59 protein-coding genes, 1 tRNA gene and 1 other RNA gene (1 of these 61 running past the window's edge) are annotated in these 57,671 nt (G+C 27.5%); 39 read left to right on the top strand and 22 right to left on the bottom strand.

Annotation, left to right across the window (positions count from 1 at the left end):
* Positions 1 to 264, top strand: the end of a protein-coding gene (locus tag QIA31_RS00835) for a PASTA domain-containing protein (protein WP_301394447.1). It extends 744 nt beyond the left edge of the window; only the last 264 of its 1,008 coding nucleotides appear in the window; the start codon falls outside the window, past its left edge; its stop codon occupies positions 262 to 264.
* 51 nt (positions 265 to 315) lie between these two features.
* Here QIA31_RS00835 and QIA31_RS00830 read toward each other — a convergent pair whose 3' ends face one another.
* A complete protein-coding gene (locus tag QIA31_RS00830; protein ID WP_301393768.1) occupies positions 316 to 1,032 on the bottom strand; it encodes a 16S rRNA (uracil(1498)-N(3))-methyltransferase in 717 nt (238 codons plus the stop codon).
* Between the two features lie 74 nt (positions 1,033 to 1,106).
* Here QIA31_RS00830 and trxA point away from each other — a divergent pair, with 74 nt between their 5' ends.
* From trxA to secG, 8 genes are all read left to right on the top strand, one after another.
* Positions 1,107 to 1,460, top strand: coding sequence for a thioredoxin (gene trxA / locus QIA31_RS00825; RefSeq protein ID WP_301393765.1), 354 nt, complete (start codon positions 1,107 to 1,109; stop codon positions 1,458 to 1,460).
* 84 nt (positions 1,461 to 1,544) lie between these two features.
* On the top strand, positions 1,545 to 2,009 hold the full coding sequence (gene ybeY, locus QIA31_RS00820) for an rRNA maturation RNase YbeY (RefSeq protein WP_301393763.1): 465 nt from the start codon (positions 1,545 to 1,547) through the stop codon (positions 2,007 to 2,009).
* Complete coding sequence (locus QIA31_RS00815; RefSeq protein WP_151060639.1) at positions 2,010 to 2,789, top strand: hemolysin family protein; 780 nt, start codon at positions 2,010 to 2,012, stop codon at positions 2,787 to 2,789.
* Positions 2,786 to 4,759: a tetratricopeptide repeat protein gene (locus QIA31_RS00810; RefSeq protein WP_301393761.1), complete on the top strand. Its 1,974-nt coding sequence runs from the start codon at positions 2,786 to 2,788 to the stop codon at positions 4,757 to 4,759. Before QIA31_RS00815 ends, QIA31_RS00810 begins: the two co-directional genes overlap by 4 nt.
* Positions 4,760 to 4,831: 72 nt before the next feature.
* A complete protein-coding gene (gap, locus tag QIA31_RS00805; protein WP_301393758.1) occupies positions 4,832 to 5,839 on the top strand; it encodes a type I glyceraldehyde-3-phosphate dehydrogenase in 1,008 nt (335 codons plus the stop codon).
* A gap of 25 nt (positions 5,840 to 5,864) precedes the next feature.
* On the top strand, positions 5,865 to 7,046 hold the full coding sequence (locus QIA31_RS00800) for a phosphoglycerate kinase (protein ID WP_301393755.1): 1,182 nt from the start codon (positions 5,865 to 5,867) through the stop codon (positions 7,044 to 7,046).
* Position 7,047: 1 nt separating this feature from the next.
* Positions 7,048 to 7,809 (top strand): triose-phosphate isomerase, encoded by a 762-nt coding sequence (gene tpiA / locus QIA31_RS00795; protein WP_301393753.1) that lies wholly within the window; start codon positions 7,048 to 7,050, stop codon positions 7,807 to 7,809.
* 15 nt (positions 7,810 to 7,824) lie between these two features.
* Positions 7,825 to 8,187 carry a preprotein translocase subunit SecG gene (gene secG, locus QIA31_RS00790; RefSeq protein ID WP_301393749.1) on the top strand — a complete coding sequence of 121 codons (363 nt, stop codon included), beginning with the start codon at positions 7,825 to 7,827 and terminating at the stop codon, positions 8,185 to 8,187.
* Positions 8,188 to 8,292: 105 nt separating this feature from the next.
* On the opposite strand, the gene ung is transcribed toward secG, so the two are convergent.
* The gene (gene ung, locus QIA31_RS00785) at positions 8,293 to 8,964 is read right to left on the bottom strand and encodes a uracil-DNA glycosylase (protein ID WP_301393748.1); all 672 of its coding nucleotides are present in this window, start codon (positions 8,962 to 8,964) and stop codon (positions 8,293 to 8,295) included.
* 78 nt (positions 8,965 to 9,042) lie between these two features.
* Between ung and QIA31_RS00780 the strand changes: the two genes are divergently transcribed.
* Positions 9,043 to 9,699: a TrmH family RNA methyltransferase gene (locus tag QIA31_RS00780; protein ID WP_301393746.1), complete on the top strand. Its 657-nt coding sequence runs from the start codon at positions 9,043 to 9,045 to the stop codon at positions 9,697 to 9,699.
* Here QIA31_RS00780 and QIA31_RS00775 read toward each other — a convergent pair.
* On the bottom strand, positions 9,696 to 10,385 hold the full coding sequence (locus QIA31_RS00775; protein WP_301394446.1) for a queuosine precursor transporter: 690 nt from the start codon (positions 10,383 to 10,385) through the stop codon (positions 9,696 to 9,698). The genes QIA31_RS00780 and QIA31_RS00775 overlap by 4 nt on opposite strands.
* A 76-nt stretch (positions 10,386 to 10,461) precedes the next feature.
* Positions 10,462 to 11,136: a queuosine precursor transporter gene (locus QIA31_RS00770; protein ID WP_301393743.1), complete on the bottom strand. Its 675-nt coding sequence runs from the start codon at positions 11,134 to 11,136 to the stop codon at positions 10,462 to 10,464.
* A 122-nt stretch (positions 11,137 to 11,258) separates the two neighbouring features.
* Between QIA31_RS00770 and ssrA the strand changes: the two genes are divergently transcribed.
* Positions 11,259 to 11,620: a transfer-messenger RNA gene (ssrA, locus tag QIA31_RS00765) on the top strand.
* A 73-nt stretch (positions 11,621 to 11,693) separates the two neighbouring features.
* On the opposite strand, the gene QIA31_RS00760 is transcribed toward ssrA, so the two are convergent.
* A tRNA-Gly gene (locus tag QIA31_RS00760) sits at positions 11,694 to 11,765 on the bottom strand.
* A gap of 150 nt (positions 11,766 to 11,915) precedes the next feature.
* Between QIA31_RS00760 and QIA31_RS00755 the strand changes: the two genes are divergently transcribed.
* Entirely contained in the window at positions 11,916 to 12,284 is a 369-nt protein-coding gene (locus QIA31_RS00755) for a DUF3276 family protein (RefSeq protein WP_301393740.1), read from the top strand.
* 11 nt (positions 12,285 to 12,295) lie between these two features.
* Here the strand turns inward: QIA31_RS00755 and QIA31_RS00750 are convergent, their stop codons facing one another.
* Positions 12,296 to 12,841 carry a ribonuclease HII gene (locus tag QIA31_RS00750; protein ID WP_301393737.1) on the bottom strand — a complete coding sequence of 182 codons (546 nt, stop codon included), beginning with the start codon at positions 12,839 to 12,841 and terminating at the stop codon, positions 12,296 to 12,298.
* 92 nt (positions 12,842 to 12,933) lie between these two features.
* On the opposite strand from QIA31_RS00750, the gene QIA31_RS00745 reads away from it, so the two are divergent.
* The 4 genes from QIA31_RS00745 to phoU are packed head-to-tail and all read left to right on the top strand — an operon-like array spanning position 12,934 to position 17,527.
* Complete coding sequence (locus tag QIA31_RS00745; protein ID WP_301393734.1) at positions 12,934 to 15,381, top strand: chromosome segregation SMC family protein; 2,448 nt, start codon at positions 12,934 to 12,936, stop codon at positions 15,379 to 15,381.
* 25 nt (positions 15,382 to 15,406) lie between these two features.
* Positions 15,407 to 15,808, top strand: a complete 402-nt coding sequence (locus QIA31_RS00740; RefSeq protein WP_151060652.1) for a hypothetical protein — start codon at positions 15,407 to 15,409, stop codon at positions 15,806 to 15,808.
* Entirely contained in the window at positions 15,805 to 16,845 is a 1,041-nt protein-coding gene (locus QIA31_RS00735) for a hypothetical protein (RefSeq protein WP_301393729.1), read from the top strand. Before QIA31_RS00740 ends, QIA31_RS00735 begins: the two co-directional genes overlap by 4 nt.
* A 10-nt stretch (positions 16,846 to 16,855) precedes the next feature.
* Positions 16,856 to 17,527 carry a phosphate signaling complex protein PhoU gene (phoU, locus tag QIA31_RS00730; protein WP_014653301.1) on the top strand — a complete coding sequence of 224 codons (672 nt, stop codon included), beginning with the start codon at positions 16,856 to 16,858 and terminating at the stop codon, positions 17,525 to 17,527.
* 68 nt (positions 17,528 to 17,595) lie between these two features.
* On the opposite strand, the gene QIA31_RS00725 is transcribed toward phoU, so the two are convergent.
* A complete protein-coding gene (locus tag QIA31_RS00725; RefSeq protein WP_301394445.1) occupies positions 17,596 to 18,456 on the bottom strand; it encodes a protein-glutamate O-methyltransferase in 861 nt (286 codons plus the stop codon).
* A gap of 191 nt (positions 18,457 to 18,647) precedes the next feature.
* On the opposite strand from QIA31_RS00725, the gene QIA31_RS00720 reads away from it, so the two are divergent.
* The 6 genes from QIA31_RS00720 (at position 18,648) to QIA31_RS00695 (ending at position 26,749) form a co-directional block, all read left to right on the top strand.
* Positions 18,648 to 20,150, top strand: a complete 1,503-nt coding sequence (locus QIA31_RS00720) for a peptidylprolyl isomerase (protein WP_301393727.1) — start codon at positions 18,648 to 18,650, stop codon at positions 20,148 to 20,150.
* A gap of 3 nt (positions 20,151 to 20,153) precedes the next feature.
* Positions 20,154 to 21,686: a pallilysin-related adhesin gene (locus QIA31_RS00715; protein WP_301393724.1), complete on the top strand. Its 1,533-nt coding sequence runs from the start codon at positions 20,154 to 20,156 to the stop codon at positions 21,684 to 21,686.
* Between the two features lie 8 nt (positions 21,687 to 21,694).
* Positions 21,695 to 22,432, top strand: coding sequence for a lysophospholipid acyltransferase family protein (locus tag QIA31_RS00710; RefSeq protein WP_301393721.1), 738 nt, complete (start codon positions 21,695 to 21,697; stop codon positions 22,430 to 22,432).
* Between the two features lie 20 nt (positions 22,433 to 22,452).
* Positions 22,453 to 24,252 carry a toprim domain-containing protein gene (locus QIA31_RS00705; protein ID WP_301393719.1) on the top strand — a complete coding sequence of 600 codons (1,800 nt, stop codon included), beginning with the start codon at positions 22,453 to 22,455 and terminating at the stop codon, positions 24,250 to 24,252.
* Entirely contained in the window at positions 24,252 to 26,132 is a 1,881-nt protein-coding gene (locus tag QIA31_RS00700; protein WP_301393717.1) for a DNA topoisomerase IV subunit A, read from the top strand. The genes QIA31_RS00705 and QIA31_RS00700 overlap by 1 nt, the downstream gene beginning before the upstream one ends.
* A gap of 71 nt (positions 26,133 to 26,203) precedes the next feature.
* The gene (locus QIA31_RS00695; protein WP_301385317.1) at positions 26,204 to 26,749 is read left to right on the top strand and encodes a P13 family porin; all 546 of its coding nucleotides are present in this window, start codon (positions 26,204 to 26,206) and stop codon (positions 26,747 to 26,749) included.
* 74 nt (positions 26,750 to 26,823) lie between these two features.
* On the opposite strand, the gene smpB is transcribed toward QIA31_RS00695, so the two are convergent.
* Both smpB and QIA31_RS00685 read right to left on the bottom strand, forming a co-directional pair.
* Positions 26,824 to 27,276, bottom strand: coding sequence for an SsrA-binding protein SmpB (gene smpB / locus QIA31_RS00690; protein WP_301393714.1), 453 nt, complete (start codon positions 27,274 to 27,276; stop codon positions 26,824 to 26,826).
* An 11-nt stretch (positions 27,277 to 27,287) separates the two neighbouring features.
* The gene (locus QIA31_RS00685; protein ID WP_301393711.1) at positions 27,288 to 28,751 is read right to left on the bottom strand and encodes an SUMF1/EgtB/PvdO family nonheme iron enzyme; all 1,464 of its coding nucleotides are present in this window, start codon (positions 28,749 to 28,751) and stop codon (positions 27,288 to 27,290) included.
* 70 nt (positions 28,752 to 28,821) lie between these two features.
* Here QIA31_RS00685 and lepB (QIA31_RS00680) point away from each other — a divergent pair, with 70 nt between their 5' ends.
* From lepB (QIA31_RS00680) to QIA31_RS00670, 3 genes are read left to right on the top strand one after another with little or no spacing between them, the layout of a single operon-like run.
* Positions 28,822 to 29,802, top strand: a complete 981-nt coding sequence (gene lepB / locus QIA31_RS00680) for a signal peptidase I (protein WP_301393710.1) — start codon at positions 28,822 to 28,824, stop codon at positions 29,800 to 29,802.
* A gap of 1 nt (position 29,803) precedes the next feature.
* Positions 29,804 to 30,439 carry a signal peptidase I gene (gene lepB / locus QIA31_RS00675; RefSeq protein ID WP_301393708.1) on the top strand — a complete coding sequence of 212 codons (636 nt, stop codon included), beginning with the start codon at positions 29,804 to 29,806 and terminating at the stop codon, positions 30,437 to 30,439.
* Positions 30,429 to 30,860, top strand: a complete 432-nt coding sequence (locus tag QIA31_RS00670) for a DUF188 domain-containing protein (protein WP_301393706.1) — start codon at positions 30,429 to 30,431, stop codon at positions 30,858 to 30,860. The genes lepB (QIA31_RS00675) and QIA31_RS00670 overlap by 11 nt, the downstream gene beginning before the upstream one ends.
* Here QIA31_RS00670 and bamB read toward each other — a convergent pair.
* A complete protein-coding gene (gene bamB, locus QIA31_RS00665) occupies positions 30,846 to 31,895 on the bottom strand; it encodes an outer membrane protein assembly factor BamB (protein ID WP_301393704.1) in 1,050 nt (349 codons plus the stop codon). The genes QIA31_RS00670 and bamB overlap by 15 nt on opposite strands.
* A gap of 7 nt (positions 31,896 to 31,902) precedes the next feature.
* On the bottom strand, positions 31,903 to 32,541 hold the full coding sequence (locus tag QIA31_RS00660) for a BB0027 family outer member beta-barrel protein (RefSeq protein ID WP_151073806.1): 639 nt from the start codon (positions 32,539 to 32,541) through the stop codon (positions 31,903 to 31,905).
* A gap of 149 nt (positions 32,542 to 32,690) precedes the next feature.
* Here QIA31_RS00660 and QIA31_RS00655 point away from each other — a divergent pair, with 149 nt between their 5' ends.
* Together QIA31_RS00655 and QIA31_RS00650 are read left to right on the top strand one after the other, a co-directional pair.
* Positions 32,691 to 33,596 carry a bifunctional 5,10-methylenetetrahydrofolate dehydrogenase/5,10-methenyltetrahydrofolate cyclohydrolase gene (locus QIA31_RS00655; protein ID WP_301393702.1) on the top strand — a complete coding sequence of 302 codons (906 nt, stop codon included), beginning with the start codon at positions 32,691 to 32,693 and terminating at the stop codon, positions 33,594 to 33,596.
* Positions 33,597 to 34,328 carry a YebC/PmpR family DNA-binding transcriptional regulator gene (locus QIA31_RS00650; protein ID WP_301393700.1) on the top strand — a complete coding sequence of 244 codons (732 nt, stop codon included), beginning with the start codon at positions 33,597 to 33,599 and terminating at the stop codon, positions 34,326 to 34,328.
* Positions 34,329 to 34,338: 10 nt separating this feature from the next.
* Here the strand turns inward: QIA31_RS00650 and QIA31_RS00645 are convergent, their stop codons facing one another.
* Positions 34,339 to 35,481 carry a PQQ-dependent sugar dehydrogenase gene (locus QIA31_RS00645; protein ID WP_301393698.1) on the bottom strand — a complete coding sequence of 381 codons (1,143 nt, stop codon included), beginning with the start codon at positions 35,479 to 35,481 and terminating at the stop codon, positions 34,339 to 34,341.
* Positions 35,482 to 35,547: 66 nt separating this feature from the next.
* Between QIA31_RS00645 and ruvA the strand changes: the two genes are divergently transcribed.
* The 6 genes from ruvA to QIA31_RS00615 all read left to right on the top strand — a co-directional run bounded on the left by ruvA (position 35,548) and on the right by QIA31_RS00615 (position 41,477).
* Complete coding sequence (ruvA, locus tag QIA31_RS00640) at positions 35,548 to 36,138, top strand: Holliday junction branch migration protein RuvA (protein ID WP_301393697.1); 591 nt, start codon at positions 35,548 to 35,550, stop codon at positions 36,136 to 36,138.
* A gap of 44 nt (positions 36,139 to 36,182) precedes the next feature.
* Positions 36,183 to 37,226, top strand: coding sequence for a Holliday junction branch migration DNA helicase RuvB (gene ruvB, locus QIA31_RS00635; protein ID WP_301393694.1), 1,044 nt, complete (start codon positions 36,183 to 36,185; stop codon positions 37,224 to 37,226).
* A complete protein-coding gene (queA, locus tag QIA31_RS00630; protein ID WP_301393692.1) occupies positions 37,201 to 38,241 on the top strand; it encodes a tRNA preQ1(34) S-adenosylmethionine ribosyltransferase-isomerase QueA in 1,041 nt (346 codons plus the stop codon). Before ruvB ends, queA begins: the two co-directional genes overlap by 26 nt.
* Before the next feature lie 66 nt (positions 38,242 to 38,307).
* Positions 38,308 to 39,975 (top strand): diphosphate--fructose-6-phosphate 1-phosphotransferase, encoded by a 1,668-nt coding sequence (locus QIA31_RS00625; protein ID WP_301393690.1) that lies wholly within the window; start codon positions 38,308 to 38,310, stop codon positions 39,973 to 39,975.
* A gap of 7 nt (positions 39,976 to 39,982) precedes the next feature.
* The gene (locus tag QIA31_RS00620; RefSeq protein WP_301393688.1) at positions 39,983 to 40,495 is read left to right on the top strand and encodes a hypothetical protein; all 513 of its coding nucleotides are present in this window, start codon (positions 39,983 to 39,985) and stop codon (positions 40,493 to 40,495) included.
* Position 40,496: 1 nt separating this feature from the next.
* Complete coding sequence (locus tag QIA31_RS00615) at positions 40,497 to 41,477, top strand: RluA family pseudouridine synthase (RefSeq protein ID WP_301393686.1); 981 nt, start codon at positions 40,497 to 40,499, stop codon at positions 41,475 to 41,477.
* 2 nt (positions 41,478 to 41,479) lie between these two features.
* Here QIA31_RS00615 and QIA31_RS00610 read toward each other — a convergent pair whose 3' ends face one another.
* A complete protein-coding gene (locus QIA31_RS00610; RefSeq protein ID WP_301393684.1) occupies positions 41,480 to 42,439 on the bottom strand; it encodes a YitT family protein in 960 nt (319 codons plus the stop codon).
* 131 nt (positions 42,440 to 42,570) lie between these two features.
* On the opposite strand from QIA31_RS00610, the gene QIA31_RS00605 reads away from it, so the two are divergent.
* Both QIA31_RS00605 and udk read left to right on the top strand, forming a co-directional pair.
* Complete coding sequence (locus QIA31_RS00605; RefSeq protein WP_301393683.1) at positions 42,571 to 42,945, top strand: rhodanese-like domain-containing protein; 375 nt, start codon at positions 42,571 to 42,573, stop codon at positions 42,943 to 42,945.
* On the top strand, positions 42,945 to 43,565 hold the full coding sequence (gene udk, locus QIA31_RS00600) for a uridine kinase (RefSeq protein ID WP_301393681.1): 621 nt from the start codon (positions 42,945 to 42,947) through the stop codon (positions 43,563 to 43,565). The genes QIA31_RS00605 and udk overlap by 1 nt, the downstream gene beginning before the upstream one ends.
* On the opposite strand, the gene priA is transcribed toward udk, so the two are convergent.
* Genes priA through cdaA form a run of 7 tightly spaced genes read right to left on the bottom strand, consistent with a single transcriptional unit; the run spans position 43,562 to position 49,872 of the window.
* Positions 43,562 to 45,553, bottom strand: a complete 1,992-nt coding sequence (gene priA, locus QIA31_RS00595; RefSeq protein ID WP_301393679.1) for a replication restart helicase PriA — start codon at positions 45,551 to 45,553, stop codon at positions 43,562 to 43,564. The genes udk and priA overlap by 4 nt on opposite strands.
* Positions 45,546 to 46,142, bottom strand: coding sequence for a uracil-DNA glycosylase family protein (locus QIA31_RS00590; RefSeq protein ID WP_301393677.1), 597 nt, complete (start codon positions 46,140 to 46,142; stop codon positions 45,546 to 45,548). Before QIA31_RS00590 ends, priA begins: the two co-directional genes overlap by 8 nt.
* Positions 46,135 to 46,878 carry a tRNA pseudouridine(38-40) synthase TruA gene (gene truA, locus QIA31_RS00585; protein WP_301393674.1) on the bottom strand — a complete coding sequence of 248 codons (744 nt, stop codon included), beginning with the start codon at positions 46,876 to 46,878 and terminating at the stop codon, positions 46,135 to 46,137. Before truA ends, QIA31_RS00590 begins: the two co-directional genes overlap by 8 nt.
* On the bottom strand, positions 46,879 to 47,718 hold the full coding sequence (locus QIA31_RS00580; protein ID WP_301393671.1) for a DUF2225 domain-containing protein: 840 nt from the start codon (positions 47,716 to 47,718) through the stop codon (positions 46,879 to 46,881). It abuts the gene before it with no gap.
* Between the two features lie 3 nt (positions 47,719 to 47,721).
* Positions 47,722 to 48,096, bottom strand: a complete 375-nt coding sequence (gene acpS / locus QIA31_RS00575; RefSeq protein WP_301393669.1) for a holo-ACP synthase — start codon at positions 48,094 to 48,096, stop codon at positions 47,722 to 47,724.
* The gene (locus QIA31_RS00570; RefSeq protein WP_301393667.1) at positions 48,093 to 49,097 is read right to left on the bottom strand and encodes a YbbR-like domain-containing protein; all 1,005 of its coding nucleotides are present in this window, start codon (positions 49,095 to 49,097) and stop codon (positions 48,093 to 48,095) included. The genes acpS and QIA31_RS00570 overlap by 4 nt, the downstream gene beginning before the upstream one ends.
* A gap of 4 nt (positions 49,098 to 49,101) precedes the next feature.
* On the bottom strand, positions 49,102 to 49,872 hold the full coding sequence (cdaA, locus tag QIA31_RS00565; protein WP_301393665.1) for a diadenylate cyclase CdaA: 771 nt from the start codon (positions 49,870 to 49,872) through the stop codon (positions 49,102 to 49,104).
* 385 nt (positions 49,873 to 50,257) lie between these two features.
* On the opposite strand from cdaA, the gene QIA31_RS00560 reads away from it, so the two are divergent.
* Positions 50,258 to 51,346 (top strand): AI-2E family transporter, encoded by a 1,089-nt coding sequence (locus QIA31_RS00560; RefSeq protein ID WP_301393663.1) that lies wholly within the window; start codon positions 50,258 to 50,260, stop codon positions 51,344 to 51,346.
* A 2-nt stretch (positions 51,347 to 51,348) separates the two neighbouring features.
* Entirely contained in the window at positions 51,349 to 52,395 is a 1,047-nt protein-coding gene (gene trpS, locus QIA31_RS00555; RefSeq protein WP_301385293.1) for a tryptophan--tRNA ligase, read from the top strand.
* A gap of 89 nt (positions 52,396 to 52,484) precedes the next feature.
* Here trpS and QIA31_RS00550 read toward each other — a convergent pair whose 3' ends face one another.
* Positions 52,485 to 54,272, bottom strand: coding sequence for a phosphoglucomutase (locus QIA31_RS00550; RefSeq protein ID WP_301393661.1), 1,788 nt, complete (start codon positions 54,270 to 54,272; stop codon positions 52,485 to 52,487).
* Between the two features lie 140 nt (positions 54,273 to 54,412).
* Here QIA31_RS00550 and QIA31_RS00545 point away from each other — a divergent pair, with 140 nt between their 5' ends.
* Positions 54,413 to 55,894, top strand: a complete 1,482-nt coding sequence (locus QIA31_RS00545) for a UTP--glucose-1-phosphate uridylyltransferase (protein ID WP_301393659.1) — start codon at positions 54,413 to 54,415, stop codon at positions 55,892 to 55,894.
* Positions 55,882 to 56,904, top strand: a complete 1,023-nt coding sequence (locus tag QIA31_RS00540; protein ID WP_301393656.1) for a glycoside hydrolase family 3 N-terminal domain-containing protein — start codon at positions 55,882 to 55,884, stop codon at positions 56,902 to 56,904. The genes QIA31_RS00545 and QIA31_RS00540 overlap by 13 nt, the downstream gene beginning before the upstream one ends.
* Positions 56,905 to 56,984: 80 nt before the next feature.
* Here QIA31_RS00540 and QIA31_RS00535 read toward each other — a convergent pair whose 3' ends face one another.
* Positions 56,985 to 57,563 carry a hypothetical protein gene (locus tag QIA31_RS00535; protein ID WP_301393654.1) on the bottom strand — a complete coding sequence of 193 codons (579 nt, stop codon included), beginning with the start codon at positions 57,561 to 57,563 and terminating at the stop codon, positions 56,985 to 56,987.
* Positions 57,564 to 57,671 lie beyond the last annotated feature (108 nt).

Genomic DNA, 57,671 nt, shown 5'->3' with positions numbered 1-57,671 from the left:
GAATCGGATAAGATTTTAATTACTATTGCAAAGCCCAAGGTTGACAATAAAATTGTTTTTGGAATTTTGACTTATAAATTAAGACAACATCCATCTTATGTTGATATATCTGTTAGGTTAAAAGGTTTGGATGGTGAAAATTCTCTGATTTATTCTTTTAAGTCAAAAGGAGGATTAATTAAGTTGCCCTATGAGGTTCACAAAGGATCTATGATTGAACTTTATATTTATGATAAGCTTATAAACCAAACAGTTATAAATTGATTATGTTTAAACGTATTGATTTAAATTAATAAAAAAATTTCTAACATAAAGTCATATATTAATTAGTTTCGATACAACAATAATGGATGCAGCTATTATTACTGTTTCTGTTCTTAGAATGTTTGAAGATGTGCTATAAGGGGAAAAATTATATTGCATTATTAATTGTTTTTCTTTTTCTGTAAATCCTCTTTCGGGTCCCACAATAATAGCCGCATTGTTTGCTTGTTCTATATCAATTAATTTTTTTTTGCTATTTTTTTCAAGTAATATTTTTATTTCAAAATTTTCTTGTTTAATATATTTAAGACTGTCTTTCAAATTTTTAATAATTTTTATTTTTGGCAAGTATGTTACTCCTCCTTGCATTGCTCCGGCTATTAAATATTTTTCGTAATCATTGTTTTTAAAGATTTTAGAATTTAAATATGATTTTTCAGTAAGTTCAGTGTTAAAAAAAATTATTTCGTATATTCCAATGCTAGCAAGTTCTTTTATAATTCTTTTGGCAACAATTGGTCTTATCATCCCAATTAGCACATTTAATTTTTTAAGCTTATTAGATTCTCCTATTTTAAAGATTTTCTTGAAAAATAGTTTTTTATCTTTTTTGTAAATGCAATGATAAATATTCTTTTTTCCAAGAATACCAAATTTAAATTTGTCGTTATCTTTTAATTTTAAGATTTTAACAAGATGTTCTGCTCTAGTGTCATTGAGTGAAATTCCTGTTTTAAATTCATTAGAAGTTATTAACATTAGATTCATTTTTTATAATTCCTTATTATTAATATTGTATTTGTGATATAATTTTAAGTCGATAGGGGGGCAATGTAGAATATATGGCTATTTCTTTAACCAAAGAAGATTTTGTTGCCAAAGTTTTTGATTATAAGAACAATATAGAATGGAGTTTTAAAGGTAAGAGGCCAGCAATAATTGATTTTTATGCCAATTGGTGTGGTCCATGTAAAATGCTTTCTCCAATTTTTGAAAAACTTTCTAAAAAGTACGAGAATAGTATTGATTTTTACAAAGTAGATACAGATAAAGAACAAGATATTTCTTCCGTTTTTGGAGTGAAAAGTCTTCCAACTATTCTTTTTATTCCTGTTGATGGCAAGCCAAAGGTTTCTGTTGGCTTTTTACAAGAAAATGCTTTTGAAAATATAATTAAGGATTTTTTTGGTTTTTAGTTTACTAAATAAAATAATTTAATTGCTATAGCAATTAATGCATATTTGTGAGTTGTATATGGGTTATTCGAAGGTATAGTTAATTTGTCCAAATCTGATTTGAATTTATTGGTAGAAAATATTAAATTTGAGCATTGCGGTGTTTTTTATGATTTTATTTTATCTGTTTTAAATACTCTTTCTATTAGTGATTTTGAACTTTCAGTTATTCTTTGTGATAATATTTATATACAAAAATTGAACAATAAATTTAGAAACAAGAACGAGCCAACCGATGTTCTTTCTTTTAATTATAATGATAATGAAGTTAACGAAGATTTTGTTGATAATAAAAATTATAAAATACAAGGAGACATTATAATATCTTTTGAATATTTAAAATTTAGTGCTCAAGAATTTAATGTTGAAATTTATGAAGAACTTCAACGTGTTACTATTCATGGAATTTTACATTTAATGGGATATAAGCATGAAACTAATGATTTTCAAAAGGAAAACATGTTGATTCTTCAAGAAAGTGTCTTAAGAAAAAATAAAAGGGTATTTTAGATGTTGGGATTTTTTAATTTTAAAAACAAAAAGAAGAAAAAAGGAAACCCAAAAAATGATCTTGAAGATAAGTCGAATATTGAAACTTCTTTGATAAAAAATTTCAATGCCCTTAAAGAGACTATTGTAAAAGAGATTATGATTCCCAGGATAGGGGTTATATTTGTTGATTATGCTAAGAGTAAGGATGAGCTTTTAAAGGTTGTGACATCTAGTAGTCATTCAAGATTTCCCGTTTATCATGGTACTATTGACAATATTATTGGAATAATTCATACAAGAGACGTGCTAGTGCATATGTGTAAAAAAGATTTCTACCAAATAGATTTAAAAGATATTATGCGAAAAGTTATGTTTGTTCCTGAAAGCAAAAAAACAGACTCTCTTTTAAAAGAATTTCAAGAAAATCATGTTCATATTGCAATTGTAGTTGATGAGTATGGCGGGGTTTCGGGGCTTGTAACTCTTGAGGATATTCTTGAAGAGATAGTGGGCGATATTCAGGATGAATTTGACAATGAGCTTGATGAAATAGTTCGCCTTGATGATGGGTCTTATCTTTGTGATGCAAGAATTTTAATAGAGGATTTAAATGAGAAGCTTAATTTAAATTTGCCAAATGGAGACTTTGATACTCTTGGGGGTTTCGTTTATGATCTTTTTGGGAGGATTCCTTTGAAAAATGAAAAGGTGGAATACAACAATTTGGTTTTTTCGATTAAAAATATGCATCAAAGAAATATTAAGGTAATAAAGATTTCCGAGAAGGAAGGTTTATGAATTTTAATCGATTTTTTATATTATTCCTTTTTAATTTTAGTGTTTTATTGGGCAGTGATACTACAGCATTGGGGCATTATCAAAAGGCTAATGAGTATTATTTATCTAAAAGGTATTATGATGCTATTGATGAGCTTTTTGAGGCTATAAAAATTAATCCCAATTATTATGAAGCTTATAAATTTATTGCATCAATTTATTATTCTCTTAAAATATATGCCCAAGCACAATTTTTCATAGAGAAAGCCTATAAAATGTCTAACGAAGACATTGAGTATAAAATTCTTTATGCAAATATATTATTAAAAAATAATAAAATTGATCAAGCAAAAAAAATATATTCTGAGGTTTTAGTTAAACAGAGAAATAATATTGATGCTTTGGTTGGACTTGCTTCAATTTTTGAAAAAAACGGATTATTCATAGCAGCTGCTAATTATTATTTATCCATTCTTGATTATAGTCAAAATAATTATAGCGCGTTTGAACATCTTATCGATATTTATCAAAGACTAGGGATGCATGATAAGATTAGGCATTTGATAAATAAAGTTAGGGTAAATTTTTTATCTTTTCCAGATTTTCATAAAAGAGTAGCTGAATTTTATATTAGTATTAATAACTTGGGTCTTGCTGAAAAGTATGCTTTAAATTATTTGGCTTTAATTGAAAGTTCTTATAAAGATTTTGGAGTTGTTGATGCATACCGATTGCTTGCGCTTGTTTATTTGCACGAATTTAAATATGAGGATGCAATAGAAGCATTACAGAAAGCTATTTTGGTTAATAAAGATTCTGATGAACTTTATTATTTATTAGGGTATTCTTACTTAAAATTTGGGAATGTTGAAAAGGCTATTTTAAATTTAGAGCGAGCTAAAAATCTTAAAAAAGATTTAGAATTTTATAATATTGCTCTTGATGAGAGTTTTTTTGTATCTAATTTTAGAAATTTTTTGAAAAACAATTCCAATGTTAAAATTTCTAAGCATTATGAAAATAAAGGGCTTAAAGCTTTTAAATCTTTAAATTTAAATAAAGCATTGTTTAATGCAAAAAATGCTGTTGATATTTGGCCTGATAATGATAGTGCTAGGTTTTTGCTTTCAAAAATATATAAGCTTATGAATTTAGATATTATGGCTTATGAGCAGCTTTTTTATTTAGTAAAACAGAGAAATTCTACGGATTCTAGAATTTTAGATTTTTATGATGTTGTGTCTTTTGATATTAGAAAATCTTTATTTTATAAATATGGATATAAAAGCATTTCCGATTTTAATAAACTTTATGATGACAGGATGGTTTATAGAATTGCTATTTTTACTCAAAGTGAGAATAAGCTTTTTGGAGCAAACGATTTGATATTAAGATACTCTGAAAGGGTACTTGAGCGTAATTTAAATATAGAAATAGTTAACTATAATTTTGATTATAATAAAAATAGAGACTATCTAATTAATAATTTTTCCGAAGGATTTTCTTACTCAAGAAATAATAATTTGGATTTATTTTTAATTTTTGATTTCAAGGTAGATATTTTGAAAAATACAGCTACTTTGTTAGTGAATGTTTTTTCGGGGAAAACAGGGATTAAGGTTGGTTCTTTTTCTTACAATGTGGGGGGTGTTAATTATTTAAGCAATGTTTTAAATTCCTTTTCTAAAGATTTTCATGATTATTTACCCAAAAAAGGAAAGATCCTTCAAATTAAAAATAATGATGTTCTTATTAATCTTGGCCAAGTGAACGGTGTTGTAAAAGGCGATGTTTTTTTGATTCTTAAAGAAGGTGCTTTAAACAGTGACAACACTAGAGATTCTTCTTTTATTGTTTACAAAAGATCAGATATTTTAGGAGAGATTTTAATTGAGGATATAAGTGATTATATTTCCAGAGGTATTATAAAATCTTCTATATTTTTAAAGGACTATATTCAAGAGGGAGTCACTGTGCTTGTAAAAAGATAGTTTGACACTTGTTGTTGATTTATGATTTAATAATTCTAGTAAGAATAAAATCAAAAAATTGGAGGATTTTGTATGAAATTGGCTATTAATGGTTTTGGTCGTATTGGTAGAAATGTTTTTAAGATTGCTTTTGAAAGAGGAATTGATGTTGTGGCAATAAATGATTTAACAGATCCTAAAACGCTTGCACATCTTTTAAAGTATGATTCTACTTTTGGAGTATATAATAAAAAAGTTGAATCAAGAGACGGTGCTATTGTTGTTGATGGAAGAGAAATAAAAATTATTGCAGAGAGAGATCCAAAAAATCTTCCTTGGGCAAAACTTGGAATTGATGTTGTAATTGAATCAACAGGTGTTTTTTCATCAGCAACTAGTGATAAAGGAGGATATCTTGATCATGTCAATTATGCTGGGGCTAAAAAAGTTATTTTAACAGTTCCTGCTAAGGATGAGATTAAAACAATAGTTCTTGGTGTAAATGATCACGATATTAATTCTGATTTAAAGGCCGTATCAAATGCTTCATGTACAACCAATTGCTTGGCTCCTCTTGCAAAAGTACTTCATGAATCATTTGGAATTGAACAAGGGCTTATGACAACTGTTCATGCTTATACTAATGATCAAAGAATTTTGGATCTTCCTCACTCTGACCTTAGACGAGCAAGGGCTGCTGCACTTTCTATTATTCCAACTTCAACTGGTGCTGCAAAAGCAGTTGGACTTGTTTTGCCTGAACTTAAAGGAAAGTTGAATGGGACTTCAATGAGAGTGCCTGTGCCAACAGGTTCAATTGTTGATTTTACAGTTCAACTCAAAAAAAAAGATGTTACAAAAGAAGAGATCAATTCTGTTCTCAAGAAGGCATCAGATACACCTGAGCTTAAAGGTATTTTGGGGTATACAGAAGATCCAATTGTATCTTCAGATATAAAGGGGAATTCTCATTCTTCTATTGTTGATGGTCTTGAGACAATGGTTCTTGGAAATGGGTTTGCAAAGGTGTTATCATGGTATGATAATGAGTTTGGATATTCTACAAGAGTAGTTGATCTTGCTCAAAAATTGGTAAAATAAGTAGGAATGCTTGTAAGGTAATAAAATGTCAATAAAAACAGTAAAAGACTTTAATAGTTTTGCAGGCAAGCGAGCCTTAGTAAGATGTGATTTTAATGTTCCCCTAAAAGAGGGGAGCATTAGTGATGATACTAGAATTAAGGCTGCATTGCCCACAATAGAGTATCTAAAAGAAAGAGGAGCTAAGATTGTGCTTATAAGTCATTTGGGTAGACCAGAGGGCAAAAAGAATCTTAAATATTCTCTTAAACCCGTTGCTAATAGATTGTCAGAGCTTTTAGGCCAGGATGTTAAGATGCTTTCTGATTGTATTGGAAGCGAAATTGTAAATAATACTTTGCAAATGAAAGATGGCGATGTTGTATTACTTGAAAATGTAAGGTTTTATTCAGAAGAGGAGAAAAACGATAAAAGTTTTGCAAAAAAACTTTCTGAGAATGGAGATGTTTTTGTAAATGATGCTTTTGGTGCAGCTCATAGGGCTCATGCTTCAACGGTAGGGATTTCCAATTATTTGCCATCTGTTGGTGGATTTTTAATGGAAAAAGAAGACAAATTTCTTGGAGAAGTATTAAAAAATCCTGAAAAGCCATTTGTTTCGATTATTGGTGGATCTAAGGTTTCTTCAAAGATTGCAGTACTGGAATCGCTTTTATCAAAGTCAAATGTAGTTGTGATTGGCGGTGGAATGGCCTATACTTTTTTGCATTCCAAAGGATATTCTATAGGTAAATCTCTTTTAGAAGTTGAATATGTTGATATAGCTTCTTCTTTTTTAAATAAAGCAAAGGAGTTAGGTGTTAAAGTGATTTTACCACTTGATCACATTGTAGCAGACTATTTTAATAAAAATTCTACTCCTGAGTATATTGATTCCTTTAATATTCCTGAAAACAAGATAGGTATGGATGTTGGAGCAAATACTTTAAATGAAATCGAAAAGGTTATAAAGCTTGCCAAAACTATAATTTGGAATGGCCCTCTTGGTGTATTTGAATTTGATTTATTTTCAAAAGGAACTGCAAAGGTTGCCGAAATGGTAGCATCTTGCTCAGCTTTAACTATTGTTGGTGGTGGAGATTCTGTGGCAGCTGTTAATAAATTTAATTTATCTGATAAGATCACGCATGTTTCAACAGGTGGTGGTGCGTCACTTGAATATCTTGAAGGTAGGATCTTGCCAGGCATTAAGGTTTTGGAGAAGTAAAGTGAGAAAAACATTTTTAGCGGGAAATTGGAAAATGCATTATACAAGTACAGAGGCTTGTATTGTTGCAAAAAAAATTGCTACTGAAGTTAAAACTTTAAAGAATAATTTTGTAATAATGATAACTCCTCCATTCACGGCGTTGTCTAAGGTTTCAGAATGTATTAAGGATAGTAATATTCTTCTTGGTGCTCAAAACATGTCTTATATGGAGAGTGGAGCAAGGACAGGTGAAATTTCACCTTTAATGCTTTTAGAATTTGGGGTAGAATATGTTATACTTGGTCATTCTGAATGTAGATTGTATTTAGCAGAAACAGATGAAATAATAAATAAAAAGATTCTTGCAGGGCTTAAACATCCTTTTAAGTATTTAATTCTTTGTGTTGGAGAAACTCTTGATGAGAGAAGCTCTGGAAAAACTTTAGATGTTGTTTTAGGTCAAGTTAAAAAGGGATTAAATGGCGTTTCTGAATCAGATATTAAAAGAATAATTTTAGCCTATGAGCCTGTTTGGGCTATTGGAACGGGTAAAACCGCAACTAAGGAAGAAGCAGAAGAAATTCATAAGGCAATTAGGCTTGAGATTATGAATCTTTATTCAAAGTCAGCTTCAGATAATATTATAATTCAATATGGAGGTTCTGTTAATTCTAGCAATGTAAAAGAACTTATGAATGAGCCCGATATTGATGGTGCGTTAATAGGTGGAGCATCTTTGAAGGCCGAATCTTTTTTATCTATAATTAATAACGTTCGTTAGTTAAAGAGGTTTGTTTTGGATTTAGTTAGATTTTTTATTTTTATAATTTTTGTTATTGTTTCAATTTTTATTATCCTTTTAATTTTAATTCAAGATGAGCAGGGTGATGGAATAGGCGGTGTTTTTGGAGGCGGTAGTTCTTCTATTTTTGGGGCAAAGTCTTCAAGTGTTGCTGTAAAAATTACTGGATTTTTTATAGCATTCTTTTTTATCTTTGTAGTTTTGTTGTCTTTTATGAATAGTAGAAGAGCAGATAGTAGCTTTTTAGATGATATAAAGACGGAAACTAAGAATAGTTCAACTTTTTGGGATAATGATAATAATAAATCAGATACTAATATTAATGAAGTTGAAGAAAAGAGTTTGAAAGAAAAATAATATTAAATTGATTACTGTTGTGCTAAGCTATTTACTTATGATAAGTATTTTACGTAGAGAGTTCCCTTTTTATGTGAAGTGATTTTAAATCATAGCTTGTCGATTTTATTGAAAGTTTATTTCATTTTTATTGTGTTTTTTTAAATAATGTAAAGCATTGCTAAAATGATTTGAGCCTAAAAATCCATTGTTTGCTGAATATGGAGATGGATGACTTGTTTCAAGAATTAGGTGCTTTGATGGATCAATGAGTTTTTTTTTACTTCTTGCTAGATTGCCCCAAAGCATGAATACAACGTTTTTCAAATTTTTAGAGATTATTTTTATTACTTCATCTGTGAAAATTTCCCATCCAATAGCTTTGTGAGAATAGGGTTTGCCTTCTTCGACTGTTAGGATTGTATTTATTAAAAATACACCCTGAATTGCCCATCTTTTTAAATCTCCGTTTGGAATGGTTTTTATTTTTAAACTTTTTTCTATTTCTTTAAATATGTTTTGCAAAGACGGGGGAATTTTAATTTCTGAATCTACAGAAAAAGCAAGTCCATTTGCTTGATTTTTTCCATGATATGGATCTTGTCCAATTATTACCACTTTTATGTCTTTAAATGGCAAAGAATTAAAAGCATTAAATATAAGTTTTGGAGGAGGAAATATTTTCTCTTTTTTTGTTTTATATTCATGTTTTATAAATTTCACAAGTTTTTTAAAGTATTCCTTGTTAAATTCATTGTTTAAAACTTTTTCCCAAGATTCTTCAATTTTTACTTTCATTTTTGTATTATATAAGAAATAGTTTGTATTTGAAATATATGAAGTACTGCTTTACTGTTTTAAAATTTGATTTTCATTATGGATGATGATGTATTAAAAAGAATAGATATTTTATCTAAATTTATTACAAATGAAAAAAAAGCTAGGATTGAGAGAGTATTAAGTAGTCGCACCAATTATTTAACATTTGTGCTTGAAGATATTTTTCAGCCTCAAAATGCAAGTGCTACCATTAGGACAGGTGAAATTTTAGGACTTAGCGATGTTCATATTATTAGTAAAAAAAATAAGCACACCTTAAATCCAGATGTTACTTTAGGGTCTTCGCAATGGATAAATTTAAATAAATACAATAATACTGAGTTTGCAATTGATAGATTAAAGTCTAATGGATATAGCATAGTGGCTACATCTTTGAATGAACAATCAATAAATCTTGAAAATTTTCCAATTAACAGTAAAATGGCAATATTTTTTGGGACAGAGTTAACAGGTCTTAGTGAAGGAGTCTTGAAAGCTGCCGATTTATATGTAAAAATACCCATGTATGGATTTACTCAAAGCTATAACATTTCTGTAGCTGTTGCGATAATTATGTATTCTTTATTGACTCGCCTAAGAAAAAGTGGTATTGATTACTTGTTAAATGATGCTGAGAAATTAAATTTGAGATTAAAATACTATAGACAAGTTGTTAAAAATTATCAATTTATTGAAAATCTTATTAATTCTTAAACTTCTCTTATTCTTTTCCAAGAATTTATAAATAGATAAAAAATGGTATCAATTGTAATTATTGTTAATGTAATAATTAGAGAACCTTTTGTAAGTTCGATATTTTTTGTTTCGGGGTAGAATTTAAATATTGTGTTTATAGATATTGAAACTAGTAAATTAGCCATATATCCAGAAATTAGCCTTGATAAAGGATGAATAATCCATAGAGATTTTATTTTTATTTGTTTAAAATAATTATACAGTGAGATATTTATATATTGAGATAGAAAAAACACATATGTTCCAATTAATATTGTTAGAATGTATGTAAAGTTATTGAACAATATTTTAAAATGAATATCCGAAGTGTCTAATTTATTATGATTAAATAATATCATAAAATTAATCATAATTGTAAAAGTTATGTTTAATAAAAGACTCAGTATTATGGAATTTGTTGCCTCTTTTTTGTTATATTTTTCTACTATTAAGTTTAAAGAGAATAATGCCGATAAAAAAGTAATACCTGATAAATTTAAAGATATTTCAAATGTTTTTAAATTTCTTAATATTATAATATTTGATATTGTTGAAATAATTGCATTGAAACAAAAAAGACCGGATTTTCCGAAAAATCTGTAAAGAATTCCCAATGTTATATATGTGAAGAGAAGCATCCCTATCCATAAGTTTAAATCAAACATATTCTGATTCATAGCATTTAATTTTACCAGATTAATTATTTTAGATAAAGTTTTTTATTTATATAAAATAACTTTTTTATTTTTGAAGTTTTATATATTTTGCAAAATATATAAAAGGTGTTCCTAAAATTGCCGCTAAACCTTTAATTAGGTATGTGGAAATTACTATATCTAGGAAAGCTTGCTTTGGAAATACCTTAAAATAAGTTGCTATACTTACAAAAATTATTGTATCTATTAAGCCGCTTATTAATGTTGATCCATTGGTTCTGAAAAATAAAAACCTAGGAAATTTTTTTTTAATAAACTGATATAGGTATACATCGTTTAATTGGGATACTAGGTATGCAACAAGAGAGGCTAATAGTAAAGTTGGGATTGAAGAGAAAATAGCTTCTAAGCTTTTAAAATTTTCTTGACCTCTATTTGACATAAAGTGAATTTGGGCATTTGTTAATACTGCAAAGACAATAAAACTAATAAATCCAATATAAACGGCTTTTTTTGAAGTTTTTTTCCCATAAAATTCTGAGAGAATATCTGTTGCAATGTATGACGAGGCATAAATAATGTTGCCCAATGTAGCATTAATTCCAAATATTGTAATTTGTTTTAAAACTTGAATGTTTGCTATAATAATTGCTACTGCAACCCATGCAAATAATCCGTTTTTTTTAAAAAAAAGGAATATAATAATCAAAAATGAATAAGTAGTAATTAGCATAACGAACCATAGAATTTCATTAAACATACAATTCTCTTTTAGTAATATTAGTAATATCAGATTTACTATTATAAAATTTTAGTTTAGTTTTTGCAAATAATGCAATATTGTTGTTTTCTTGAAACTATGGTAAAATGGCACTTGCATGGGGGGATGTTTTGGATTTGACTGAAAATGCTAATATTGTAAGTTGCAGGCAGAGGGAATCTCTTAAAACTTCTAAAATAAATGCAAAAAATAATAACTTTACAAGCTCAAACCTTGTAATGGCTGCTTAAGTTAGCAGAGAGTTTTGTTGAATTTGGCTTTGAGGTTCACTTATACTCTTTTTGACATCGAAGCTTGCTTAAAAATGTTTTCAGGTTGATTTTTAGGGACTTTTATACTTGAGAGCAATTTGGCGGTTTGCTAGTATTTCCAAACCATATTGCTTAATAAAATACTAGATAAGCTTGTAGAAGCTTATGGTATTGTTTTTAGGACGCGGGTTCAATTCCCGCCATCTCCATTTATTTTATTCTTTTGTATATCTTTTAAATATAAAAAGTATTGCTAAATTTAGAGGTTTTGTGATTATTATTTAAAGCGTCCTATCGGAATCGAACCGACATCATTAGCTTGGAAGGCTAAGGTAATAGCCATTATACGAAGGACGCAAGACAATACTTTACTTATATAAAAAAAATCAATTTATGTCAATAAGATTTATTGTAATGTTATTTTTGGCTAGTAATTTTTTTTTTAAATAAGTACAATTAATCTAACTTAAATGTAGTCAAGTACAAAAACTTGTGTGGAGGAAATTGATGGGAGAGAGAGGGGAAGTATACTCTGAGAAACTATTTACAGAGTCCGAGAGAACTTATTTTTTTAATGTCAAGGAAAATAGAAAAGGGGATTATTTTTTAAATATTGTAGAGAGCAAAAGAAGTCCAAGCGGAGATTTTGAAAGGCATTCTATTTTTGTATATGAAGAAAATATAAGTGAGTTTGAATCCAATTTGCTTAAGGCAATAGCTGTTATTAAGCAGAAAGTATCTAAAGAGTCTATTGGTTCTTCTATGAGGTATAATAAAGGTTATGATGAATATGAAGAGGGATCTAAATTAGACGATTCTAGATTTCATAAGAAATCTATTATATCAGGCGGTCGATTTAAAAAGAAGGATTATTAATTTTTATTTTTTTAAATTAGTTTAAAATTTTTTCTATGAAGGCTTAAAACCCCATATTTTTTTATTGCATTTTTATGTTCTTTTGTGGGGTATCCTTTATTTTTTTTGAGTAAATATAATGGATAAATTTTATCATATTCATCCATCAGTTTATCTCTTTTAACTTTAGCAATAATTGAAGCAGCTTTTATTTCATCTATTATTGAATCTCCTTTAATTATAGCTTTAACAGTTTTTGCTGGTATTTTTGGGATAAATTTGCCATCTACAAATACTAAACTGCAATTTAATTTTAGGTTTTCGTATGCAGTTTGCATTGAAAGAAGAGATGCGTTGTGAATATTTATTTTTTCTATTACTATATTTGAGACTTCAGCAAATGCATAATATGAGTTTTCAAGTATTAATGAAGATAGGTATTCCCTTTTTTCTTTTTTTAGTTTTTTAGAATCATTTAATTCTTTTATAAAGTTAGGTTTTTTTTTGAAAACTACAGCAGCGCTTAGAATAGGTCCAAAAATACAGCCTCTTCCAACTTCATCTATTCCGCAAATCATAATTAACCTTTTTATAAAAATATTTTTATTTATTATAATATGGAATTGTAGATTTATTAGTAATTAATTTTTAATTTTAATTAGGAGTTAGCTTGGTTTTGGAAAAAATAGTACTCTTGGGGTTTAAATCTTTTTTAAGCAGACAAGAGTTTGGAATAGGCAAAAATTTAAGTTTTATTGTGGGCCCTAATGGATGTGGGAAGAGCAATCTTATTGATGCTGTGCGTTTTTGTATGGGAGAAGATAATTTAAAATTTTTAAGGGTTGAAGATATTGCGGATTTAATTTCTGTTTCAAAATTCGGAAAATCAAATTTTGCAGAAATAACTCTTTTTTTTAGCAACATTGACGGTGAAAAATCGACTTTAAGAGAATTTGGGACGAATTTTTATATTCGCAGGCGTCTTTATAAGGATGGTTCGAGTGAATATTATTTTAATAATAAAATTTTAAATTTTCAAGATTATAATAGACTTTTGAACAGGTTTCAATTTAAAAAATCCCCTTATATGTTTATAACTCAAGGTAGAGTTGAAGACATTTCTTTGGGAAGAAATGTAAATCTTAAATCTTTAATTGAACAAGCAAGCGGAATAGATATTTTGAAAATTGAAGAAGAAGAGGCTCTTAAAAATTTTAAGCAGTCTAATCAAAATTTATCATCTTTGTTGGCCTTGCAAGAAAATTTAAGGCAAAAGTACGATAACATAAAAAATGTTTATTTTTTGAGGAAAAAACATCAAGATTTAAGTCAAAAATTAGAAGCTTTAGAAAAAAAAATCACATTAAAAAAGCTTTTCAATATTAATTTTGATATTAATGTTTTAAAAAGCGAATTAAATTTAGATGGTTTGAGTAAATTTTTGTCTTCTAGTTTTAAGGAAAAGTTAGAATTTTATTCATTTAGAGAAAAAAATGTTGTTAATAATATTCAAGCATTAGAAAAGGATCTTGAGCTTACGAAGTCTAAAATTCTTGGACTAGAGATTAAAATTCAAAAATTAGAACAAGAAAAGATGGTAAAGATGAATTTGGAAGATAAGTTTTTCAAGAGTAAATCTAAGTTTGAGGAGAAAAAAAATTCCATAAATAACGATTTATATCAATTAAATAGTTTGCTTAAAGAAAAGAAAAATGAATTTTTTTCTTTAAGCGACGAGATTAATAGATATACTAAAAGTTTTTTTGAACTTGTTGATTTAATTTTATCTGTATTAAAGAGTGCTAAATCAGAAGAGCTTGTTTTATTAAAAGAGAATATATTAGAGTCTCTTAAGCTTTTTGAAGAATCATTGAGTATAAAATATATTAAAGAAATTAGAATAAATTTAATAAGGTATATTAGCAAAGATGAAAATCTTTTGGCTTTATTGAAGGATAAGATTGAGCCTATTTTCGATCAAAACGTTAATTTAAAAAAATTTTTGCTTGAAAAAAATGCCTTAAAAGCAAATTTTGCTAAAGAGATAACAAATATTGAGAGATTGATAGAAGAAAAGACACTTCAATTAAATGATGTATTAGGAGAGCTTGAGTATATAGAGCTTTCTAAATTTAAAAATTTAGACGAAATCAAACTTATAGATGGTAATTTAGAATTTTTATTTGAATCTAAGAATAGTCTTGATGAAGAGCTTAAAGATTTGTATTTAAAGCTTGAAAATTCAAATTTAGAAAAGAGCGATATTCAGCTTGAGTTAAGCAATCTTATTGGTGTTTCAAAATCCAGCAATGAGTCTTTCAAAGAAAAGGATTTGAGTTCTTTAAAATTTTTAAATGATTTTAAAAAAACTAATTATTATGAATATATAAAAAAACAGACAGAGTACGAATTTCTTTTAAACTCTAATGCAAGCATTAAGAGTGAAATAGAGAATTTCAATATTTCTAATAAAATGTCTAATAAATTTGAATTAGAAGAAGATCTTTTAACCAAAGAGATACTTCATAAAGAGATCGCTGCAATCAATCTAGGTGATTATGTATTTTTCAATATTGATAAAGAATTTGATGAAACTAAGGATCGTTTTGAAAAAGTAAGTTTACAAGTAGAAGATTTAAAGCTTTCTAAATATTCATTACAAAAACTTCAAAAAAAAATAAAAAATGAGATTTCTAAAAAGTTTAGAGAATCATTCGATGAGATTAATAAAAATTTTTCTTACTTTTTTAAAAAAATTTTCAAAGGAACCGCTATTCTTTTTTATAATGAAAATACCGATAATGTTGAGATTAGAATGAATTTTTCAAACAAATTTGTAAAAAACAATAATATGCTTTCAGGAGGTGAGAGTACTTTAGTTAGTATGGCTTTTTTATTTGCGCTTTATTATTATTCTCCTGCTTGTTTTTGTATGCTTGATGAAATAGATGCAGCTCTTGATTTTGAGAACAGCAAAAAACTTTCTTTACTTTTAAAAGAATTAGGGAAAAAAATTCAGCTCTTAGTAATAACCCATAATGCATATGTTTCTGAGGGGGGTGAAAATTTGATAGGAATTACACTTGATAATGGTGAAAGCAAGGTGTTTAATATATAATTAAGTTATATTTAAGGGAATTAACATGCAAGATAGAAAGTTTAGTTTTAGAAAATATTTTTTAATTTTAATATTTTTAATTTTTATTGTCTCAGGCGTTACTTATTTCTATTCAAAGCAAATGTTAGAGAAATCTCAAAAGTCTGTTGAAGACAATTTAAACGCTAAAGTTAAATTAGTTGATATGGAAGATTTTTATTTTGATTTAAATGAATGCTTAAATATGGATGATTTTTTTATTCCTAGGCCTGATTTTTTAAATGGAAATTTAAATAAAAATTTAGCTGTTGATGGGTTGATTAAAAATAAATTTCTTGATGATAAATTTATTAAAGATCTTTGGATTAAAAAGGAAAATTTATTTAACATTGATATTGAAAAGGAGAATGAAAAATTAATAGATGAGATTTTAGAAATTTCCAAATGATTAAAAAATATTTGATTTATATAAGTTTGCTATTTGTTGTTTTTGAAGCTTGTCCTGAGCAGCCAGCTTTTATAGATCAAGGTAATTCATATGAGCTTGATTTTAGCAGTAAAGAAGTAGATATCAATGTGAATACCAATTCAAAGTTTAATCTTTCTTTCAAAGATGAGTCTTGGATTTATATAAAAAGTAATGAAAATGAGGCTTTTATTAAGTTAATCGGAGAATCTTATGAGAATGGTGCTGTTTTTACTTTTCAAACTTTTAAAAAAGAAGGCAAAATTAAGCTAATTTTCAGTTATCAAAATGTTAAAGATTCAAGTGAATTTAATAAAATAATTATTTTGAAAATTACAAAGAAGTTTGAAGTTGAAATTCCATATAGTGATGGTGGTTCTGACAAGAATAAGGACATTAGAAGCAATAATAATCTTGAGCTTAAAAGGGACAGCATTAATGGGGTGACCTCTTTAGAGGTCATTACTAGGGCTTTAAATTTATCTTACATAAATGATTACAAAGGAGCAATAGATTTACTTAATAAGTATAATTTTAATGACGATAAATATATTTTATTGAAGGCGGAAATTTATTATAAAAATAGGGATTATTTAAAATCTTATGAAAATTATTTAAAATTGAAGAACAGATGCTTTCAAAGCATTGTTTTTGATCTAATTAAGCTTGGCATAGAATTAAATATTAAAGAAGAGGTCTTAGAAAGCGCTAGATATTTAGTTGAAAAGAATATTGATTTTTCTGAGAGTATTTATCTTGAGATTTTTCAATTCTTAGTAATAAAGGGAGAGTATGAGTTTGCTTTAAATTTTAGCTCTCTTTACTTTCCCAAGTATATCAATTCAAGTTTTTTAGATAAATATAGTTATTTGTTGGGAAAACTTTATGAGTCTGAAAGCAAACATAAAGATTTTTTAAAGTCTTTATACTATTATAAATTAGTTATTGATAATTACCCTTTTAGTGATTATTATGAGAGAGCAAAGATAAGATATTTATTTTTAAAAAGGTTTTTTTAGGAGATATTATATGATACGGAGAAGGCTTACTAAACAACTTGAAATAATAAAAGATTATCTTTGGGATATGAAAGAATGTGTTCTTAAAATCATAGATGACTCTTTAATAGCCTTAGAATCTAAAGATAAGAGTTTGGCTAAAAAAATAATCAATGAAGATGAAAAAATAATAGATGATTATCAATACGATATTGAGGATTTGTGCGGAAGGATAATTGCAACTGAACATCCTGTTGCTACAGAGCTTAGAGAAATTTTAGCAATTATTAAAATAATAAGTTCTCTTGAAAGGATTGCAGATCATGCCACTAAGATTGTAAGAGTTGTTCTTCTTCTTGAATCAGATTTGGATGATTTTGATTTTCTTAATCTGTATTTTAAACCCTTAAGAGAAATGGCTGATACAGCTAAAGAGATGTTGTCTGATATTTTTGACGCATATTTTGATGGAGATTTTACTAAAATATTAAAGATAGTTAAGTATGACAATATAATAGATAAATTATTTTCAAAGCAAAAAAGTATTGTTATTGATGCAATGAAAAAAAATCCTGAAAATTTGGATTATCTTTTAAATATATTATTTTTGAATAGCTTCTTAGAAAGAGTGGGTGATCATGTGGCAACAATTGGTGAATTGCTCTATTTTATTAGAATAGGTGAGAAGGTAAACTTAACTTAAGAGTATCATTATTTTTAGATTTTTTAAGTTAAAAATTTTATATAATAGATGATTTTTTATAAAAAGAATTAATGATCATTGATCTTTTTATAAGTGGCAGGCATTATGTATTCAAGATTTTTGTTTCCTCTGATTGTTTCTGAATGTCCAATTAAAAGATAAGAATCATCTTTAAGATAGGAGTTGAATTTATTAGCAAGGTTGTTTCTAGTTTTTTCATCAAAATATATCATGACGTTTCTGCAAAATATCAGGTCAAATTTCTTGCTAAATGGAAATTTCTCATCCATTAGATTTAATTTTTTAAAGTAAACCATTTTTTTTAAAATTTCTTTAACTTGAAATTTATCATCTTGGAGTTGATTTAAATATTTATTTTTTAAATATTTGGGCAAATTAATTATACGATCTTCAGGATAAACCCCTTCATAAGCCTCGTGTAGAACGCTAATTGAAATGTCTGTTGCTAAGATTTTGACTTTAAAATTTACTTTATTATTTTCCATATATTCTCTTAGTATCATTGCAATTGTATAAGGCTCTTCACCGCTTGAGCAGCCAGCTGACCAGATTCTAATTTCTGGGTTTTCTGATTTTAATATTTTTTCAGTAAGTTTGGGCAATATTGTGTTATTTAAAAAATCAAAATGTTTGGATTCTCTGAAAAAATAGGTATGGTTTGTTGATATTTTGTCTACTAATTCAATTAATTGAATGTTACCAGTGCTTTTTTCTAAAAAGTTAATGTATTCAGTAAAATTTTTAAAACCTTTAACCTTAAGAAGAGATGATAATCTGCTTTCAATTAGCATCTTTTTTTTTTCGCTAAGATTGATTCCAAAATTGTTGTAAACTATTTTTATTAACCTTAAAAGTTCGTCCTTAGTTATATTGATATTAAGGTTGTATTTATTTTGATTCATATTTATATACCTTTGATTTCATTCTCCTTTTTTGATTCAGAATGATTTGTTTTTATACTAGAAATACGAAAATTTCTTTTTTAGTTTATAATATTTAAGCGTACAGCTTAAGTTAGATATTTCAATTGCAATAATTTTTCAATTGTGATAATTTAGTACTTAAATTATTAGTATGCTTACTTATTAAAGGTTGTTTTATGCGAAAAAGAAGTAGAAAAGTGAAAAATGATTTGGTTGTGCTTGAATCTAAAGAAAAAAAAGTTGGTATATGGGGTATTTTTGCTCTTATTTTAATTGTTTTTGGATTTATTGTTGCACCTTTACTTCCAGGGATATTTGATAATGCTCATTCATCTGGTTTAAAATTTGGCTCTTATAAAGGTCAACCTATTTACTATAAAAAAGATAGTAAGTTTGCCAAGTATGTTAATTATTATTCAAATCTTTATTCTAGCTTACAAGGGAATGCTAAAAATATTAATATAGATTATAATGTTTGGTATTTGGCATTTATGAAATATGTTGAGGATTTAGCTTTTTTTGACTTGATAAAAAAATATAATTTTTATATTTCTAAGGAAATGTTGAATAAAAATTTACTCAGATCTCCTGAGTATTTAGACTCTAGTGGAAATTTTAGCTCTAAAAGATATAATAAAGCTTCTGATTATCAAAAAGTTAAAATTTATGATGATATGGTAAAAAATATGTTGTTTTCTAATGTTAAATTTTTTTTAAATAGTCATTTGATATTTCCCGATTCTCTTTTTAATCTAATTAAAGATATGAGTACTGTAGAAAGGCATATTTCATATCTTTATCTTTCTTATCAAGATTTTTCTAATAAAGAGGCAATATTATATGCTGAGAAAAATTTAAATTTATTTAAACGTTTAGCGCTTGCATCTATTCGTTTTAAAAATATGAGTGATGCTAGGAGTGCTTATGATAAGCTATTAAACAAAACCCCATTTGAAGAGCTTGCCAAGCTTTATTCAGATGATATAGCTAATTTTAAAGGTGTTGTTTCTTCGGACAAGTATTATTTTGATTTAGATCTTAATGTTGAAAAGAAAGAAGATCTAAATTCCATTTTTTCTTTAAAAGAAGGTGAATTTAGCAGGCCTATTAAGACTAAAAATAAAAATGAATATCAAATATATAAGGCATTTGGCAATGTTCATGATTTTGATAAAAATTCAGATCATGATATTAGCTCTGTTAAAAATTATATTGAAACTTATAAACCAAGTATTATTGAAGGTTATTTAGAAAATAAGCTAAATGATTTTCTTAGCGATGTTAAGTTTAGCAGCTTAAGCCAAGCCCTTGAAAAAAATAGGTTTAGTTTAAAAGAAGAAATTATTAATTTATCTTATAACGTTAATATTTATCCTAATACTTTAAAAGAGTTGATTGAGTTTAATAATAGCAAGTCTTTTTACAATATTGTTTTTGGATTAAAAGAAAATTCCTGGTCTAAGCCTTTTGTGGCTAATAAAAAAGTTTATTTGTTTTTCCTTAAGTCAGCTAAAAAAAGATCTAACCAGTTCAAAGAAGAGATCAAAAATGAAAAACTCCTTGACAATTTTAACATTGCAAATAGCGGTTTGATTACAGATTTTTTATTGAATAAAAAAGATTTTGTTAATAATTTTAATGAGGCATTTTTTGCTTTGCAAAACTTTAGTCAGAATTGAGAAATGAATGTTGTGATAAAGGTTTTGGGGGTTAGTATAATTAATTTTATTAAAGAATTAGTTTGGTTTTATAATTCTTTTTATAGATATTTGTTTTTATTCTTTTTTTTTACATTGTTTGCTTGTTCCAAGGTAAGCAAAGATTTTATTGTTTTTAACAAGGATGTAAAATCAGCTTCCAAAATCGATAATCTAAACTCTAATGTTTTAGAAAACAACAAAATGGAAGACTTTTTTGGAGCTATTATAGATTTAAAAGGTTATAAAATTCTTGCAGTTCAGCAAGAAAATTTAAATTTAGATGTTTATTTTGAACAGGTGGTTTTAGCTCAAAATTTTTCAAATCTTAATGCATATTTATTTATTATTGGTTTTGATCCTAAAATTAAATCTGGAACGATTCTTTTTAAAACCCAAATAGATATTGATCCAAAAAATTCTTATAATATGTATCTTGAGGATATTACAGGCGATTACGATTTTAATATAGTTGTTCAGGGGTTTTTAAAAGATAAATCTGTTTTGTACGTTTTTCAAAAATCTGTTTTAAATGATGTATCTTCTTATAAACCCATATTTTTTGACAAAGTTAATGGTACTGTTCTTATCAATAAGTATGAAAGGTCTTCAGCTTATGAAGAAAATAGATCAAGGGAAAGCTATCCTATTTCTTTAGAAAAATATGAAAAAACGGGAGAAGATTTAATAATCAGTAAGATTGAAAAATATGAATATTCTCATGTTCAGGGTAAATATTATCTTTCTTCTGTAAGTGAAAAAGTTGGGAAGATTGATAATAATATTTATAAAACTTTAAAGAATTTAAGCAAAGATGAAGTTTATAGGTTTTTGCATGGAGTTTGGTACGATGTTTATGATTATAATAAAAGACAGAGCAAAGATATTGATGAAGTTTTATTTTTGTCTTTTGAGAGGCAATCAAGCGAAATTAATCTTTTTAGAAAAAATTCTCAAGAAGTTGCAAAGATTGAATATATTTCAAAACCGGCTTACAACACTCTTAATGTTAGTGCGAAATCTCTTTTTTCAGATTTGATAGTTTACAACTTTTGGATAAAAATTGTAGACAAAGAAAACATTGAAATCAAAATTGACACTAGTACAAATTCTTATGATAATAGTGGATTTTCAGGGGCATTTAAGAGATTTGATGAGAATGTCTTAAATGTAAAAAAAAAGGGTAATGGTATTTATTTTATTCCCAATGGAAATTACGTATATAAGGATAAAATTTATGATTTTTCTTACCCCCATTTAACATATATTGATGATAATAAAATTTATTATGGTATTTTTAATATTTTCTCGTTAAAAAATAATTTTGTTCTTGAATATGAAATTGATATGGGTAGTTATAAGCTTATTGAATCTTTTTTCCTTGAATATAGCGAGAGGGTTGTTCAAAAGCAAAAATTTTCTACAATCATTCTTAATCCTATTAAAATTTTAAAAGATGATGTAAGCTTAGTTAAAGGGCAAAAATTAAAGCTTGAGCGAATAGAAAAAATAGGATAATAGTTTTTATGAAAATATTGAGAAGTATTATAACTTATTTTAATGTTTTATTTTTCTTTTTAATTTTAATTTTTTTTTTATTTCCTTTTTACTTGGTTTTTAAAATTTTTTTACTTGAGCGTTATGTTGTTAGATTTAGTTTCATTATGATGCGAGCTTGCATTAAGATTGGTTTATGGCTTGCTGGAATTAAAATTATTGTTACAGGTTCTGAGAATATCCCCCAAAAAAGCAATGTAATAATACTGGGAAATCATATTGCTGCTATGGATCCTTTAATTTTTATTTACACTTTTGTTAATCCATTTGTAATATTGGCAAAACATTCTTTACTTAGGGTTCCTTTTTTAAATCTTGTTTTAATTGTTATGGGTGCTATTTTTGTTAATAGAAAAAGCGTAAGATCTGCTGCTGCTGCTGAGGCTAAGGCAATAGAGGTTATGAGAGAAGGTAGATCTATTGGAATTTTTCCTGAAGGTACTAGAAATAGAGGAGGGGATACTAAGGTTTTTAAAAAAGGTGCAATTAAGATGGCATTGAAGACGGGAACATCTATTCTTCCTGTTACTCTTTATAATACTAATAAATTTTTTATTAAAAATATTATTTTTAATTCTGGACTTTCTGTTTATATTCATGTTCATCCTTTGATAGATGTTTTAAAATTAAGCGAATATGAAAAAGAGAATCTTGCTAGTATTATTAGAGATCAGATAGTTAAAAAGCTTGAAACTATTAAAATTTAATTTATAAAGCAAGGATTTAGATGAAGACTCAAAATTATGATGAAAGCAAAATAATAACTTTATCTTCTCTTGAACACATTAGATTAAGATCCGGTATGTATATTGGACGTTTAGGAGATGGCTCTAATATTGATGACGGTATTTATATTTTAATTAAAGAGATAATAGACAATTCAATTGATGAATTTATTATGGGCTATGGAAATGAAATTTTTATAAAAAAAGAAAATAATCTTATTGCTATTAGGGATTATGGAAGGGGAATTCCTCTTGGAAAAGTTGTTGAGAGCGTTTCAGTTATTAATACTGGAGCCAAGTATAATGATGAGGTTTTTCAATTTTCTGTAGGACTTAATGGGGTTGGAACTAAGGCGGTTAATGCCTTAAGTTCAAAATTTTTAGTAAGATCAACAAGAAATGGCAAATCTTTTGAGGCTTTGTTTTCTAAGGGAAACTTATTGGAATCTAGAGAGATAGAATCTTCTGATAAAGACGGTACTTATGTTGAGTTTTTAGCAGATTCAGAGATATTCGGAAAATATTCTTACAGTGAAGATTTTCTTAAGAGAAGATTTTTCCATTATGCTTGTTTGAATAAAGGGCTTATAATAAACTATAATAATCAAATTTTTGAATCTAAAAATGGTCTTTTAGATTTTTTGAATTCAGAAATTAAAAGTGATGATTTGCTTTATGATATTGTTTATTATTCTAGTAAAACCTTAGAATTTGCTTTTTCTCATACAAATAATTATGGAGAGACTTATTTTTCATTTGTTAATGGGCAATATACTAACGATGGAGGTACCCATCAGACTGGTTTTAGAGAAGGCTTTGTAAGAGCTATTAACGATTTTCTTAAAAAAACATATTCATCAACAGATATTAGGGAAGGGCTTGTTGCAACTCTTTCTGTTAAGATTAAAGATCCAATATTTGAAAGCCAAACTAAGAATAAGCTGGGAAATATTGAAACTAGAGGTAATGTTGCAAGGGAAGTTCAAAAGATAATTTCTGAGATTTTATATAAAGATAAGATACTTGCAAAATTGATTGAGAAAAAAGTAGTTGACAATGAACGACTTAGAAAAGAATTAAGTAGTGTAAGAAAAGAAGCAAGAGAGAGAGCAAAAAAAATATCTTTTAAAATTCCTAAGCTTAAGGATTGTAAATTTCATTTTAATGATAGCAGTAAGCAGTCAGAACAAACTATGATATTCTTAACAGAAGGGGACTCTGCAACAGGTTCAATGGTGTCTTGTAGAGATGTTTATACTCAGGCTATATTTTCTCTTAGGGGAAAACCTCAAAATATGTTTGAAAAAAATAAATCTGAAATATATAAAAATGAAGAGCTTTATAATATGATGGTGGCCCTTGGCATTGAAGAATCAATTGAAAATTTGAGGTACAATAAGGTTGTAATAGCAACCGATGCAGATTTTGATGGATTTCATATTAGAAATTTGTTGTTAACTTTTTTCTTGACTTTTTTTGAAGATTTAATTTTAAATGGTCATATGTATATTTTAGAAACCCCTCTTTTTAGAGTTAGGAACAAAAAAATCACGATCTATTGTTATTCTGAGGAAGAAAAGCAAAAAGCTATTCTTCAACTTAAAGGAGTATGTGAAGTAACAAGGTTTAAAGGCCTTGGTGAAATTTCTCCAAATGAATTTAAAGGTTTTATTGATATTAATAGTATTAAACTTACAAAAGTGGATCTTTTTAATATTAAAGAAATAAAAGAGAAATTGGGTTTCTATATGGGGCAAAATACTCCTGAGAGGCGAAATTTTATTATGGAGAATTTGATTTAATGGATATTAGAACCGTACTTAAAGATAATTTTTTGCAATATTCATCTTATGTTATTAAAGATCGTGCCATTGCTAGTGTTGTTGATGGATTTAAACCGGTTCAAAGGAGAATCATACATTCTCTTTTTGAAATGCATGATGGTAATTTTCATAAAGTTGCAAATGTTGTTGGTAATACAATGAAATATCATCCTCATGGTGATACGTCAATCTATGAGGCCCTTGTTAATATTGCCAACAAGGATCTATTTATCGAAAAGCAGGGCAATTTTGGTAATTTGTTTACAGGTGACCCTGCTTCTGCTTCTCGATATATTGAATGTAGGTTAACCCCTTTAGCTTTTGATGTTCTTTACAGTAAAGAGATAACGGTTTATGAATCTTCTTATGATGGAAGAAATAATGAACCTTTGCTTTATCCTGCAAAAATTCCTGTTATTTTAATTCAGGGAAGTGAGGGAATTGCTGTTGGAATGGCAGCTAAAATATTGCCTCACAATTTTAATGAGATTTTAAATGCAGTAAAGAGTGAGCTTCTTGGAGAGACTTACGATGTTTATCCTGATTTTCCAACAGGAGGGATAGTTGATGTTAATGAATATGCTGATGGTAATGGTAAGGTTTTGGTTAGAGCTAAAATTGAAACTATAGATGAAAAAACAATTGTAATAAGGGAATTACCTTTTGGCGAGACTACTGAGAGCTTGATATCTTCGATTGAGAAAGCGATTAGAAAAAATTATATTAAAGTTTCAAGCATTAATGATTTTACTGCTGAGAATGTGGCCATAGAATTATCTTTGCCTCGGGGTATTTATGCAAGCGAAGTGATTGAAAAATTATATCATTATACAAATTGCCAGGTATCAATTTCTGTTAATTTATTACTACTTAGTGAGAGGTATCCTGTTGTTTATACGATTAAAGATCTTATTAAGTTTCATGCAGCCCATCTTCAAAAGATTTTAAAAATGGAACTTGAATTGCAAAAAAGCAAGATTCTTGAAAAAATATTTTATAAAACACTGGAACAAATTTTTATTGAAAAAAAGATTTATAAACTTCTTGAAACAATTTCTAAAGAAGAAAATATTATGAGTATAATATTGTCAGAGCTTTTAAAATATAAAGAATCTTTTTCAAGGGAATTTTTAAAAGAAGATGTTGAAAATTTGCTTAAGATTCCAATTAGAAAAATAAGTCTTTTTGATATTGATAAGAATTCCAAGGATATTAAAATTTTAAATAAAGAATTAAAGGATGTAAATAGTAATATTTCTTCAATAAGAGAATATTCAATAAGTTTTATTGATTTATTACTTGCAAAGTATTCTAAAGAGCATCAAAGAAAGACTGAAATTTCTTTAATCAAATCAAAGAATATAAAAGAGATAGCTACAAAGAATATGAAAGTTTATTTGAACTTGGCAGAAGGTTTTGTAGGAACTAGTCTTTTTGATGGTGAATTTATTGGTAATGCTAGTTATTATGATAAAATATTGGTTTTTAGGAAAAATAGTTATGTTCTTAAAAATATTGAAGACAAGGTGTTTATAGATAAAAAGAATATATGTGCTTTAGTTTATGATATAAATAATTCAAAGGAACAAATATTTTCAATAATTTATCTTAATAAACTTGATAATTTTTATTATATTAAAAGATTTAAAATAGATAAATTTATTACAGATAAAGTTTATGAATTTTTAGGAGAAAATGATGAATTTGTCGATTTTTCATTGAGTCCCAAATTTGTAGAATTTTCGACAAATAAAGACATTATTAAAAGAATTGAAATTACTAATTTTATGGTCAAATCAAGAAGTTCTATTGGGAAGCGAATTTCAAGTAACAATTTGAAAAAAGTTAAATTTAAATAGTTTTAAAAACCTTTTTTAAATTTCATTAATATGTTACCATAGTACCAGTTTTAATTAATAAAGAGGTTTTTATGAATAAATTTTTAATTTTTGTTGTTTTGGTAACCTTTTGTGCTTTTTCTAGCTTTGCTCAAACCTATGATTCTAAAAGCGCGTTTAATCCGGGTGCGGGAGCGGTAGAAAAACTTTTAGTTTATGAAACTAGCAAGAAAGATCCTATTGTGCCATTTTTATTGAACCTTCTTTTGGGGTTTGGTATAGGTTCTTTTGCTCAAGGAGATATTCTGGGAGGTTCTCTTATTCTTGGATTTGATGCGCTTGGAATAGGACTAATATTTACGGGGGCTTATTTAGATATCAAAGCTTCTGATAGCAATGCTCAGAAAGCTGATTTTAGCTGGACTTGGGGTAAGGGAATGATACTAGTAGGTGCAGTTACTATGGCTGTGACAAGATTGACAGAAATTGTTCTTCCATTTACATTTGCCAATAGTTATAATAGAAAACTGAAAAATAGCCTTAACATAGCTTTGGGAGGATTTGAACCTAGTTTTGATATTAACATGGGTCAAGCTAGTGCTCTTGGATTTGAGCTGTCTTTCAAAAAAAGTTATTAATTTTTATTTATTATGAAAATGAGTAATTGCAATTTTGTATTGTGATTACTCATTGTAATTTAAAATTAAAGCTTTTATTTATATTTTATTTCCCTACTAAGGTCTTTTTTTATACTTTTTTGTTTTAGTATTTCTCTTTTATCATACAATTTTTTCCCTTTACATATTCCAACTTCTACTTTAATTATCGATTTTTTTAAATAAAAACTAATAGGAATTAAAGTGTATCCCTCTTTTTCTTTAAATTTTTTTAGTCTTTGTAATTCCTGTTTTTTGATTAAAAGTTTTCTAGATCTTAATTCATCGTGATTGAAGATATTTCCTTCTTTATATTTCGATACGTGCAAGTTTTCAAGCCACAATTCTTCTTTTTTTATACTTGCAAAGCTATTAGTAAATGATATTTTTTTTGCCTTTATCGATTTTACTTCGGTTCCTTTCAGTACTATTCCGCAACTTATTTTCTCTTCAATAAAGTAATTGAATTTTGCCTTTTTGTTTTCAATAAGTAAAGTGTTTGTGTTCAAATCGATTCCTTTTATTCCTTTGATACAATTAATCTAAAACCAATATTTGGAGAACTCCAATTCTTTAAGAAAGAAGCCCTAGTTGATGGATTGATTAAATTATTATTTTGATGGGAGTATGTTCTAATTTCTGTTACTAATGAATAAAAATTTGAATTTTCGTTATAAAAATTTTTTTCATTTTTGAATATTGCAATGTCGTTAAAAGACGAATTTTGCATTAGGTTCCAAAATCCAACTTTTTTTGATATTTCATTGATATTTAATGGTTTTTGGGTTGGTTCTTTTTGATACAATTCCCATTCTTGGGATATGGGGAGTCTTGCTTTGAATCCTTTGGGAAGTTTTTTAGAGTACCATTTGGCATATTCTATTGCCGAGAAATAAGATATTCCCGTGATAGCTTCATTTAAACCTATTTGATTAACATTTTTGAGATAATTTTCATCTACAAGTTGTTCTTTTATTAAATTTTCTTTATTATTCAATGCCCATTTTGGATTTTCTTTTAAAAAATTTTGATATTCATATTTTGTAACATTTTGTTCTTGAATAAGAAATTCTTTTATACTGTAGGTAGACTTTAGTGAAATATTTTTTGAATCTAATTCATAATTTTGAATTTTTTCGATTTTATTTGAATTTATTTTTTTAAATCCAGCTAACTTTATATTAATTTTTTCATTTTTAGAAATTAATTGAATATTTTCATTGTCTAGAGTTTTGCTTAATGTTTTAACCCAAGGCTCATTCTTTGTTAGTGTTTTTAAATCTTTATCTAAATTTTCTAAAAACCAAAAGATAGCTCTATTTTCTAAATCAAAATTTGTTTTTAAAGAGTTCCATATTTCTTCTTGATTGCTGTTGCTTTGGTTTATTGAATATACTAGTTTGTATGAATTTAGGAAATCCTTAAACATTTCGATTGAATTTAAGTAGGGTATGGAATCTTTTAAAAATTTTTTAATGTATTTAGGATATTCTTTAAGCTCACTAGATACTAATGAAAATACAGGAATTAATTTTGTATGTTCATTAGTATTTTTTATTTTCACCATTATAGAGAGCTCTTTTTGTCTTTGTTTAATGATCTTTTCAGGATCAATCAGTTTTAAATTTATTTGTAAATTATAGTTTCCAAAAAATTTGTTGTGAATTTTTATGTTTTGTTCGTGGGTTTCAAATCCCATCCTTTTTGCTTTAATGATTCCCTCAGTGGTATTTATATATTTGTTAAGTGGAGTCCTGCCGATATATTTTTCGTTTAAATAGATATAAGTGTTTGCAATATTAGAATTTATTTTTAAATATGCTCCTGGATTTTTAAATTTAGGTATGATAATTAAAATTGATATTAAACCTAAAAGCAATATTATTGTTGTAAGAAATACATAAATTTTTGGGGCTATTCCTATGATTGGCTTTAATTTAACTTCAAAAAGCTCATTATTTGAATTGTCGTCAATTTCCTTCATCTTTTAAAGTATAGAAAAGTATTTAAATAAGTGTCAATATTTTGTATGATTTAATTCTTGAGGTTAGATTATGTATTTAAGAAGATTGGATAAATTTGCGTCTTTTTTGGTATATTTTGTTGAGAAATACTTGACATACAGAAAAAGAAAGAAGTATTTTTGCAAATTGAGGGCGAAAAAACGAGGATTTTTGCTCAATTTTTTATTTGATTTTGTAGCGGCGGCAATTTTTGTACTGGTAATAAATCAATATTTTGTCCAAGCTTATAAAATACCATCAGGTTCAATGGAAAATACTCTTCAAGTAGGGGATTTTTTATTTGTAGATAAATTTTCTTACGGTCCTGAACTTTTACCAGGGCTATTTAAGATTAATGGTTTTAAAACTCCAGAAGAATCCGATGTTATTATTTTTGAAAATCCAGAGTATAAGTCAAAGGGTATTTTTTTTGATATTTTTCAAAGAATACTTTACATGTTAACGTTATCTTTTGTTGATCTTGATAGAGATGAATATGGCAATCCTAATGTTAGATTTCTCGTGAAACGAGGTGTATTTGCAGACGGTAAAATTATTAGATTTAACAGTGGTAAAGCTTACATTAAAAGAGAAGGCGAAGAAAATTTTATTTTAGAAGATTCTTATCGGGATTTGGTTGGTCAGAATTTTAATATTAAAAAAATTGTGGCAAATGAAGACTATGGAATTTATGGTGATTTTGCTATGTTTGTTGCTCTGAGCCAGTTAAATATAGATTTAAGTAGTACTCCTGATTTCTCATTTTTTAATACTAGAGTGATTGATAAGTTTGAGTTTGAAAGATTACAATACAAGTATTTATCTGCTTTTATGCCATATGTTGATTATTATATGGAAAAAGCTATAATAAGAGATTATGGAATTTATGTTCCTTATGGATATGTTTTGCCAATTGGAGACAATAGAGACAATTCTCATGATGGTAGATTTTTTGGAGTAATTAATAAGAATAAAGTGCTTGGAAGAACCCTTATAATATATTTTCCATTTTCTAGAGTAGGGTTTATTTAAAGTGGCTTCATATTTAACTTTTGAACAAAGGCTTTTGAGGAGAAAGCAAAGAAAAATTTTTTTAAAATATGTTTTAACATTTTTAATATTAAATTTTTTTTTCACAAAGTTTGTTTTGCAAATTTTTATGATTAAAGGTGATGAGATGTCGCCAACAATAACAAAAAATGCTAGTTTATTTTTTGTTGCAACATATATAACATCTTTTTTTATTCCTTTGAAAATGAACGACATTGTTCTTTATGAAGATTTTAGGCTAAGTGATAATCTTTTATTAACTTTAATAAAAGATTTCTTTTTTTTAAATAAAATTTTCAAAAGAGCAAGCTATAAAGTATCAAGAATAGCAGCTGTTCAGGGTGATTCTGTGTATGTTAGGGGTTTTAATGTTCTGGTAAATAAAAAGGATACAGATTTTTATTATTTGAATGGCAATTTGGTTAGCTATTACAAGTTAAATAATTTTTTTAATACAGATGAAGTGGTAAAGTGTTTTATTTTGAAAAAAAATGAAATTTTCTTATTAAATGACAATTTAAGTGTTTTGAATGATTCTAGAATATTTGGACCTATTAATAAAAATGCTATTGTTTCTTTTTTAGCTTTCAAGGTAGTGGACTATAAGATTGTTAAATAAAATTTTTGTTGATGCTGATTCTTGTAATTTTAAAATAATAAAATTTTTACAAAAATTTATATTGTACAAAAAATCAAAACTTATTGTAGTTTCTAATAAGTTTTTGAATTTAGAAAAAACTGAGAATTTTGTCTTAGAAGTGGTAGACAATGTTGATGCATTTATTTTGAATTTGGCAGATAAGTACAGTCTTGTGATTACTAGAGATATTTTTTTTGCCAAACTTCTTTTAGATTTTGAGGTTAAGGTTATGAATGATGAGGGTCAAATTTTTAATACAAATAATATAAATTATTTGTATTTTAGATCTAAAATTAATTTCAATTTGAAAATTAAGATTAAAAAATATTATGATGGAGATTTTAATAAATCTAGATATGATAAATTTATAACAAATTTTTATTCTTTATTCTTTAGTTAATTTTTTGTTTTCCAATTTCCACAAACCTTTACCTTGTGTTAATATGTAAATTGTGTTGTTTGATACAGGAATAATATCGTTAAGACCCGCTTTGCTTAGTTGAGAACCGTTATAGGATCCTGGTTCTACAGATTTTGAGGGCGCCTGTAAAGCAAAAACTCCTTCTTTATTTTTTGTAAATTCTGCAAATCCATTATTACTTCCGATTAATATCGCATCATTAAATTCTCTTGCAAAGTAGCCGCTAAATTCGCCCACTTCGTCTTGAGTAAATATTGGTGTTGTGTAATTATTTGCACTTGAATACACTTTAAATTTTGTGTCTAAATTATTATAGCCACCAGTCATTACTAAGATTTCAGAAAAACCTCTAATGCTTGTTTTAATAATAGGCATTATTTCTTTGGCTTGTTGGTAGTCTATGCTTGTGTATGTATTGCTATTTATTTGCCATATTTTAAGCGAATTTCCTGTGATTAATTTATCTTCATTTGACATTTGATAAAATTTGTCATTTTCAGTAGCTTGTGGTGGCGTTTTTTCAACTCCTTCTAGATCAAAAATTTTCTTTTTATTATTTTTGTCTATAGCTAAAATATATGCTTCTTTTACGCCATCGTTTCCTACAGATTTTAAGAATTTATATGCTTTTAGTGGTTTTTTAAATTTTAATGTCCAATCTTTTCCATTTAGCTGGCACACTTCTAGTTCTGAGTTTCTATTTTGCGCTAAAAGATAGGTTTTCCCAGATACATTTACAATGTCATTTATAAACTCATAAGAATTGCTTAAATCAATTTTTTCAATCTTACCGTTTTCTTTTTTAAATAAATGCATGGCTGCAATATAAAGAGTTTCTCCTACTAGAGAAATTCCTCTTGGGCTAGAACTACCCAAAATATTATATTCATGTTTTATTTTTTGTAGATTTCCTAGTTGGGAAAATATGGATTCGCTTGAGCATGCTAGTAGTAAAAATATTAATAGGTTTAAAATTAATCTTTTTTTAAAATAGTTCTCATATTTTTGTTTCATTTTTATCCTACAATTTATTTACATTTACTGTAACTGATAATGATACAAGTGCAAAATGCGCCATTTTAGCTGAATTCCCAAATTCAAACATCATCCACCAAGATGTTGTTGCTCCAAAAGACCATTTATAGTTAAAGTTCCATAAAATTCCAGATCCAAAAGAGATTGTAGGGAGTGCATCAAAAGTTCTTAAATTTGTAATATTATTATTTCTGTCTCCATATGTATTAAGAGAAAATCCTATATTTGTGAAAACTGGAATTTGGAATAATTCTCCTATATCAAATATGTAGTTTATTGAAAATGTAATAGGCACACTATAAAAAATTTTGCCTACACTTGAGTCTGGATTTAGTATATTAAAAGAATGGTTAATGTCAAAATTAAACATATATCTTAGTTCAAGCCCAATTGCTAAATTGTTTAAAATATGGTACTGATATTTTATTGCCCCAATTCCTCCTGGATATAAATTAGTAGGATAAGCTTTTGATAAATCATTGTAAAAAACAGGCATTCCAACGCTTAAGTCTATTCCTAGAGTAGAGTTTGTATGCCTATCAACATTAGCTGCGGCATCAATTTTTTTTATGTTTACACCAATTAGCAAGATTGCAACTAGTGTTATAAGAAGATACTTTTTCATTATTCTCCATTCTTTTAAAATTATTATCCTTGTTCATTATAGTTGAAAATAAATTTAATTACAATTTGAAATTTAGCAGTTTAGCTTTTCTTATATTGACAATCCAAGTATAATATTAGGGTAATCTTATTGGGTTTAAGGGGCATATTTTGAATATTGTGTTTAATGGGAAGGATTTTGCAAATAAGTATTATTTAATATTGAAAGAGTTTTTAAAGCAGCACGACTTGAGAGATAAAATTTCATTGAAAGTAGTTTTAGCAAATGATGATCCCGCAAGCAAGCTTTATGTTTCAATTAAGAGCCGAGTTGCAAAAGAGATTGGCTTAAATGTTGAAGTAATTGAATTTTCTATAAATTCTGTTCAAAGCGATATTTTAGAAGTAATTAATAGAGAAAACAAAAATTTAAGTACAGATGGAATTATTGTTCAATTACCTCTTTCGAAAGGTGTGGATTTAAACTCCATTTTAAATAGCATAGTTTATTCAAAAGATGTTGATGGCTTATCTTTTGTTAATTTGGGTAAAATGATTTTGGGAGATAAAAAAGGATTTATTCCTTGTACAGCTCTTGCTGTATTAAAGATTTTGCGAGATGAAGGGATAAAAACATCGGGGAAAACGGTTGTTGTAGTTGGCAGAAGTTCTCTTGTAGGAAGGCCTATTTCAATATTACTTTCATCAAAGCCTTATGATGCAACTGTTATTGTTTGTCACAGTAAAAGCATTTATTTGGATGTTTATTTAAGACAGGCCGATATTATTATTTCTGCTGTTGGTAAGCCTAAGTTGATAGATAAAAGTATGTTGTGTGGAAACCCTTATGTGATTGATATTGGCATTTCTGAGATTGAGGTTGATAACGGAAAAATTCTCTCAGGCGATACAGATTTTGAAAATATTAAAGATTGTGTTAAATTTATTACTCCTGTTAGGGGGGGAATAGGCCCTGTTACGGTTCTTATGTTAATGTTTAACACAATTAAAGCTCATTTAATTAATAATAATATGTTTGACATTTTAGATCAGTTGGAAAAATTGGTGGAGGTGTAAATGTCTGGTCACAGCAAATGGTCAACAATAAAGAGAAAAAAAGGTGCTATTGATGCAAAGCGCAATAAAATTTTTACAAAGCTAATAAGAGAAATAACTATTGCAGCTAAAATAGGAGGAGGAGATATTGAATCTAATCCTAGGCTAAGGGTCGCTGTTAATAAGGCTAAGGTTGCCAATATGCCAAAAGATAATATTGAGAAGGCAATAAAAAAGGGTATTGGCGACAATGAGGGTGTTGAATATTTTGAAATCACCTATGAGGCTTATGCTCCTTATGGCGTAGCTTTAATGGTTAAATGTTTGACAGATAATAAAAATAGAACCTCTAGTGATGTGAAAAGTGTTCTTGCAAAAGGTGGAGGATCTCTTGGCACTCCAGGCTCAGTCTCATATATGTTTTACAGAAAGGGGCTTATTGTTTACAATTTAGAAAAATATCTTGAGGATGAAATAATGGAATTTGCATTAGAAGCTGGTGCTGAAGACATTTTAGTTTCAAACAATGAAGCAGAAGTTATAACAAGTTCTGATAATTTTGACAAAGTTTTATCTTTTTTAAAAACTAAATTTAAAGAAGAGGTGGCAGAGATAGCTTTAATTCCTGAAAATAAAATTTCTTTAAACAAAGAGCAAGCAGAAAAAATAATTCTTCTTATTGAAAAGCTTGAAGACTTTGATGATGTTCAAGAAGTAATTCATAATTTGGAGATTCCAGAAGAATTAAGTTAATTTTACAGTTTTATTCAAATTTTTTGTAGTAGACTCTGTAGATTTTATTTCCAAAATCATCTGAAAAAAGAATTGAACCGTCATAATATGTGATTATATCAACGGGGCGTCCAAATTTGGAGTTATCGGGTTTTAAAAATCCATATAAAAAAACCTTATAATTTTTTGCTATTCTGTTTTTAGGATCAATGTCTAGTGTGGTTATTTTATAGCCAACAGGAGAAGATCTGTTCCATGAACCATGTTCTGCTATGAATAATTTATTTATATATTCTTTTGGGAAGTTATTGCCTTGGTAAAAGTGTATTCCAAGTGGAGCTACATGTGCAGGAAGCTCATAAATAGATGGACTAAACTTAGTGTTTTTGGGGGCTTTATTATAAAAATTGTAATTTCTTTGATTTTTCCCAAACATATAGGGAAATCCAAAATGTTCTTTATATTTAATTATTAGGTTTATTTCATCTGGGGGAATATTATCTCCCAATCCGTCTTGGCCATTGTCGCTAAAATATATTTCATTACTAATTGGATGAAAATCAAATCCAACTGAGTTTCTCACCCCATAAGCTATTATTTCTTCTTTTTTTGTTTCTAAATCAATGCTGAGAAGTATTGCTTCTTTTTTTGGTGGAACTTTAGCATTATATTGGGATCCTATGTTTACTATTAATTTGTTATTTTTAGGATCCACTTTAATATAACGCCCAGAATGCATTTTGGTAGTATTTTGGGGCAAAAGTGAAAAAATTTGCATTTTCCATTTATAATCTTTATTTGCTTTTATGCTTTTATTAATTTCTTCTTTTACATTTTCAACCACATATATTTTATCGACAGAAGATATATACAATTTATTATCCCAATAAGCAATACCAATAGGTTTTTTTAGTGTATTTGCTATGGTATAAATTTGTCTGTTTTTTGTTACAAGGTATGCAAAAGTACTTCCAGACCCTATGAATAGGTTGCCATTTTGATCGCTTGTAATTCCTCTTGGTTTTTTGATTATATTTTTTAAAAAAATTTCGACTTTAAATCCATTTGGAACTTTTAGTTCTTTTACTGTTTCTTTTGCTGCCATAGTTATAGATAAGATTAAAAAAATACTTGTAATGAATTGAAAGTAGATATTTAGCAATTGATTTTTCATTTATCGTCCTTTTATTTGAGGCTTTTGTTTTAAATTGGATGTTTCTGTGTAATATAATTTAATTATATGATAAATAAGATTCATGGTAAAGTTATAGAAAAAAAAGAATCCAGTTTGGTTTTAATGACTAATGTTTTTGAATTTGAGCTTTTAGTTAGTGCATTTTGCCTTGCTAATTTTAAGTTGTCAGACAAAGTTGAACTTTTTACCTATCTTTATTCAAGAGAAAATGAATTAAAACTTTTTGGGTTTTTAAATTCAGATGAAAGAGAGACTTTTAAAAGTCTTATTGGAGTAAGTGGGATAGGGCCAAGAGCCGCTTTAAGAGTGCTCTCTAATATAAGGTACAATGAGTTTAAGAACGCTATTGATAGAGAAGATGTTGAGCTTGTTTCTAAAATCAAAGGTATTGGCAAAAAAATGGCTGGTAAAATGTTTTTACATCTTCAGGGGAAGCTTTTGATTAATAATGAGCTTGAATCTAGTCTTTTTAGATTTAAAGAATTAGAAGAATCGATTGTTAGCATGGGGTTTGACAGAAAAATTGTAAATAGTAAGCTTAAGGAGGCTTGCAATCTAATTGAATTTTCAAATTTAAAAGACTCTGAAAAGGAGCAGTTTTTGTTTAAGGAGGTTTTAAAAAGAATGTCGAATTAATTATTAGCTTTTGGTAGCTATAAAATAGTCTTTAAGAGGTGTTTATGAAAGACGAAAATAGTATAAACTTTTTAAGTTCTAATGAAAATTATTTATATGATAAGAGTGAAAATGAGCTTAGACCTAAAGTTTTTGAAGATTTCAAAGGTCAGGTTAATGTGAAAGAAACCCTTAGTATTTTTATAAAAGCTTCTAAAGAGAGAGATGAAGCTTTAGATCATGTTTTTTTAAGTGGCCCACCAGGCCTTGGAAAAACTACTCTTGCAAGTATTATTGCCTTTGAGATGAATGCTTCGATTAAAATTACTTCAGCTCCGGCTTTTGACAAGCCTAAAGATATTATTGGAATTTTAACAGGTCTTGATGAGAAGGGTGTTTTATTTATTGATGAAATACATAGACTTAGGCCTATAATAGAAGAAATGCTTTGTATTGCTATGGAAGATTATGAGCTAGATTGGGTAATTGGGCAAGGAGCTAATGCAAGAACTGTTCGAATGCCACTTCCAAAATTCACATTGATTGGAGCTACCACTAAACCAGGAAAAGTGACATCTCCGCTTTATGCGAGATTTGGAATTACAGCAAGATTTGAACTTTATAGTGAAATAGAGCTTGTTGAGATAATAAAGAGAAATTCTCTTATTTTAAATATTGAAATAGAAGATGATGCTGCTTTTCTTCTTGCAAGAAGTTCAAGAGGGACTCCGCGCATAGCAAATAGATTGCTAAGACGAATAAGAGATATTGCTCAAGTAACTGGAAGCTTAGTCGTTACAAGTGACATTGTTGCAATTGGACTTGAAATGCTTAGGATTGACGGAGAAGGTCTTGATGAGCAAGATAGGAATATTTTAAGAAGTTTAATATTGAAATTTAATGGGGGGCCTGTAGGTGTTGATACTTTAGCTATTTCTGTGGGGGAGACGGCAGATTCTCTTGAAGACTTTTATGAACCTTATTTAATTATGAAAGGATTTATTAATAGAACTCACAGAGGTCGTAAAGCTACTGAGTTTGCGTATCTTCATTTAAACTTAGAGATGAAAGAGGATGATCCTAATGAAAACCAAAGAGTTTCATTTTAATTTACCCTATTCTTTAATAGCTCAATATCCGAGTGAAAAAAGAGGCTCTTCAAGATTAATGGTGCTAGATCCCAAATTGCAAAAAATTTACCATGAAAATTCTGTAAATAATATTTTAAAATATATAAACAGCGACACTTTTATTATTTTTAATAACTCAAAAGTTAGAAAATCGAGAATGTATGCAGAATCAGAGACGGGCGTTAATGTTGAATTTTTAATTTTGGATAGAATTGGGACTGATTTGTTTACTGCGCTTATTTCTAAGTCTAAAAAGCAAATTGTTGGCAATGCTTACAAATTTCCCGAAGGAGTAATAGGCAAAATTTTGTCAAAAAATAATAGTGAGATTGTTTTAAAATTTGATAATGATGTTTGGGAAGAGTATTTTGAAAAACATGGTTTTGTTCCTATACCTCCTTACATTAAAAGAGGTTATAATAAAATAGATGAAGATCGGTATCAAACTGTTTATTCTAAATACGTTGGATCTGCAGCTTCTGCAACCGCAGGGTTGCATTTTAGTAGAGATTTGTTTTCTGCTTTTGAAAAAAATAATATTGAATATGATTTTATTACTCTTCATGTGGGGCTTGGTACTTTTCTTCCTGTAAGATCAAAAAAGGTCGAAGAGCATAAGATGCATTTTGAAACTTTTTTAATAAAAGATTGTGTGGCCGATAGATTAGAGAATGCGAAATTTCTTGGTAAAAAAATTTTGTCAATTGGCACTACAACGCTTAGGGCTTTAGAGTCATCTTATGACAATAAACTTAATAAGTTTAAAACAGGGCATCAAAGTACAAATCTTTTTATTTATCCTGGCAAAAACTATTGTTTTAAGTTTGTTGACATGCTTTTTACAAATTTTCACACACCACAATCTACTCTTTTAATGCTGGTCTCTTCATTTGCAGGCAAAGATTTTGTGTTTAGCTCTTATGAAGAAGCTATAAATAAAGGGTATAAATTTTTTTCTTATGGTGATGCTATGTTAATTTTAAATCATATATAGATATTAGTTGTGAATTATTTTAATATTTAAGCTATGTAGAGTCTTAATTTATTAGGAGGAAAATTTATGAATACTTCTCTTTTTCAGCAAGAACGGAAAAAGTATATTCCCAAATTGCCAAATATTTTAAAAAAAGATTTTAAAAATATTAGTTTAGTTTATGGAGAAAAGACCGAAGCAACCCAAGATAAACAGGCTTTAAAGGAGTTTTTTAAGAATACTTATGGGTTGCCAATTGTAAGTTTTACCGAGGGTAAGTCCAATTTATCTTTTTCAAAAGCTTTAAATATTGGAATTATTCTTTCTGGAGGACCTGCTCCTGGGGGGCATAATGTTATATCTGGTATTTTTGATGCAATAAAAAAATTTAACGCAAATTCAAAACTTTTTGGATTTAAGGGGGGTCCTTTAGGCCTGTTAGAGAATGACAAAATTGAACTTACTGAGAGTTTAGTAAATTCTTACAGAAATACCGGAGGTTTTGATATTGTATCTTCTGGAAGAACAAAAATAGAAACAGAAGAACATTACAGCAAAGCTTTATTGGTTGCCAAAGAAAACAATCTTAATGCAATTGTTATTATTGGTGGTGATGATTCGAATACCAATGCTGCTATTCTTGCAGAGTATTTTAAAAAGAAGGGAGTGAATATTCAGGTTATTGGAGTTCCAAAGACAATTGATGCTGATCTTAAAAATGATCATATTGAAATTTCATTTGGGTTTGATTCTGCTACAAAGATTTATTCTGAAATGATAGGTAATTTATGTCGAGATGCTATGTCAACTAAAAAATATTGGCATTTTGTTAAACTTATGGGGAGGAGTGCATCTCATGTTGCTTTGGAATGTGCTTTAAAAACTCATCCAAACATTTGCATTGTATCTGAAGAGGTTTTAGCTAAAAAGAAAACTTTGTCTGAGATTGTTGATGAAATAGTGTTTGTTATTTTAAAGAGATCTTTGAATGGAGATAATTTTGGAATAGTTATAGTTCCTGAGGGTGTAATTGAGTTTATTCCAGAAGTTAAGTCTTTAATGATTGAATTATGTAATATTTTTGATAAAAATGAAATTGATTTTAAAGGGCTTAATGTTGAAAAAATGAGAGAAGTTTTTGTTGCTAAGCTTAGCGATTATATGAAGGGAGTTTATTTATCTTTGCCTTTGTTTATTCAATTTGAACTTGTAAATTCAATTTTAGAAAGAGATCCCCATGGGAATTTTAATGTTTCAAGAGTTCCTACTGAAAAATTATTTATTGAAATGGTTCAATCAAGGTTGAGTGATATGAAAAAAAAAGGAGAATATAAGGGAAGTTTTATTCCAGTTGATCATTTCTTTGGCTATGAAGGTAGAAGCGCTTTTCCTTCTAATTTTGATAGTGATTATTGCTACAGTTTGGGATACAATGCTGCTGTTCTCATTTTAAATGGTCTCACAGGCTATATTTCTTGTATAAAAAAATTAAATTCAAAACCAACGGATTGGATTGCAGGAGGAGTGCCTCTAACAATGTTGATGAACATGGAAGAAAGGTATGGAGTGCAAAAACCTGTTATAAAAAAAGCTTTAGTTAATTTAGAAGGAAGGCCATTTAAAGAGTTTGTTGAAAATCGTGATAAGTGGGCTTTGAATAATCTATATTTATACCCAGGTCCTGTACAGTATTTTGGTTCTTCTGAGATTGTTGATGAAATAACTGAGACTTTAAAGTTAGAATTATTAAAGTAGAAAATTTATGCTTATTGGAAGCTTATTGTTGTTTTTTAGTGTTTTGAATGTGTATTCAAATTTACCTGATTATTCTAAGCTGAATTTTAATTATTTAAAGTTAAGTATTGCCAAAGATTTGCCATTGCAAGATAAATTAATTTCCAGTGGCAATTTTGTTTCTCAAGAAAAAAATAATATGTCTGTTTCTGATAAGGACGATTCTTTTCTTTATAAAAATATTCAAGAAAATAAAGCTTTAAATCTTGAGAATGATCTTAAGTCAAAATCAGCAAAAGATTTGTTTAGGTTTTCAGCAATTAGTATTGGATCTTTTCCAATAGTTTTATTTTTGAGCTTGTTTTTTTTTGATGTAGGATACTATTTTTATAGCGGATTGAATGCAAGTTACATTCCATATCCTTTTTCAAGTGGTCCTAGTTTTTCAAAAGATGAAATTTATAAAAAATTTATTATTTCAGCTTCCATTGGGGCTGTAGCTGCCTTAACTATTGCTTTGATTGATTATTTTCTCCAGTGATATGATAAGACTTAAGAAAGAATTTACTGTCAAAGAAAATGCTTTAAGATTGGATCTTTACTTGTCAAACAATTTGGAAGTTTTTACTAGAAGTCAAATTAAAAGAAGAAATGTGGAAGCTTTTAAAAAGAGTAATGGAAAGTTTTTTAAGATAAAATTGTCTAAGCCTGTTTTTAAGGATGATGAAATGTTGATTGAATTTGACGAAGAGAGTAGTCAAATTGATTGTCTTAAGCCTAAGAATATACCCATTACTATTATTTATGAAGATTCTAATATTATTGTTTTGAATAAACCACAAGGAATTTTAAGTCATCCTGGAATATCGCATTGGGATGATACTGTTGTAAATTTTCTTTTATACCATATAAAGAGATTGAAAATTAATTTTAATGAAGAAAAAGTTAGACCCGGAATTGTTCATAGATTGGATAAAGATACTTCTGGGGTGCTGATTTGTGCAAAAAACATTAATACTTTAGGGTTTTTAGCTCAGCAATTTAAAGATAAAAGGACAAATAAAGTTTACATTGCAATTGTTAAGGGTAATTTTAATAGTTTTTTTGGAAGTATCGAATCTTTTATAGATAGAGATAAATATAATAGGAAAAAATTTAGTGTTTCTAAAGATAGGGGTAAAAAAGCATTAACAGAATATAGATTGTTGCTTAATTTTGAGGGATATTCTCTTTTAGCTTTAAAACCTAAAACCGGGCGTACGCATCAATTGAGAGTTCATATGAAATATCTTAATTTTCCAATATTGGGAGATGAGGTTTATGGCAGAGTAGATGGTAGTTTTAAAAAAATAACTTTAATGCTTCATTCTTATAAGCTTGAAATTGATGTTGGAAAAAATTCTTTCAAGAAGTTCATTTCTGAATTTCCCAAAAGATTTGTTATTTTTTTGTCAAATTTTTACAAGAGTGATGAATTAACTTTGCTTATTGATAATTTGGTCCTTTTTTTAAAAGATTTTTAATTTTAAATTTCTTGTTTTAATGAGACTGAATTGGTTATTATTCTGCCCCCAGTGATTTCATTAGTATTAATAACAGTAATGAAGCAATTTGGATCAACTTTTTGTGATATATACTTAATTCTTGACAGACGCATTATTGGAACTACTATGAATACTATGGTTTTTTCTGTTCCAGCCCAAGCTCCTTTTCCTTCCATTAATGTGGCGGCTAATTTTAACTTATTTGTAAGAAGATAAGCAATCTCTTTTCCTTTATCCGAAATGATTAATATCGCCTTTTGATTGCCAAATCCGGTGCTTGTTTTGTCTGTCATGATAGACGTTACGAATGATGCTATTAGTGTATAAAGAGCGATTTCAATATTAAAGAAAAAGGTCGCAAGTATTAATACCGCTAGATTAACTATGAAGTTTGTTGTTCCAATACTAATTGAATATTTTTCTTTAATGATCATTGCAATTATATCTGATCCCCCTGAAGATCCTTTACCTTTAAATATTAGTCCAAGCCCAAGTCCAGAAATAATTCCAGCTAGTATTGATACAAGCATCATATCATTAAGATGTATTTTAGTTTGTAAAAACTGGGAATAGTTTATGATAATAGAATATAAGCCCATTGAAATCCAGCTTTGAATGATAAATGTTATATTTAGGAATTTTATTCCAATAATAAATAATGGGATGTTTAATGCAAATATTGTCCATCCTAAATTGAAGCTTAGCAGGTAATGCAGCATTAATGAAATGCCTCCAATCCCTCCACTAAGAAGTCCATGAGGAATATATAAAACATTTGTTGAAATTGCCATTAGTGCAGAGCCTAAGGTTATTTGCATTGTGCTATCAAATATTAATTTAGGATTTTTAGCTATAGTTTTAAATTTTTTTGCTAGTATTATGGATAATAGCTTGAGTTTTTTTTTAATTCTGCGACAACTTATCTTTTTTTTCTTCTTCATTTTGACTCTAGAATTACTTTTAGGTTATATAAGTTAGCAATTTACTTGAATTCTATATTAATTTTGCAAAAAAAACAATTTTATTCCCTTTTTTTATTTTTTTTGATATTATGTTCATGAAAACTATGGCGATGAATTATACAAAATTTATAGTATTAGTAGTTCTGCTTTTTTTTTATGTTTGGGTTTTTGTCATTCTTAGGATGAAAAGGGTTAATCTGTTTTTGTTGGAAAAAATCAAAAACGGAGCAAAAATTTTGGATATTAGGTCCCCCAAAGAATATAGTAAGTCTCATTATTTGAAATCGATCAACATTCCTTTTAATAATTTATTTGCTAAAAAGGATAAATTGGGTGATTTTGAATCCCAAATAATTGTTTATGGTAAAAGTTTTAATAAGTCTTACGAGGCTAAAAAAGTTTTAAAAAGCATGGGATTTAAGAATGTGTTTGTAGCTGGCACTTTAAAAGATATGCCACAAACAGAAAAAAAAGAAGTTGGTTGATGGCTAAGATTATTGGGATATCTGGTGGTTCTGGAAGTGGAAAAACTACAGTTGTAAGCAAAATTAGTGAGTTTATTCCAGAGTTTGTCCTTATTTCTCAAGATAATTATTATAAGAGTGTAGGTGATTATGAATATGAGTTTTCTAAGGTAAATTTTGATCATCCCGATGCTTTTGATAATAATTTGTTTTATGAACATTTAAAAAATTTAAAAAAAAATAGCCCCATAGATATGCCTCTTTACGACTTTATTAATCATAAAAGGCGACTTAAAACCCTTTTGGTTGTTCCGACCCCTGTTATTATTGTTGAAGGTATTATGATTTTTGTTGAAGAGAGAGTAAGAAATTTAATAGATCTTAAAATATATATTGATACTCCAAATGATATTAGATTTATTAGACGTTTAAGGAGAGATATTTCTAAAAGAGGACGTACTTTAGAGTCGGTTATTGATCAATATTTGAGCACCACTAGATGGGGTTATTATAGGTTTATTGAGCCCACCAAAGAATATGCCGATCTTATTATTCCTGAGGGAGGTCACAATGATAAAGCGCTTTATGTGCTTTCAACGTTTCTCAAGTCTTTAAGTAAAGAAGGGTTAGATTTTATCTAAATTAATGATATTGGGTAATAATCTATTTCAATATAAACAGTGTTTGTTATTTTTATCTTTTCTCTTGTTTTGTTGACTAGTTCTTCGAGTAAGCTGTAGGATTTTGACAAGTATATTATATTATACCTGTAGTTTTTAGATATTTTTTTCATAATAGCTTCTGATGGGCCTAAGCATTCAATTCCTTCTTTCAAAAATTCTTTAGATTTTTCAAAAAATTCCCAACATTTTTTTTTAACAGATTCTTCATTTTTGCTTCTAAATATTATTCTAATAATTTTGTTAAACGGAGGATAGTTTAATTTTTTTCTTATATCTAGTTCTTGTTCGTAAAATTGTTTATATTGGTTCTTATAAGCATATTTTATAGCATAATAATCGGGATTTTTTGTTTGTACTATAATTGTGTTGTCATCTTTAAATCTTGCTACTCTTCCCATAATCTGCGAGAGTGTTGTAAAAATTCTTTCGCTGCTTCTAAAATCAGGTAATCCCATTCCAATGTCTGCGTTAATTATACCCAGTGTTTTTATATTTTCAAAATTGAATCCTTTTGCGATTATTTGTGTTCCGATAAGTATGTCTATTTCTTTGTTTTCAAACTTACTTATTGAATCTATATTTTCTATTTTTGTAAGATCAGAATCTATTCGTGCAATTTTAGCATTTGGCAAGAATTTTTTTAATTCTTTTTCAACAAGTTGAATTCCATAAGTTTTGTATTTAATGTCTTTTGATTCACATTGAGGGCAATGGTTTGCTATTTTTGTTTTATAGCTACAATAGTGACATAAAAGTTTGTTTTCCTTTTTATGATAAATCAGACCGAATGAGCAATTTGGGCAATAAATTGTATGCCCACATTCTCTGCATTCGAGATTTTTTAGGTATCCTCTTTTATTAATGAAAATTAAAGATTGTCTTTTTTCATTTAAACTTTTTTGTATACTGTACAATAGTTCTGATGAAATTGTACTAGGTTCTTTTTTCATATTTATTATTTTTATATCTTCTATTTTGCTTTGAGAAAATTTGTTTTGCATTATAATTTTTTTTATTTTGTTGTGTTTCATTGCATGATATGCTTCAAGAGAAGGCGTTGCACTTCCCATTATAAATTTAGCATTAAATTTTTTTTGTAAAAAAAATGATATGTGTCTTGAATGAAATTTTGGAATATTTTCAGATTTGTATGTAGTCTCGTGTTCTTCATCCATAATTATTAATTTTAATTTGGTAAAAGGTAGCATTAGCACACTTTTAATGCCAATAACAACTAGGCTTTCTCCATTTTTGACCTTATTCCATATTAAATTTTTATTAGAATTTGAAACTTTAGAGTTATATTCATAAATTTTATGGTGCATATTTAATCCATATTTTATTCTTTTTATTATTTGGTATCCCAATGATATTTCAGGAATCAAGAAAAGTACTTGTTGTTCTAGTGTTAAGTAGTATTCACACAATTTGATAAATATTTCAGTTTTTCCAGATCCAGGTATTCCAAAAAGGTAAAAAACATTAGTTTTTTCTGATTCAATAATTTCTTTGTAAATATTTTGTTGTTCGTTGTTTAATTGAAGGTGCTTTTTATGATCCGGATACAGATACTCATCATTTATTGAAGGCAATGTTTGATTTTTTTTAGATTTTGAATTTTTGGGCAATCCAAAGAATAAAGTTTCTCCAAATCCTGAAAATGTTTTTTTACTAATCCAATGTGCTAAAATAATGTTATGTTCTGTTATTATCTTAGTTTTATCTATTATTTTAATAATTTCTTTTATTTTGAATTCAAAATTTTCTTTAAATTCGTTTTCAGAATATTTTTTAATGATTATTCCAATTTTATTGGAGCCATTAAAATTAACCATTACTCTTATTCCAATTTCTAGATTCAAGTTGAACCTGTAAAAGAAAAGTTTATTTAAAGGAATATTTATTGCAATTTCATAGTAATAAGTTGAATGATAATGTTCAGCCATATTTTATTATGCCTTTTATTATTTTTAAATCTTGCCATATTTCTTTTTTTAATTCTGGATTTTTTATTTGATTTGCAGGAAGGTGTGTAAAAACTAATGGAATACCTTTAAATCTTAGTTCTATTCCTCTTACAATTTGAATTCTTAATGGTTTATTTAAGAAAAAATCTATTTCTTCGCAAGATAAAATTGCTTTAGGAATTTTATTACTGATTTCTAAGTTAAGTGATTCTATAGTATCTATTATTTTATAATTGTCTATGTTTATGCTTTTGCACCATTTTGTTATAGTATCTTTTGAAGGTTCGTTGAGATGGTTTTTGTTTACATATATTATGATGTAATTGTCGATACTTTTTTCTTGTAAGCTATTATTTGATAATAGGTTCGTTAAATTTTTGTTTTTAGCAGATACTTCTATAGGTTTTCTATTTTCATTTTTTTGAAAAATTGCAACATTTTTAGCTTTTTCTATTTTTTGTTTAATTTCATTATCTATTTTTTCAAAATTTTCTGTAATTTTGCCTTCGATATTATTTTTCAATATTTTAAGTAAAAAGAGTTTTTTAGTTAAAATATTGTTATTCATAGTAAACCTTATCTAAAAATAAAGCATTTGCGGGTGCGGTTGTTCTTGCAAGGGTTCTATTTTTTGATTTTAGTATTGTTTCAAAAGTAGAAATTGATTCGTTTTTTATTTCAATATCTAGCATTGTGCCTATTATTGATCTTACCATTTTCCATAAAAAAGAAGATCCTATTATTTCAAAAATAATATATTTCCCTCTTTTTTTAAATTTAGCAAAATATATATACCTAAATTTGGATTTGCTTTTATCTTTTATGCATGAAAATGTGGTAAAATCATGGTTTCCAATTAATACTTTAGCCATTTGGTTTAAATTATTTATGTTTAGTTTTTTATTTACATGGTGAGCTTGATAGCCTTCCCAGGGATAGTAGTTATTACTGTTTAATATACAGTAACTGTATTTTCTTTTTTGGGCGTTAAAACGTGGATGAAATGAATTTTTAACAACATGCTTGAGTTTTAGTATTTTTATACTGTTTTTTAATAAAATTGCATTTAAAGCTCTTTTTAGATTATTTAGCCGAATATTGATATTCATGTCAAAAGTTATTATTTGTCTTTTTGCATGAACTCCTTTATCTGTTCTTCCAGATGAATGAATCTTTACTTTTTTTTTGTTAATTTTCATTAGAGCTTTTTCAATTTCTCCTTGAATTGTGGGTTTTATTGGTTGTATTTGAAATCCATGGTATATAGATCCGTCATAAGCTATTTCGGCTAATATTTTTTTCATTTATTTAATATTTTTAATTTCCTTTGATATTTTAAAGTAAACTTCTTTGATTTTATCTAAAAGTATCGAAGGCTTTTCTTTTGAAGATTTGCCCATTCCTGCTATTTTAGAAAGAGTGGTTTTTATATCGTTTAATTGCTTGTATCTATATTCTTTATTATCTTTATTTCCGTAAAAGTATTCTAGAAGACCTGATAAGTAGAGAACACTATCATAGCCATAATTTTTATCTGTATCTGGACCAAATATGGTTGATGCGCTAACAGGTTCTGAATTGTCTTTATCTTTTTCGATAACTAGTTTATAAAGATATGCAGCTTTGTGGTAGAATATCTTTTGAAGATAATTATAGTTTTTCCCCGGTTCTTCTTTTTCAAGGTCTTCAAATGTCCAGGCAGCTCTTATTGCTGATTTTGCTTGATTTAACGTTGGGTTATGATTCTTTTCAAGATGTTCATAACATAGCATAGCAAGAATATAACTTGCAGCTCCTTCTTTTAATGTTCTAGATTTGTTGAAGTTAATCATATCATCAAAAATTGCATTTATTTTTCTTCTTTCAGATTTTTTATTTTGCAAAATTTCTTTTTTGTTTTTAGAGATTGAATTAAATTCGCTTGGGAATGTTGCAAAGTAGCATTTTGGACATACTGTTACAGAATATATTCTAGGATAAATATTGCCATATTTGGCATTTTTTGTATATTCTCTTTTTAGATCAATTTTTAACTCTCCAGCTATTAATCTACTACTCCCAGTCAAAAGTTCTTCTTTCTGAAATTTAAAAGAGCATATAGGGCATTCAATTTTTTCTTTTGTAAAAAATGATATTTTTTTCATGAATTAATTTTCTACTATTACAAATGCAATAGCGTACTCCTTTTCATGGGATATTGTTAGGTATAGCTTTAAATTCATTTTTATTGCAAATTTTTCAATTTCATTATGCAAATAAAACTTTGCATTCCCTTTTAAAGATTTTATTACTTCAATATCTTTAAGACTATAAGGTATTTTATGTTGCAACAGTGGGCTTAATGCTTTAATTAAAGATTCTTTAGCTGCAAATTTTCCAGCTAAACTTTCTATAATGTTTTTCCCTTTTAATTTAAAATTTTCAATTTCTTTATGCGTAAAGAATCTCTCCATTTTTTTTTTATTTTCCAAAAAATTTTTAAATCTTTCAACTTTTATTATATCACACCCTATTGACTTCATTGCTTGATCTCCGAGCTTTCAATTATTTCTAGTTTTATTTTCTTGGGCTCATAATCATATATTTCTGTTTCATTGATATTTTCTTTAAGAATTATATTTGTGGGAATGTTATAAATTCCAGGGGTTTTTATATTTGCCAAATCAAAAGCAAGGCTTATATTTTGATTGTTTATATGGGTTTTAATTTGTTTTTCAGAAAGCCTTGTTTTTATTTTTATAAACATTTTGTTTTCTGAGTTTATTATTTTTTCTTTATCTTTAATCGCAAGACTATTTTTTAGATTATTAAAAATAAGATTAGGAGATTTTATTGTTGTATTTGAATATTTTTTGTTTAAATAAATATTGATCACCACATGACTTTTTTCAAGCATAACTAGAGGATTTGGAGAAACTACTTCAAGATAATCCGATACAAATAAGGTTCTCGTATCAAATTCTTTTACGTTGGTTTGAATAGTATTTATTTTTTTGAGTTCTTGTTCGGGTCCACATACTAATAAATGTTCAGGCAATATATTGTATTTTGCAATAAAATATTCGCCTTTGCCATCTTTTTCTATAAGTTTAAACTTAGGTTCTATTTTAACTAATTTAGAGATTTTGCTATCAAGACTTAAGAATACATTTGTTTTTGAAAGTTTATATTCTGAAATGTGTATTGAGTTAAGATTTTTTATTTTTATTGGTAGCTTATATTTTCCAGGAATCTTTATTTTTGATGCTTCAATAAATAATATTATTTTATTAAGATCAAGGTATTTTAAGTCATCTTTGTTAACTTTTATTGTGACCTTGACCTTGCTAAAGTCGGGAATTTTCCCAAGAGCTATTTGATCATTTAAGATGATTTTAAATTCTTTTTCAGTTGTTATTGATTCTATTTTATTGAAATGAAATGCTACAAACATTAAAATAGCTATTAAAATAGAAATGGCTTTATTTTGCCAATCATCAAATAGTAACTTTATTATATTTGTTATTTTTTTGCTTATTTTCATTATTTTACTCTATTAGCTCGAGATTTAATTTATTTCTAATTTCGTTTAAACTTAAGTTGTATTCCAATTTTGCATTGATTGTAATAGAGATAGATCCGGTCTCTTCGGAGGTTATTATTGTTATTGCATCAGAATTTTCAGAAATCCCAAGTCCTGCTCTATGCCTTGTTCCAAATGCTTTGCTAATAGAATCAACATTAGATAACGGTAAAAATGAGCCCGCATATTTTAATTTGTTTTTACTAATTATTACAGCTCCGTCGTGAAGAGGGGTTTCGCGTTCAAATAGTGATATTAGCAGCTCACTAGAGATTAGCGCATCAATTTTAGTTCCTTTGTTTATTATTTGCTCCAGTTGTATTTTTTTTTCAATGCATATTAGGCTGCCAGATTTGTTTTCAGATAAGTGTTTAACTGCTTTTAGGATTTCAGAAATGACTTTTAAAGTTTCTTCTTTTTTATTTGAAAGCTTAAAAGCTAAATTGAAATTTCCAATTTGCATTATTATTTTTTTTATTTCTTGATTGAAAAGTATTACTATTGCTATTGGTAATATATTGGCTATATAATTTAACAGCCAACTAATGGTATAAAGATTTAAATAATACGAGATAATTCCTATAGAGATGATGATTAATATTCCTTTTAGTAGATTCGTGGAATAAGAATTGATTACGTTTTTATATATGTAGTATACCAGAATGCTAATTAAGCTTAGATCTAAAACTCTCGAAAAAGTATCTTTTATTTGATTTAAATCATTTATGTCTATCACGAATTTTCTACTCAATGTTAAAACACTGTACTTATTAATCTATATTAGTATAATATAAAATATATAAATAAGCACAGTTTACAATTATTAAATTAAATTGTTTTTAAATTTATGAATGAAAAAGAAAATATTATAACTTTAATATTCGATTTTGATAGTACTTTTATTTATGGTAATCTGCAGCAAGTGCATCATGAAAATGATAGTAATGCAAAAAAATTAGTTTTATGAGAATAGAATGGGAGATTTTGTTGAAGCTAATTATAGTAAGGGCACTAAGCTATATAATTGGATAATGAAAAAAATTGCTTGAGCGTATTAATTCATTAATTTATTTTTGTTTATGTTTGGTTGATAAAAGCAGTAAAAAACGAAAAGAGGGAGTATGTTTAAAGATTTAAATACAAATCAAGGGCTAAGGCCTTGGAGAGTAGAATCCGTTTTTTATTTTATTGTTATAGTTTTAATATTTATTGGGGTTTTTAAAATAGCAGAAACTGTATTTAAACCTTTAGCTATTTCCATAGTGTTGGGATTTTTAGTTTATCCCGTTTATACTTTTTTGGCAAGATTCAAAGTTCCAAAATTTTTAATAGTTTTTATTATATTTTTTTTATTATTTTCTTTTTCTTATTTGATTTTTAGTTTTGTTTATTATAGTGTTACTGTTTTAATGAGGCAATTGCCCTACTATCAAAATCAATTGGCATTTATTATGAAAGATGTGCTTAGTCGATATAAAGTTGATAGCTCTGTTATTAATGATATGAATTTCTCTGGTTACATTTATTCGTTTTTAACAAGAGCTTCTAATGAGATTATTGGATTTACAAGTAGCTTAGTAGTAGTATTTTTATTGTTGTATTTTTTGCTTTCAGAAATACATGTTTTTGGAATGAAACTAGATAAAGCTTTTAAAAAGCGAGTATCTACTAGATTTATTGGGGCTCTAGATACGATTAATAATCAAATTGGCAAATATTTAGGGATAAAAATTCTTATGAGCTGCTTAACAGGTATTTTAGTGTTTATTGGATTAACTTTGTTTGGACAAGATTTCCCTCTTGTTTGGGCAGTTATTACCTTTGTTTTCAATTTTATTCCCAGCATTGGATCAATATTAGCTGTGTTTTTTATTGTAATAACATCTTTAATCCAATTTTATCCAAATTTAAACATAGTGCTTTATATTTTTATATACAATACTTCTGTTCAAATGTTGATTGGGAATATTCTTGAGCCAAAAATGCAGGGAAAAAGACTTGATATTTCACCATTTTTGCTTTTATGTTTTTTGTTTTTTTGGGGATGGCTTTGGGGTATTGTGGGTCTTTTAATAGCCTATCCTTTTACTGTGATTGTAAAGGTAATAGTTGATAATGTAAGTTGGTTAAAGTCTTTTTCTGTATTTTTAGGTGGTTCTGAGATTTTAAACAATATTAGCCATATTTCAGGCAATGATGAGGAGATTTGATTTTGAAAAGAAAGGTTATGCTTACGGGAGATAGACCCACTGGTGCTCTTCATTTAGGACACTATGTAGGATCTGTGGTAAATCGTTTGAAATTTCAAGAAGAGTATGAAACATATTTTATTATAGCTGATTTACACACCTTAACTACAAAACCCGATTTGAAAAGCATCAATACAATACCTTCTAATGTTAGAGAGATGGTTTTAGATTATCTTGCTTGTGGAATTAATCCTAATAAGGTTAATATATATTTGCAATCAGCTATACCCGAGCTCTTTGAGCTTTATTTAATATTTTCAATGATTGTTACTGTTGCTCGTTTGCAAAGGATTCCAAGTATAAAGGACATGAGCATTGCGGCTGGACTTAAAGAGATTCCTTACGGTCTTTTAGGATATCCTGTTCTTATGAGTGCAGATATTCTAATGGCAAAAGCAAATTTAGTCCCTGTTGGGCGTGATAATGAATCTCATATTGAATTTGCAAGAGAACTTGCAAGAAGGTTTAACCATTTGTACAAAAATAATTTTTTTCCAATACCCGAATCTGTTTTCACGGATTCTCGTCCTTTGGTGGGTATTTATGGTAAGAATAAAATGAGCAAGAGCCTTAATAACGCAATTTTTTTAAACGATAATGAAAATTTGTTAGAAAAAAAAGTTATGTCTATGTATACAGATCCAAATAGAATAAGAGCAGATATTCCAGGTAATGTTGAAGATAATCCCGTTTTTATTTATCACAATATTTTTAATACTAATCATGAAGAAGTTGAAGATCTTAAAAGTAGGTATAAAAAGGGTAAAGTAGGCGATGTTGAGGTTAAAAAGAAATTATTTTTAGCTTTGAATGCTTTTTTAAAGCCAATCAGAGATAAAAGAAGTTTTTATGAAGGCAAGAAAAAAGATTTTATTGATGAGATTATTTTTGATGGTACTAGCAAAGCAAGGTTTATTGCAAATAAAGTGGTAAAAGATGTTAAGGATTTAATAGGACTTTCAAAAACTTGGAATGGAATAAAATATGGTACTGAAAAGAATAAAAAATGAAGAATTCCAAGTATTGTAAAAGTATTGATTTATACTAGATTTATAGTAATAATTAACCCATTATTATTTAAATCAAACAATATTAATTATTATAGTAGATTGGCCCTTTTTATTAAGCTTTTATTAAATTCTAGTAATTTGAGCAAAATGTTTCTTTTTTCATAAATAACCTCGCTAAGCACTCTTGTTACTGGCTCTGTTTTTGAGATTCTCATCCACAAGGTTGCAATAATTTCCTTATTAGTTTTTAACAATACCTTTAATCCACCCGATGAATCTCCTGTCCTAATCTTGGATTGTCTTTTGCCTTCATAGTTAATGATCTCATAATCAACTATTGATAATTCTTGAAATAACTTATTGCTTTTTATTTCTTTAATCAATAGATTTTCATAGTTTCTTTTTAAAATTTCTTGATTTTTTATTTTGAGATTTGTTAAATTGGCTTTCTTGGATGATACTATTACATTGCTGTAAAAATTTGTTGTATTTAAAATATCTTTTAAGTTATATTTTTCTTTATAGCAGTTTTTAGACAACTTGCACCATATTTGATAAAGTTCTTTCATTTTTAATAATTTTACGATACTAAGTAGGGTAGTAATTGGGTCTCTTACTCTTGAGGGATATATTATGCAACCTCCATTTGATCCTTCCCCGGAGATTTTTACAATCATTCCTTGGGCCCTTAAATCATCTGCCATTTCTGTTAGATTGGCTTCTCCAACTTCTACTCTATAAACTTTGGCGTTGAAAAAATTTGCAATTTTTTCAATATTCAGAGATGTTGCATCATTGATTACTATTGCTATGTTATTTTTTATTCCTGTATAATAAAGATAGCTAAGCTCTGAAATTACTACAAGTGCAAATATTTTTTGCGCTTCGATGATATTTGCAGTGTTTGTGACTTTGTCTATAAATATCAGATTTCCCCTATCTCCATCACAATCCGGTACATATCCTAGCTCAAAAGAATTGTCTTTTATATATTTCTTTTGTAGTAGTTTTTTACATTCATTTAAAGATTTTCCTTCAGGAATAATATCATGCTTAAAAATACCTATTTTGTCATTATATAATTCTATTTTCAATCCCAAAGATTCTATCAATTCTTTATCTATTGAATTGATTCTAGAGCTCCCATTCATTTCTGCTATTATTCCAATTGGATTTTTTAGTATTCTTTTCTTTAAAATTTCTATATTTTTATTGTTAATATCGTTTTCACATGCTATTTCGTGTATTAATGATTTATATTCTTCGTAAGATTGGTTTTTATTTTTTCTTTCTAATTTTATTGTTTTGTTATAGTCCTCTAAATAGGATTTGTCTTCATCAAATTTGTTTAGAGTATTAATTAAATGCTTTATTAACTGTTCATTTTGTCTATTATTTTTAATTTGTTTTATTATTTCATTCGTTTTTGCAGAATTTAGTACGCCACCATCGTTTAATCCTATTTTTATTCCATTGTATCCTGTTGGATTATGGCTTGCAGATATGTAAATGAAACCTTTTGAATCCTTAGTGTTTTTCGTACAAGCTAAAATTTCAGTTATTGGAAGTATGCCAAAAAACTTAATTTTTTCTTTGTTTGTTATTAATATTTTTATTGCTATTTCTGCAATAATGTTACCAGTTGGTCTTGAGTCTAATCCTAATCCAATATAGGGCTTGGATTCATTTTTAAAATAATTTGATATTGTGAAGATTATTAGTGCTATTAGTACTTTATCTTCATTATCTATTTCATTTTCTGTTGAATCTTCATTTTTTGATTTTGCAAAAATTTTTCTAAATCCAGAAGGAGAAAATATCATCTTATCAAAAGCTTTTTTAAAATTTTTCATGTTAAGTGTATATTGTTTAAGCATGTAAATTTCTTTCCATTGATATTCTAGTCATATTATTGCTATAATTATTAATAATATGGGCACTTATATTATTATACTTAAAAATTTGTTTTTTTGCTTGTAATTAATAAGTTTTATCTTAAGGGTTTTAGTTTTTGCTGATGAATGCTAAAGTTGATAAAATTTTTTCTGAAATGATACTAAAAAAACTTAATTCTGGTGAGATAGGAATTAATAATTTTGAATCTATTAAGTACTTTCCTTGTGATGGCCATAAAAATATTTTTGATATTTCGGATAAAATTTTGAGATTTAAGTTTAACAAAGGGTTGGTTGAGGATAATTTAAAAAAATATTTTTATGATTTTTCTAAATTCTTGTATTTAGAAGAAGATAATTGTTATATTTTTTCTTCTTCTGATCTTGAAAATTTGGGATTAATTCTTTTCCCATATCTTTCTTTTGGAATTTTAAATGGAGGCTCTGCAACAAGTTATTTTGATTTAGTTAAAAATAGAGGATTTAATGAAGATTTATATATGCTATATAAATCTAAAATACTTGAATTTAAAGAAAAATTTGGAGAATTCCCAAAGGGCATGACCCCAGCTTATATTAACAAAGACGGTAGTTTTGGGTTTTCATTTTTGGCTTTGAAAATTAGGCATCTTTTAATGGTTGCCAAAAGATATGAATCTTTTTCTGGTGGAAGAATTAAGCCTTCTATATTTCAAATGACTAGTTGTAAAACGGATGAATCTATTTCCAAATTTTTGGATGATTTATTTGCAGACGATTTGATTAAAAGTGTAAATTTTTGCAATTTAAAAAAAGAAGATGTTTTTACAGCTGTACAACCTTTAGTTTATTGTTATGAAAAGCTGAATGGCTCTAATTATCGATATTTTACTTTTAAGAATAATAAAAATGATAATTCTCTTTTAGCTTTGCCTGCCGGTCATGGTCAAAATTTTAAAATTTTAAAAGATATTTATTTACAGCTTTATGAATCTGGGAAGAGATTTGTATACATTGGTAATGTTGATAATATGGGCTTTACAGTTAATTTTAAAGCACTTGCTTTAATGGCTTTGACCAATTGTTCTGCCGGATTTGAATTTAGTTTTAAAAGCAAGACAGATTTTAAGGGGGGGGTATTGGCAGTAAATGCCGAGGATCGTTTAATTTGTGTTGATATTGGTGGAGGTATTTCTTCAGAGATTATACAAGAATTTGAGAGTAAAGGAAACAGGCTGTTATTTAATTGTGCTACCGGGCTGTTTAATTTAGAGTATTTGATAAAAAATATTGATGAGATAATAGAAAAAATGCCCATTAGAATTATAGAACAAGATAAAGAATTCGGTAAATATATTTCGGTTGAGCAAATAACCTGGGAAGTGTTAAAATTAATGGAAAATCCATTAATTTTAACTGTTGATAGAAGCAAAAGATTCCTTCCCGCAAAGTTATTTGTTGATATGTTGTTTAATAGTAATTATCTTGAAGATAGGTATCATGGATATTTTTATAGTAAGAGATCTGATGGTTCTGATGCTACTAAAGATTTGGATTGTTCTCTTGCTGCTTTGTTATCAAAAGATTATGGTTTGTTGCGTGGATGTTATAGATGGACTTTTTAAAAGCTTTATTTTTTATCTTTTGTTGTTTAAATTTATTTGCAATAGAAGAATATTTGCCAGGAATAGATTATGAATATTTTAACAAGGATAAATCAGATCTTGTAGATTTTATGGAATTTTTGGGTGAATTCGATTTTCAAACTATTTTAAAAGATAGAAACTTATTTATTGGAATTAGAAACTTAGGAAATTTTAAGAATGTTCAAGAACCTAATACTGATGATATTAATAGAATAAAAAAGATTAACCCAATTGGTATAATTTTGTTTAGAGAAAATTTAAAAGATGCTGAACAGACAAAAAGATTGATTAGTACAATAAAAAGCCATATTGGACATGATATTTTTATTGCTATTGATGAAGAGGGAGGAATAGTTACTAGAGCTAGTGAAAATAAAAAAATGGGGGTTTATAATTTTCCAGCTATGGAGTATATAGGAGGTGTTAACGATTTGCATCTTATTTATAAAATTGGTGAAGTTCTTGCTAAACAATTGCGTAGATTAGGCATTAATTTAAATATGGCTCCAGTTGCCGACATAAAATTTGCACCACATACCCCTTTATTAAATAGAACGTTTGGAGGATATTCTGCTTATAATATTGGACTTATGGTAGAAGCTTTTATTGATGGTATGCAGAATCATGGGGTATTCTCGGCAATTAAGCATTTTCCTGGATTAGGGGGAACAACCATAGACACACATAAATATTTGGCATTTTTGCCTTATAGTAGAAGCTTCTTAATGTTAAATAATTTTGTGCCGTTTGTTTTTGGTAGAGCTGCTAAATTTATCATGATTGGCCATGTAAATGCTCCCAAAATTTCTAAAGATATAACTAGCATGTCCAAAGGTATTGTTAATATTATAAGAGAAAATTTAAATATTGCTAGCATTATGATTACAGATTCTTATGATATGGGGGCAATTACAAGAAGTTTTTCTAATATTGAAAATGCTATTAAAAAGTCTTTAAGTTCAGGTATTAATATAGTCCTTATTCCTTAGTAAAATTGGTTTTTATTAAATTCGTTTTTTAGTCTTTGTTATTTATGTTGAGATGGTTGGATAATCTCTTGTTAAAATTTTTATGGTATCAATATGGATATTCCTAAATCCAAAAGAATAGCTTCTTTAAAAGAAGTTGATAATTTAGAGTAAATGCTGTAGTTGTTAGGTATAAAATCAATTTCAAATTTTAAGGTAATTAGGGGAAGAATTGGGTAGAGAAATGCATTAGTTGTTTTTCCTATAAATATAGTAGTTCTTAGAGTCAAATCGATTTGGGTTCCAATAAAGAATTTTATAGTAAGTGTATCAGCTAAAATTGAATATTTAGCAATGTAAATAGTGAAAGCTAAATTGAAATAAGCATTTGAAATAAAATCCTTATTTGTTGGGATAGTAAAAAAATTTATGGGGCTGAATTGTATTTCAATCCATTCATTATAAGATGTCAATATCCCGATAAAGGCAATGTATTTATAGTTTTCATCATAAAAGATAGGATTTATATAATTATGGTAAAATGTACCTATTTTTAGTTTTTTTTCAAAAATATCCCCTTTAGGGAATTCCCATCGAGAAGTAGTTAATTTATTTTTAAAACAGAATAAATTAACAGTACATATTAATAACAAGATTGATAATATTGTAGCATATTGCATTTCAGTTAGTTTATATATAATATATTATATATAAATAGGCTTAGTTTTTTCAACTATTTATATTGATTTGATTTTTCAAATCTTTTGTATACTATTAAATTAAATTAT

Source organism: [Borrelia] turdi, assembly GCF_030439285.2.
Lineage (GTDB): Bacteria > Spirochaetota > Spirochaetia > Borreliales > Borreliaceae > Borreliella > Borreliella turdi.
Note: the sequence above shows the minus strand (reverse complement) of the source record. Positions and strands in the feature narration are given on the sequence as shown.

Coding starts and splice junctions, on each gene's coding strand:
- QIA31_RS00830 (WP_301393768.1), bottom strand. CDS start 1,032: ATGAATCTAATGTTAATAACTTCTAATGAATTTAAAACAGGAATTTCA.
- trxA (WP_301393765.1), top strand. CDS start 1,107: ATGGCTATTTCTTTAACCAAAGAAGATTTTGTTGCCAAAGTTTTTGAT.
- QIA31_RS00815 (WP_151060639.1), top strand. CDS start 2,010: ATGTTGGGATTTTTTAATTTTAAAAACAAAAAGAAGAAAAAAGGAAAC.
- QIA31_RS00810 (WP_301393761.1), top strand. CDS start 2,786: ATGAATTTTAATCGATTTTTTATATTATTCCTTTTTAATTTTAGTGTT.
- gap (WP_301393758.1), top strand. CDS start 4,832: ATGAAATTGGCTATTAATGGTTTTGGTCGTATTGGTAGAAATGTTTTT.
- QIA31_RS00800 (WP_301393755.1), top strand. CDS start 5,865: ATGTCAATAAAAACAGTAAAAGACTTTAATAGTTTTGCAGGCAAGCGA.
- ung (WP_301393748.1), bottom strand. CDS start 8,964: ATGAAAGTAAAAATTGAAGAATCTTGGGAAAAAGTTTTAAACAATGAA.
- QIA31_RS00780 (WP_301393746.1), top strand. CDS start 9,043: ATGGATGATGATGTATTAAAAAGAATAGATATTTTATCTAAATTTATT.
- QIA31_RS00775 (WP_301394446.1), bottom strand. CDS start 10,385: ATGTTTGATTTAAACTTATGGATAGGGATGCTTCTCTTCACATATATA.
- QIA31_RS00770 (WP_301393743.1), bottom strand. CDS start 11,136: ATGTTTAATGAAATTCTATGGTTCGTTATGCTAATTACTACTTATTCA.
- QIA31_RS00755 (WP_301393740.1), top strand. CDS start 11,916: ATGGGAGAGAGAGGGGAAGTATACTCTGAGAAACTATTTACAGAGTCC.
- QIA31_RS00750 (WP_301393737.1), bottom strand. CDS start 12,841: ATGATTTGCGGAATAGATGAAGTTGGAAGAGGCTGTATTTTTGGACCT.
- QIA31_RS00740 (WP_151060652.1), top strand. CDS start 15,407: ATGCAAGATAGAAAGTTTAGTTTTAGAAAATATTTTTTAATTTTAATA.
- QIA31_RS00735 (WP_301393729.1), top strand. CDS start 15,805: ATGATTAAAAAATATTTGATTTATATAAGTTTGCTATTTGTTGTTTTT.
- phoU (WP_014653301.1), top strand. CDS start 16,856: ATGATACGGAGAAGGCTTACTAAACAACTTGAAATAATAAAAGATTAT.
- QIA31_RS00720 (WP_301393727.1), top strand. CDS start 18,648: ATGCGAAAAAGAAGTAGAAAAGTGAAAAATGATTTGGTTGTGCTTGAA.
- QIA31_RS00715 (WP_301393724.1), top strand. CDS start 20,154: ATGAATGTTGTGATAAAGGTTTTGGGGGTTAGTATAATTAATTTTATT.
- QIA31_RS00710 (WP_301393721.1), top strand. CDS start 21,695: ATGAAAATATTGAGAAGTATTATAACTTATTTTAATGTTTTATTTTTC.
- QIA31_RS00705 (WP_301393719.1), top strand. CDS start 22,453: ATGAAGACTCAAAATTATGATGAAAGCAAAATAATAACTTTATCTTCT.
- QIA31_RS00700 (WP_301393717.1), top strand. CDS start 24,252: ATGGATATTAGAACCGTACTTAAAGATAATTTTTTGCAATATTCATCT.
- QIA31_RS00695 (WP_301385317.1), top strand. CDS start 26,204: ATGAATAAATTTTTAATTTTTGTTGTTTTGGTAACCTTTTGTGCTTTT.
- QIA31_RS00685 (WP_301393711.1), bottom strand. CDS start 28,751: ATGAAGGAAATTGACGACAATTCAAATAATGAGCTTTTTGAAGTTAAA.
- lepB (WP_301393710.1), top strand. CDS start 28,822: ATGTATTTAAGAAGATTGGATAAATTTGCGTCTTTTTTGGTATATTTT.
- bamB (WP_301393704.1), bottom strand. CDS start 31,895: ATGAAACAAAAATATGAGAACTATTTTAAAAAAAGATTAATTTTAAAC.
- QIA31_RS00660 (WP_151073806.1), bottom strand. CDS start 32,541: ATGAAAAAGTATCTTCTTATAACACTAGTTGCAATCTTGCTAATTGGT.
- QIA31_RS00650 (WP_301393700.1), top strand. CDS start 33,597: ATGTCTGGTCACAGCAAATGGTCAACAATAAAGAGAAAAAAAGGTGCT.
- QIA31_RS00645 (WP_301393698.1), bottom strand. CDS start 35,481: ATGAAAAATCAATTGCTAAATATCTACTTTCAATTCATTACAAGTATT.
- ruvA (WP_301393697.1), top strand. CDS start 35,548: ATGATAAATAAGATTCATGGTAAAGTTATAGAAAAAAAAGAATCCAGT.
- ruvB (WP_301393694.1), top strand. CDS start 36,183: ATGAAAGACGAAAATAGTATAAACTTTTTAAGTTCTAATGAAAATTAT.
- queA (WP_301393692.1), top strand. CDS start 37,201: ATGAAAACCAAAGAGTTTCATTTTAATTTACCCTATTCTTTAATAGCT.
- QIA31_RS00625 (WP_301393690.1), top strand. CDS start 38,308: ATGAATACTTCTCTTTTTCAGCAAGAACGGAAAAAGTATATTCCCAAA.
- QIA31_RS00620 (WP_301393688.1), top strand. CDS start 39,983: ATGCTTATTGGAAGCTTATTGTTGTTTTTTAGTGTTTTGAATGTGTAT.
- QIA31_RS00615 (WP_301393686.1), top strand. CDS start 40,497: ATGATAAGACTTAAGAAAGAATTTACTGTCAAAGAAAATGCTTTAAGA.
- QIA31_RS00610 (WP_301393684.1), bottom strand. CDS start 42,439: ATGAAGAAGAAAAAAAAGATAAGTTGTCGCAGAATTAAAAAAAAACTC.
- QIA31_RS00605 (WP_301393683.1), top strand. CDS start 42,571: ATGAATTATACAAAATTTATAGTATTAGTAGTTCTGCTTTTTTTTTAT.
- udk (WP_301393681.1), top strand. CDS start 42,945: ATGGCTAAGATTATTGGGATATCTGGTGGTTCTGGAAGTGGAAAAACT.
- priA (WP_301393679.1), bottom strand. CDS start 45,553: ATGGCTGAACATTATCATTCAACTTATTACTATGAAATTGCAATAAAT.
- QIA31_RS00590 (WP_301393677.1), bottom strand. CDS start 46,142: ATGAATAACAATATTTTAACTAAAAAACTCTTTTTACTTAAAATATTG.
- truA (WP_301393674.1), bottom strand. CDS start 46,878: ATGAAAAAAATATTAGCCGAAATAGCTTATGACGGATCTATATACCAT.
- QIA31_RS00580 (WP_301393671.1), bottom strand. CDS start 47,718: ATGAAAAAAATATCATTTTTTACAAAAGAAAAAATTGAATGCCCTATA.
- acpS (WP_301393669.1), bottom strand. CDS start 48,096: ATGAAGTCAATAGGGTGTGATATAATAAAAGTTGAAAGATTTAAAAAT.
- QIA31_RS00570 (WP_301393667.1), bottom strand. CDS start 49,097: ATGAAAATAAGCAAAAAAATAACAAATATAATAAAGTTACTATTTGAT.
- QIA31_RS00560 (WP_301393663.1), top strand. CDS start 50,258: ATGTTTAAAGATTTAAATACAAATCAAGGGCTAAGGCCTTGGAGAGTA.
- QIA31_RS00550 (WP_301393661.1), bottom strand. CDS start 54,272: ATGCTTAAACAATATACACTTAACATGAAAAATTTTAAAAAAGCTTTT.
- QIA31_RS00545 (WP_301393659.1), top strand. CDS start 54,413: ATGAATGCTAAAGTTGATAAAATTTTTTCTGAAATGATACTAAAAAAA.
- QIA31_RS00540 (WP_301393656.1), top strand. CDS start 55,882: ATGGACTTTTTAAAAGCTTTATTTTTTATCTTTTGTTGTTTAAATTTA.
- QIA31_RS00535 (WP_301393654.1), bottom strand. CDS start 57,563: ATGCAATATGCTACAATATTATCAATCTTGTTATTAATATGTACTGTT.